The sequence below is a fragment of the Caulobacter sp. GW821-FHT05F04 genome (genome assembly GCF_059419665.1).
Window position 1 is genome coordinate 333,327 of sequence record NZ_JBWKSF010000005.1, and the last position, 46,992, is coordinate 380,318.

Annotated in this window: 48 protein-coding genes, 2 tRNA genes and 1 pseudogene (1 of these 51 cut by a window edge); 5 read left to right on the forward strand and 46 right to left on the reverse strand. The window is 66.4% G+C overall.

Annotated features, from left to right (window positions below; all coding sequences use genetic code 11):
• Window positions 1-698, forward strand: partial view of an ATP-binding protein gene (locus AC07R7_RS15850; protein WP_494635834.1) — the 3' end only. 1,045 nt of this gene lie to the left of the window's left edge; the window shows 698 of its 1,743 coding nt (coding positions 1,046-1,743); the start codon falls outside the window, past its left edge; it ends in the stop codon at window positions 696-698.
• Here the strand turns inward: AC07R7_RS15850 and lpxB are convergent.
• The 15 genes from lpxB to rpsB all read right to left on the reverse strand — a co-directional run bounded on the left by lpxB (window position 657) and on the right by rpsB (window position 15,554).
• Window positions 657-1,826: a lipid-A-disaccharide synthase gene (gene lpxB, locus AC07R7_RS15855; protein WP_494635835.1), complete on the reverse strand. Its 1,170-nt coding sequence runs from the start codon at window positions 1,824-1,826 to the stop codon at window positions 657-659. The genes AC07R7_RS15850 and lpxB overlap by 42 nt on opposite strands.
• Complete coding sequence (gene lpxI, locus AC07R7_RS15860) at window positions 1,826-2,668, reverse strand: UDP-2,3-diacylglucosamine diphosphatase (protein ID WP_492838546.1); 843 nt, start codon at window positions 2,666-2,668, stop codon at window positions 1,826-1,828. Before lpxI ends, lpxB begins: the two co-directional genes overlap by 1 nt.
• Window positions 2,669-2,677: 9 nt before the next feature.
• Window positions 2,678-3,469, reverse strand: a complete 792-nt coding sequence (gene lpxA, locus AC07R7_RS15865) for an acyl-ACP--UDP-N-acetylglucosamine O-acyltransferase (protein WP_492885057.1) — start codon at window positions 3,467-3,469, stop codon at window positions 2,678-2,680.
• Window positions 3,466-3,945 (reverse strand): 3-hydroxyacyl-ACP dehydratase FabZ, encoded by a 480-nt coding sequence (gene fabZ, locus AC07R7_RS15870; protein ID WP_492838548.1) that lies wholly within the window; start codon window positions 3,943-3,945, stop codon window positions 3,466-3,468. Before fabZ ends, lpxA begins: the two co-directional genes overlap by 4 nt.
• Window positions 3,942-4,967 (reverse strand): UDP-3-O-(3-hydroxymyristoyl)glucosamine N-acyltransferase, encoded by a 1,026-nt coding sequence (gene lpxD / locus AC07R7_RS15875; protein ID WP_492885055.1) that lies wholly within the window; start codon window positions 4,965-4,967, stop codon window positions 3,942-3,944. Before lpxD ends, fabZ begins: the two co-directional genes overlap by 4 nt.
• A gap of 50 nt (window positions 4,968-5,017) precedes the next feature.
• Entirely contained in the window at window positions 5,018-5,656 is a 639-nt protein-coding gene (locus AC07R7_RS15880; RefSeq protein WP_492885053.1) for an OmpH family outer membrane protein, read from the reverse strand.
• A 2-nt stretch (window positions 5,657-5,658) separates the two neighbouring features.
• Window positions 5,659-8,022 carry an outer membrane protein assembly factor BamA gene (bamA, locus tag AC07R7_RS15885; RefSeq protein ID WP_492885052.1) on the reverse strand — a complete coding sequence of 788 codons (2,364 nt, stop codon included), beginning with the start codon at window positions 8,020-8,022 and terminating at the stop codon, window positions 5,659-5,661.
• Window positions 8,023-8,039: 17 nt separating this feature from the next.
• Window positions 8,040-9,236, reverse strand: a complete 1,197-nt coding sequence (locus AC07R7_RS15890) for a M50 family metallopeptidase (RefSeq protein WP_492838551.1) — start codon at window positions 9,234-9,236, stop codon at window positions 8,040-8,042.
• Between the two features lie 20 nt (window positions 9,237-9,256).
• Entirely contained in the window at window positions 9,257-10,456 is a 1,200-nt protein-coding gene (dxr, locus tag AC07R7_RS15895) for a 1-deoxy-D-xylulose-5-phosphate reductoisomerase (RefSeq protein ID WP_492838552.1), read from the reverse strand.
• Complete coding sequence (locus tag AC07R7_RS15900) at window positions 10,444-11,271, reverse strand: phosphatidate cytidylyltransferase (RefSeq protein WP_492838553.1); 828 nt, start codon at window positions 11,269-11,271, stop codon at window positions 10,444-10,446. Before AC07R7_RS15900 ends, dxr begins: the two co-directional genes overlap by 13 nt.
• On the reverse strand, window positions 11,249-12,028 hold the full coding sequence (gene uppS / locus AC07R7_RS15905; protein ID WP_494635836.1) for a polyprenyl diphosphate synthase: 780 nt from the start codon (window positions 12,026-12,028) through the stop codon (window positions 11,249-11,251). The genes AC07R7_RS15900 and uppS overlap by 23 nt, the downstream gene beginning before the upstream one ends.
• 50 nt (window positions 12,029-12,078) lie before the next feature.
• Complete coding sequence (gene frr, locus AC07R7_RS15910) at window positions 12,079-12,645, reverse strand: ribosome recycling factor (protein ID WP_492838555.1); 567 nt, start codon at window positions 12,643-12,645, stop codon at window positions 12,079-12,081.
• Window positions 12,646-12,673: 28 nt separating this feature from the next.
• Window positions 12,674-13,414, reverse strand: coding sequence for a UMP kinase (gene pyrH / locus AC07R7_RS15915; RefSeq protein WP_492838556.1), 741 nt, complete (start codon window positions 13,412-13,414; stop codon window positions 12,674-12,676).
• Window positions 13,415-13,602: 188 nt separating this feature from the next.
• Window positions 13,603-14,541, reverse strand: a complete 939-nt coding sequence (tsf, locus tag AC07R7_RS15920; RefSeq protein ID WP_492885048.1) for a translation elongation factor Ts — start codon at window positions 14,539-14,541, stop codon at window positions 13,603-13,605.
• Window positions 14,542-14,690: 149 nt separating this feature from the next.
• A complete protein-coding gene (rpsB, locus tag AC07R7_RS15925) occupies window positions 14,691-15,554 on the reverse strand; it encodes a 30S ribosomal protein S2 (RefSeq protein ID WP_492885047.1) in 864 nt (287 codons plus the stop codon).
• Window positions 15,555-15,913: 359 nt separating this feature from the next.
• Here rpsB and AC07R7_RS15930 point away from each other — a divergent pair, with 359 nt between their 5' ends.
• Window positions 15,914-16,564 carry a haloacid dehalogenase-like hydrolase gene (locus AC07R7_RS15930; RefSeq protein WP_494635837.1) on the forward strand — a complete coding sequence of 217 codons (651 nt, stop codon included), beginning with the start codon at window positions 15,914-15,916 and terminating at the stop codon, window positions 16,562-16,564.
• A gap of 292 nt (window positions 16,565-16,856) precedes the next feature.
• Here AC07R7_RS15930 and AC07R7_RS15935 read toward each other — a convergent pair whose 3' ends face one another.
• From AC07R7_RS15935 to sidA, 3 genes are all read right to left on the reverse strand, one after another.
• Window positions 16,857-17,207, reverse strand: a complete 351-nt coding sequence (locus AC07R7_RS15935; RefSeq protein ID WP_492885043.1) for a GFA family protein — start codon at window positions 17,205-17,207, stop codon at window positions 16,857-16,859.
• 133 nt (window positions 17,208-17,340) lie between these two features.
• Window positions 17,341-20,772, reverse strand: coding sequence for a DNA polymerase III subunit alpha (gene dnaE, locus AC07R7_RS15940; RefSeq protein WP_494635838.1), 3,432 nt, complete (start codon window positions 20,770-20,772; stop codon window positions 17,341-17,343).
• Window positions 20,773-20,807: 35 nt separating this feature from the next.
• Window positions 20,808-20,897, reverse strand: a complete 90-nt coding sequence (sidA, locus tag AC07R7_RS15945) for a cell division inhibitor SidA (protein WP_492838565.1) — start codon at window positions 20,895-20,897, stop codon at window positions 20,808-20,810.
• 168 nt (window positions 20,898-21,065) lie between these two features.
• On the opposite strand from sidA, the gene AC07R7_RS15950 reads away from it, so the two are divergent.
• Window positions 21,066-22,025, forward strand: a complete 960-nt coding sequence (locus AC07R7_RS15950) for a nucleoside hydrolase (RefSeq protein WP_494635874.1) — start codon at window positions 21,066-21,068, stop codon at window positions 22,023-22,025.
• Between the two features lie 58 nt (window positions 22,026-22,083).
• Here AC07R7_RS15950 and AC07R7_RS15955 read toward each other — a convergent pair whose 3' ends face one another.
• From AC07R7_RS15955 to AC07R7_RS16090, 28 genes and pseudogenes are all read right to left on the reverse strand, one after another.
• On the reverse strand, window positions 22,084-22,770 hold the full coding sequence (locus AC07R7_RS15955) for an ABC transporter ATP-binding protein (protein ID WP_492838567.1): 687 nt from the start codon (window positions 22,768-22,770) through the stop codon (window positions 22,084-22,086).
• Window positions 22,763-24,043, reverse strand: coding sequence for a lipoprotein-releasing ABC transporter permease subunit (locus AC07R7_RS15960; RefSeq protein ID WP_494635839.1), 1,281 nt, complete (start codon window positions 24,041-24,043; stop codon window positions 22,763-22,765). Before AC07R7_RS15960 ends, AC07R7_RS15955 begins: the two co-directional genes overlap by 8 nt.
• A complete protein-coding gene (proS, locus tag AC07R7_RS15965; protein WP_494635840.1) occupies window positions 24,043-25,371 on the reverse strand; it encodes a proline--tRNA ligase in 1,329 nt (442 codons plus the stop codon). The genes AC07R7_RS15960 and proS overlap by 1 nt, the downstream gene beginning before the upstream one ends.
• Before the next feature lie 97 nt (window positions 25,372-25,468).
• Window positions 25,469-25,658, reverse strand: a pseudogene (locus tag AC07R7_RS15970) (hypothetical protein); the annotation flags it as partial.
• Window positions 25,659-25,700: 42 nt separating this feature from the next.
• Entirely contained in the window at window positions 25,701-25,955 is a 255-nt protein-coding gene (locus tag AC07R7_RS15975; RefSeq protein ID WP_494635841.1) for a DUF1467 family protein, read from the reverse strand.
• Complete coding sequence (gene mce / locus AC07R7_RS15980) at window positions 25,955-26,386, reverse strand: methylmalonyl-CoA epimerase (RefSeq protein ID WP_494635842.1); 432 nt, start codon at window positions 26,384-26,386, stop codon at window positions 25,955-25,957. The genes AC07R7_RS15975 and mce overlap by 1 nt, the downstream gene beginning before the upstream one ends.
• A 9-nt stretch (window positions 26,387-26,395) precedes the next feature.
• Complete coding sequence (locus tag AC07R7_RS15985; RefSeq protein WP_494635843.1) at window positions 26,396-27,604, reverse strand: radical SAM/SPASM domain-containing protein; 1,209 nt, start codon at window positions 27,602-27,604, stop codon at window positions 26,396-26,398.
• A 32-nt stretch (window positions 27,605-27,636) separates the two neighbouring features.
• On the reverse strand, window positions 27,637-29,316 hold the full coding sequence (locus AC07R7_RS15990) for a ribonuclease J (RefSeq protein ID WP_494635844.1): 1,680 nt from the start codon (window positions 29,314-29,316) through the stop codon (window positions 27,637-27,639).
• Window positions 29,316-30,101 (reverse strand): type III pantothenate kinase, encoded by a 786-nt coding sequence (locus tag AC07R7_RS15995; protein WP_492838575.1) that lies wholly within the window; start codon window positions 30,099-30,101, stop codon window positions 29,316-29,318. Before AC07R7_RS15995 ends, AC07R7_RS15990 begins: the two co-directional genes overlap by 1 nt.
• Window positions 30,098-30,853, reverse strand: coding sequence for a biotin--[acetyl-CoA-carboxylase] ligase (locus AC07R7_RS16000; protein ID WP_494635875.1), 756 nt, complete (start codon window positions 30,851-30,853; stop codon window positions 30,098-30,100). Before AC07R7_RS16000 ends, AC07R7_RS15995 begins: the two co-directional genes overlap by 4 nt.
• 1 nt (window position 30,854) lies before the next feature.
• The gene (gene nuoN / locus AC07R7_RS16005) at window positions 30,855-32,300 is read right to left on the reverse strand and encodes an NADH-quinone oxidoreductase subunit NuoN (RefSeq protein WP_494635846.1); all 1,446 of its coding nucleotides are present in this window, start codon (window positions 32,298-32,300) and stop codon (window positions 30,855-30,857) included.
• Window positions 32,301-32,307: 7 nt separating this feature from the next.
• A complete protein-coding gene (locus tag AC07R7_RS16010) occupies window positions 32,308-33,810 on the reverse strand; it encodes an NADH-quinone oxidoreductase subunit M (RefSeq protein WP_494635847.1) in 1,503 nt (500 codons plus the stop codon).
• Window positions 33,807-35,876: an NADH-quinone oxidoreductase subunit L gene (nuoL, locus tag AC07R7_RS16015; RefSeq protein ID WP_494635848.1), complete on the reverse strand. Its 2,070-nt coding sequence runs from the start codon at window positions 35,874-35,876 to the stop codon at window positions 33,807-33,809. Before nuoL ends, AC07R7_RS16010 begins: the two co-directional genes overlap by 4 nt.
• Window positions 35,877-35,884: 8 nt before the next feature.
• Window positions 35,885-36,190, reverse strand: a complete 306-nt coding sequence (gene nuoK / locus AC07R7_RS16020) for an NADH-quinone oxidoreductase subunit NuoK (RefSeq protein ID WP_099577602.1) — start codon at window positions 36,188-36,190, stop codon at window positions 35,885-35,887.
• On the reverse strand, window positions 36,187-36,804 hold the full coding sequence (locus tag AC07R7_RS16025) for an NADH-quinone oxidoreductase subunit J (protein ID WP_494635849.1): 618 nt from the start codon (window positions 36,802-36,804) through the stop codon (window positions 36,187-36,189). Before AC07R7_RS16025 ends, nuoK begins: the two co-directional genes overlap by 4 nt.
• Window positions 36,805-36,887: 83 nt before the next feature.
• Window positions 36,888-37,379 (reverse strand): NADH-quinone oxidoreductase subunit NuoI, encoded by a 492-nt coding sequence (nuoI, locus tag AC07R7_RS16030; protein ID WP_056051151.1) that lies wholly within the window; start codon window positions 37,377-37,379, stop codon window positions 36,888-36,890.
• A 72-nt stretch (window positions 37,380-37,451) separates the two neighbouring features.
• Window positions 37,452-37,688 carry a hypothetical protein gene (locus AC07R7_RS16035; protein WP_492838586.1) on the reverse strand — a complete coding sequence of 79 codons (237 nt, stop codon included), beginning with the start codon at window positions 37,686-37,688 and terminating at the stop codon, window positions 37,452-37,454.
• Window positions 37,688-38,746: an NADH-quinone oxidoreductase subunit NuoH gene (gene nuoH / locus AC07R7_RS16040; RefSeq protein WP_492838588.1), complete on the reverse strand. Its 1,059-nt coding sequence runs from the start codon at window positions 38,744-38,746 to the stop codon at window positions 37,688-37,690. Before nuoH ends, AC07R7_RS16035 begins: the two co-directional genes overlap by 1 nt.
• Before the next feature lie 3 nt (window positions 38,747-38,749).
• On the reverse strand, window positions 38,750-40,810 hold the full coding sequence (gene nuoG, locus AC07R7_RS16045) for an NADH-quinone oxidoreductase subunit NuoG (protein ID WP_494635851.1): 2,061 nt from the start codon (window positions 40,808-40,810) through the stop codon (window positions 38,750-38,752).
• A gap of 5 nt (window positions 40,811-40,815) precedes the next feature.
• Window positions 40,816-42,135, reverse strand: a complete 1,320-nt coding sequence (gene nuoF, locus AC07R7_RS16050; protein WP_494635852.1) for an NADH-quinone oxidoreductase subunit NuoF — start codon at window positions 42,133-42,135, stop codon at window positions 40,816-40,818.
• Window positions 42,136-42,138: 3 nt separating this feature from the next.
• Window positions 42,139-42,405, reverse strand: a complete 267-nt coding sequence (locus AC07R7_RS16055; RefSeq protein WP_395443429.1) for a hypothetical protein — start codon at window positions 42,403-42,405, stop codon at window positions 42,139-42,141.
• Window positions 42,402-42,626 carry a hypothetical protein gene (locus AC07R7_RS16060; RefSeq protein ID WP_395443428.1) on the reverse strand — a complete coding sequence of 75 codons (225 nt, stop codon included), beginning with the start codon at window positions 42,624-42,626 and terminating at the stop codon, window positions 42,402-42,404. The genes AC07R7_RS16055 and AC07R7_RS16060 overlap by 4 nt, the downstream gene beginning before the upstream one ends.
• 1 nt (window position 42,627) lies before the next feature.
• On the reverse strand, window positions 42,628-43,317 hold the full coding sequence (gene nuoE, locus AC07R7_RS16065; RefSeq protein ID WP_492838598.1) for an NADH-quinone oxidoreductase subunit NuoE: 690 nt from the start codon (window positions 43,315-43,317) through the stop codon (window positions 42,628-42,630).
• The gene (locus AC07R7_RS16070; RefSeq protein WP_494635853.1) at window positions 43,314-43,646 is read right to left on the reverse strand and encodes a nuclear transport factor 2 family protein; all 333 of its coding nucleotides are present in this window, start codon (window positions 43,644-43,646) and stop codon (window positions 43,314-43,316) included. The genes nuoE and AC07R7_RS16070 overlap by 4 nt, the downstream gene beginning before the upstream one ends.
• Window positions 43,643-44,893 carry an NADH-quinone oxidoreductase subunit D gene (locus tag AC07R7_RS16075; RefSeq protein WP_492838602.1) on the reverse strand — a complete coding sequence of 417 codons (1,251 nt, stop codon included), beginning with the start codon at window positions 44,891-44,893 and terminating at the stop codon, window positions 43,643-43,645. Before AC07R7_RS16075 ends, AC07R7_RS16070 begins: the two co-directional genes overlap by 4 nt.
• A gap of 3 nt (window positions 44,894-44,896) precedes the next feature.
• On the reverse strand, window positions 44,897-45,508 hold the full coding sequence (locus tag AC07R7_RS16080; protein WP_494635854.1) for an NADH-quinone oxidoreductase subunit C: 612 nt from the start codon (window positions 45,506-45,508) through the stop codon (window positions 44,897-44,899).
• On the reverse strand, window positions 45,505-46,107 hold the full coding sequence (locus AC07R7_RS16085) for a NuoB/complex I 20 kDa subunit family protein (protein ID WP_492838606.1): 603 nt from the start codon (window positions 46,105-46,107) through the stop codon (window positions 45,505-45,507). The genes AC07R7_RS16080 and AC07R7_RS16085 overlap by 4 nt, the downstream gene beginning before the upstream one ends.
• On the reverse strand, window positions 46,077-46,454 hold the full coding sequence (locus AC07R7_RS16090) for an NADH-quinone oxidoreductase subunit A (RefSeq protein ID WP_125158569.1): 378 nt from the start codon (window positions 46,452-46,454) through the stop codon (window positions 46,077-46,079). The genes AC07R7_RS16085 and AC07R7_RS16090 overlap by 31 nt, the downstream gene beginning before the upstream one ends.
• 312 nt (window positions 46,455-46,766) lie before the next feature.
• Here AC07R7_RS16090 and AC07R7_RS16095 point away from each other — a divergent pair.
• Both AC07R7_RS16095 and AC07R7_RS16100 read left to right on the forward strand, forming a co-directional pair.
• Window positions 46,767-46,843, forward strand: a tRNA-Asp gene (locus AC07R7_RS16095).
• A gap of 72 nt (window positions 46,844-46,915) precedes the next feature.
• Window positions 46,916-46,992: transfer RNA gene (locus AC07R7_RS16100), tRNA-Asp, on the forward strand.

Sequence of the window (46,992 nt, forward strand, 5' to 3'; positions counted from 1 at the left end):
TGGCCGGCCGGCTGGAACTGACTGTCGCCGACACCGGTCCCGGCGTCGCCGCCGACGCGCAGGAGCGCCTGTTCGACCGCTTCGTGCTGCTGGACGACATCGCCACCCGTCGCCACGGCGGCGCGGGCCTGGGGCTGGCTATCAGCCGCGAACTGGCCCGGCGCATGGACGGCGACGTCACCCTGTTCAGCCGCCTGGGCGAAGGCAGCGCCTTCACGGTCATCCTGCCGCTGACGAAGGTCGCCACGCTCGCGCACGCCGAGGACGAGGCCGCGCCCGACGCCGCGCCGGGACTGCGCATCCTGGCCGCCGAGGACAATCCGACCAACCAGCTGGTTCTGCGCTCAGTGCTGAGCCAGGCCGGTGTCGAGCCCCTCATCGTCGACGACGGCGCCAAGGCCCTGGCCGCGTGGCGCGACGAACCCTGGGACGCGGTGCTGATGGACATCCACATGCCGGTCATGGACGGCTTGACGGCGCTGAAGGAGATCCGACGCCTGGAAGCCGAGGAAGGCCGTCCGCGCACGCCGGTGATCGCCCTGACGGCCAACGCCATGCGCCACCAGATAGAACTGCTGATCGAGGCGGGTATGGACGACCACGTCAGCAAGCCGATCGACGTCGCCAAGCTGCTGGGCGCGCTCGACCGAGCGGTTTCAGGCCGCAACCAGGCCCCTCGCCTTCAGGAAGTCGATTAAGGCGTCGGCAGCGGCTTCCGACGGGTCGGGCATGCCGCGGCCCATCTTGTCCAGCGCGGCGCTCTGCTCGGCGGACTGCTCGGCGCGCAACGCCGGATCGTCCAGCAACCGCGAGACTTCGCGGGCCAGGCCCTCACCTTCGCAGGCGTCCTGCAGCAGTTCGGGCGCGATCTCCCGGTCGGCGGCGATGTTGAACAGCGTGACCCAGCGCGGCTTCATCAAGCGCTTGAGGATGGCGTAGGTCAGGGGCGCGATCTTGTAGCCGACCACCATCGGCCGGCCGGCCAGGGCCAGCTCGGTCGTCACCGTGCCGCTGCAGGCCAGGGCGACGTCGGCGGCGACGAAGGCGTCGTCCTTCTGCTGCTCGTCCTCGATCACGTGCGCCCGGAACGGCCAGCCGGCGATACGAGCCTTCACGGCCTCGGCCACCGTGTAGGCGGCGGGGACGACGATCTCGAGCTCAGGCCGCTCGGCCTTCAGAAGGCGCACGGCGTCCTCGAAGGCCGGCAGCACGCGCTCGATCTCGGACGGACGACTGCCGGGCAGCACGAGGAGGATCTGATCGGAGGCCGAGACGCCGATCGCCGCGCGCAATCTCGCGCCGTCGGCATGGTCGAAGCGCTTGGCCAGGGCCGAGTTGCCGACGAAGACGCTGGGCAGGTCCACGGCGTCGAAATACGGCTTGTCCATCGGCTGGATCGACAACAGCAGGTCGACGGCCTTGGCCAGGCTTCGGGCGCGGCCGGCGCGATAGGCCCAGACCTGCGGCGCGACGTACTTCACCAGCGGCAACCTGGGATCCAGCTTCCGCAGAGCATGGGCCAGGCGAATGTTGAAGCCCCAGCTGTCGATCAGGATGGCGACGTCGGGCTTTTCGCGGGCCGCCAGGGCCACGGTGTCCTTCAGGCGGGCCTTGACCGTCGGATAGGCCTTCAGCCCCTCCACGATGCCCAGGATCGACAGCTGGGCGATATCGAAGGGGCTGTCGACCCCCTGCTCGGCCATCTTGGCTCCGCCGACGCCGACGAACGCGACCTTGTCGCCCAGCCGCGCCCGCAACGCCTTGGCTAAACTGGCGCCCAAGGCGTCGCCCGAGGCCTCGGCGGCGACCAGCATGACCTTCAGCATCAAGTCCGCTCCTGCGGATCAACCCCCAGCACGAAGAGGCCCAGATCGTCGGCGCAGGCCGTCACGGCCTCGCGGTCGACCACCAGCAGACCGCCGGCCTCGCCGACCACGCCCGCCAGGCCCGCGCGGGCGGCGCGCTGGATAGTGGCGACGCCAATGGTCGGCAGATCGACCTTGGTCTCCTGGATCGGCTTGGGCGCCTTGGCCAGCACGCCGCGCGGACGCTCGGCCGAGCCACGGATCGCCTGAGGCAGCTCGGCTACCCGGCGCAGCATGGCGTCGGTGCCCTCTTGGGCCTCGACGGCCAGGACCAGGCCGTTGCAGACCACGGCGCCCTGGCCCACGTCCAGTCGGCCGATCTCGCGCGCCACCAGCAGGGCCTTGTCGATATCGGCCATGTGCTCGTCGCGCGGATAGAACTTGCCCAGGCGGCCGCGCGGCAAGGTCATCTCGCCGACCACCTCGTGCGCCCCCTCGATCTCGAAACCTTCCTTCTCGAACTCGTCCAGCACCCGGCGCAGCAAGGCGTCATCGCCTTGGCGCGCCGCCTTGATCAGGCTGGGCACGATCAGCAGGCCGCGCGCATCCGGCATCAGGGCGGCGAAGTCCGGGCGCTTCACGTCGCCGGCGAAGCAGACGACCTCGCAGCCCTCGGCCCGCAGCGCCTTGAACGCCTTGCCGAACTCGCCGATGCCGACCTCGGCGCCAGGATAGCGCGCCAAGGCCGGGTCGGCGAAGCCGCGCAGGCGCATCACCGCGAAGGCGCGGCCGGCGGCCTCGCAATGGGCCGCCAGTTCGACGGGCAACGCCCCGCCGCCGGCGATCAGACCGAGCTTGCGCATCACCCGACCCTAGACCTCGCGCTCGGGCAGGCAGAGCGGGCGGTTGGCGTCGGCGCGGATGAAGTCGACAATCTCCATCACCTCCGGGATCGCCGCATGGGTTTCGGCCACGTCCTCGAGACGCTCCTGGAAGGTGCCTTCGTCGGCGAACATCAGGCGATAGGCCGCGCGCAGAGCATTGATCGTCTCGCGCGAGAAGCCGCGGCGTTTGAGGCCGACCAGGTTCAGGCCCTCGAGATGGGCATGGTTGCCCCAGACCGAGCCGTACGGAATGACGTCCTTTGTCACGGCGGCCAGGCCGCCGATGAAGCTGTAGCGGCCAATGCGCGAAAACTGGTGCGCGGCGGCCAGGCCGCCCATGAACACGTAGTCGCCGATCGCCACGTGACCGCCCAGGGTCGCGCCCTTGGCCAGCACCACGAAATCGCCGACCGAACAGTCGTGAGCGACATGCGAGCCGACCATGTAGAGGCCGTCCGAACCGATCGTCGTCACGCCCTTACCCGACGCGGTGCCCGTATGCATGGTCACGTGCTCGCGGATGATATTGCGTGGCCCGATCAGCAGTTCAGTACGCTCGCCCTTATGGCCCAGATGCTGCGGCGGGCCGCCCAGATTGGCGAACGGATGCACGACGCAAGCCTCGCCGATCGTCGTCGCGCCCTCCACCACGACGTGCGACAACAGCCGCACACCTGCTTCCAGCGTCACGTCGGGGCCGACGATGCTATAGGGTCCGATCTCGACATCCGCGGCGATCTTGGCCTCGGGCGCGATGATGGCGGTGGGATGGATGGTCATGCCTTGGGTCCCGTCTCGACCACCATGGCGGCGAACTCGGCCTCGGCGGCCACCTTGTCGCCGACCTTGGCCACGCCCTTGAACTTGAAGATCGATGAGCGCGCGCGCACCACCTCGACCTCCATCCGGATCACGTCGCCGGGACGCACAGGATTGCGGAAGCGCACGCCGTCGATCGACATGAAGAAGATGGTCTTGCCCTCGGTGTCGACCTCGAGCGTCTTGCTCATCAACACCGCGCCCGTCTGGGCCAGGGCCTCGATGATCAGCACGCCGGGCATCACCGGGTTGCCCGGGAAGTGGCCCTGGAAGAACGGCTCGTTGATCGTCACGCACTTGATGCCGACGATCGACTGGCCGGGCCTGTAGTCCTCGGCGCGGTCGACCAGCAGGAACGGATAGCGGTGCGGGATGCGCGCCAGGATCTCCGCGATGTCGATGTCGGTCCGCACCGTTTGCTCGGTGTTCTCGCTCATGGTCTGCCCCTCGTCCCTCGACCGCCCGCCATGCGCGACAGCCATGCGGTCTCCCGAAGCCACCGCTTGAGCGGCCGCGCCGGAAATCCCGTCCAAGTTTCGCCTTCCGGCACGTCTTTGAACACCGAGGCGGCCGCCCCGATGCTCGCGCCCGAGCCGATGTTCAAATGGTCGGCGACGCCGGCCTTGCCACCGAAGGCGACACCGTCGCCGACGATCGTGCTGCCCGACAGCCCGGTATAGGCCGCCAGCACGCAATTGCGTCCTACACGGACGTTGTGCGCGACATGCACCAGGTTGTCGATCTTGGTGTTCTCGCCGATCGTGGTGTCGGCGAAGGCGCCCCGGTCGACGCAGCTGTTGGCGCCGATCGTGACGTCGTCCTGGATCACCACCCGGCCCAGCTGGGGCATGTCGACCATGCCGCGCGGCCCGACAGCGGCCCCGAAGCCCGCCTCGCCCAGCACCGCGCCGGCCGAGACCGACACCCGGTCGCCCAGCAGCGCGAAACCGATCACGGCATTGGGGCCGATCACGCAGTCACGCCCGATCAGCACGCCCGGACCGATGACGGCCCCAGGGCCGATCCTCGTGCCGCGCCCAATTCTCGCCCCCTGCCCGATCGTCACGTTGGGCGCCAGCAGGACGCCATCCTCCAGCTCCGCTTCCGGATGAAGGGCGGCGGCGGAGGGATCGTGACGGCGCGGCGCGTGAAGACGGCCCACGGCCGCGGCCCAGGCCGCCTGTGGGTGCCTGGTGATCAGCGCGGCGCAGGTCTCGGGAAGAAGATCGCCGTGCTCGGGACGCACGAAACACGCCCCGGCCAGGGTGGACCCGGCGGCGTCCCTGCGCTTGGCGTCGGAGAAGAAGGCGACGCTCTGCGCGTCAGCGCTATCCAGCGGCGCGGCGCGGGCGATGGCCCGGTCGCCCAGGGCGGCGTCCGCCAGTTCGGCGGCGCCGGCCCGGGCCAACTCGGAAAGCGATGCCGGACCCAGGTTGTCGAAGAAACGGGGGTCCGGCATGGCTCCTCACGAATAAGTTCCCCTAGGTAATCCTAAAGGAGACGATTCGCTTACTTATTGGTCGGTTGCAGGGCCGCGGCGCCCGGAGCGCCTTGGTCCAGACGTTCGCGATCGAAGGTCAGGGTCTTGATGCGCGCGTCGAGAGCGGCGACCACGGCGCCGGTGATGTCCATCGCCGGGTTGGCCAGCATCACCGATTCGCGATCGAACAGGATGCTGCACTTCTGGGCCTGATAGACCTGACGGATCGGCGTATCCATCTCCTGATAGACGCGCTGCAGCGCCTTCTGCTCGGTGGTTTCCACTTCCTTCTGGCGCAGTTGGCCCTTGCGCTGCCAGGCGTTGGCCTTGACCTGCAGAGCGGCGGCCTGCTGCTCCAGGGCGTCCTGGGCCAGGGTGGCCTTCTTGGCGTCGAGAGCCTTGGCTTCGTTGTCGAGACCCGTGCGCTCGGCGGTCAGCTCGGCGTTCACCTGCTGGATGATGGTCTTCAGGCGGGCGTCGACCGCCTTACCCACCAGCGAGTTGCCGACGGCGCCCTGGCTCGAGAAGATGCAGACGCCCGGCAGAGCCGGGCCGTGCGTGACAGCCGGAGCCGCGGGAGCGGCGGCCGGAGCCGTCTGGGCCGAGGCGCTGGTCGCGAGGGCGAGAGCGACGACGCTGGACGCGGCCGCGGACAGGAACTTGGACATGTTTATTGGAACCTTGTGGAGGTGGAGAACCGGAAGGTTTCGGTTCGATCGTAGTCTTCCTTGGCCAAAATGCGGCTGATATCGAATCGGATGGGACCCATGGGGGACTTCCAGTCGATCGAGATACCCGCCGTCGCACGCAGGCCGAGGTTATCCTTGATGAACGGATCGAAGATGCCAGGCGACTTCTGACGATCCACATCATCCAGCAGACCCGCCGTACCCACGTCGCTGAACAGGGCGGCCTTGATGCCGTACTGCTCGGGCAGGAAGGTCGGGATGGTCAGCTCGAAGGTGCTGATCGCGTAAAGCTTGGCGCCCATCGAGTTGTTGGTGCTCGAGATGTCGCGCGGACCGATACCGGCGATCTCGAAGCCGCGGAACGAGGTGCCGCCGCGATAGAAGCGATCGTTGATGCGGACATTGTCGCCGCCCCAGCCCTCGATATAGCCGAACGAGCCCGTGGCGCTGAACACCAGGTCCTTGGTGAAGCCCCAGTACCAGCCGGCGTCGGCTTCGGTCTTGAGGTACTTCACGTCGCCGCCGATGCCGGCCAGGTCCTGGTTCAGGTCGGCGAACCAGCCGCGGGTCGGGTTGATCGGGTCGTTGCGCTTGTCGATGCGCAGGCCATAGCCGATCAGCGAGGTGATGTAGGCGCCGCGCTGCAGGCAGAGGATCTGCGAGACCGAGCCGCTGGTGCAGAGGCTGTCGGCCACGCTGACGTCGTCCTGACGGATCGTGTAGCGCAGGCTCATCGACGAGTCGTTGGTCAGCGGGAAGCCGAAGCGGATGTCGCCGCCGACCGACTTGGTATCGTAGGCCGCGTAGTCCGACAGGTTGTAGCGGAAGGTGTACAGGTTGACGCCCGCCACCAGGTTGCGACCGGCGAACCGCGGCTCGCTGAAGCCGAAGTCGATCTGCTGGCGCAGCGAACCGACCGAGGCGCGGGCCCGCAGGTTCTGGCCGCGGCCACGGAAGTTGCGTTCCGTGATGCCGACGTCGAGCACCAGCTTGTCGACCGAGCTGTAGCCGGCGCTGAACGACAGTTCGCCCGTCGGCTGCTCCTCGACCTTCACCTTCAGGCTGGTGCGGTCCGGAGCCGAACCGGGGGTGTCCTCGATGTCGACTTCCTTGAAGAAGCCCAGGCGGCGGATGTTGTTCTTCGAGCGGTCGACCAGCACGCGGTTGTAGGCGTCGCCCTCGGCCACCTCCAGCTCGCGGCGCAGGACGTAGTCCAGCGTGCGGGTGTTGCCGACGATGTCGATGCGATCGACATAGACGCGCGGGCCTTCACGGACCGAGAACACCACGTCGACGGTCTTGGTCTCGCGATTGGGCACGTAGCGCGGACGCACGTCCACGAAGGCGAAGCCGGCCGCGCCCGCCGCGAAGGTCAGGGCGTCGGTGGCCTGCTCGATGCGTTCGTCCTCGTACAGCTGGCCGGCGCGGATCGGCAGGATCTGCGCCAGCAGGTTGCCGTCCAGCTTCTTCAGTTCGGTTTCGACGGTGACCTTGCCGAACTTGTACTTCGGGCCTTCGTCGAGGGTGTAGGTGACGGCGAAGCCGTTCTTGTCGGGCGCCAGCTCGGCCACCGACGAGACGACGCGGAAGTCGAAGAAGCCGCGGTTGCGGTAGTGCTTGCGCAGTTGCTCGCGGTCGTACTCGATCCGGTCGGGGTCGTAGTTGTCGTTGCTGGTCAGGATCTTGTACCAGCGGCTTTCCTTGGTCACGACCACGTCGCGCAGGTCGTTGTCCGAATACTCGCTGTTGCCCAGGAAGTTGATCCCCAGCACGCCGCTCTTGGGGCCTTCGCTGATTTCAAAGACCAGGTCGACGCGCTTCTGCGGCAGTTCCACCACCTTGGGCGTCACGGTCGCCGAGATGCGGCCCGAACGGCGATACAGTTCGATGATACGCTGGACGTCGGCCTGCACCTTGGCGCGGGTGAAGATGCCGCGCGGGCGGATCTGCACTTCGTCCTTCAGCTTGTCTTCCTTCAGGGACGAGTTCCCCTCGAAGACCACCTGGTTGATGATCGGGTTCTCGACGACCTTCACCACGAGGTCGCCGCCCTGCATCTCGATCTTCACGTCGGCGAACAGGTCGGTGCGGGCCAGGGTCTTCAGCGCCAGGTCGAGGCGCTGGGAATCGACCGTGTCGCCCGGCTGGATCGGCAGATAGGACAGAACCGTGCCCTGCTCGATGCGTTCGTTGCCCTGAACGACGATGCGCTGGACCACGCCGGTCTGAGCGGCCTGGGCGAAAGCCTGTTGCGGAGCCACCAGGGCCGTCGAGCCGAGGAGCAGCGCCATACCCGTGGCGAACGCGGCGCTTTGGGCGCGAAGTTTGTTCATGGGACCAATCATGGACGAAGAGCGGGCGTTCACGTGAACAGGCCGCCGATGAATTTGAACACGTCGTAGCGGTTGAGGTCGTTCCACGCCGCGAACAGCATGAAACCCAGGATCAAGGCAAGCCCCGCGCGGAAGCCGGCCGCCTGGAAATCCGCCCGTAGAGGCCGCTTGGCCACGGCTTCGTAGGCGTACATCAGCAGATGTCCGCCATCGAGGACCGGGATCGGCAGCAGATTCATGAAGCCGATGCTGACCGACAGGCTGGCGATCAGCAGCATGGACGACATGAAGACGCGCAGGGCCATGGTGCCCACGTCGGGCGCGCCGGCGGCGCTGGCCTTGGTCACCGCGCCGGCGGTGTGGCCGATGCCGATCAGGCCGCTGATCTGGTCGGCGGGCATCTGACCGGTGACGAGGCGGCCCAGATAGAAGCCGATCGTCCTGATCATGCCCCACACCTCGACCGTGGCGTCGGGAATGGCGGTCAGGACGCTGGAGCGCTTGAACTGGGTGATCCCGGCGTTCTCGATGCCCAGCTGGCCGGTCTTCATGCGCCCGCTGATCTTGTCGTTGATCTCGACCAGGCGCGGCGTGGCGGTCAGGTGAACCTGCTGCTCGCCCCGCTTGACCGTGAAGTCGATCGGCAGGTTGGCGCGCAGCGAGACATAGCCTTGCAGGTCCTGGAACGTGCCGATCTTGCGCCCGTCGGCGGCGACGATGATATCGCCCTTCTTGAAGCCGGCCGCCGCCGCCGCGCCGCCCGGCACGACACCGTTGACGCTGGCCACACGCTGCGGCGAGCCGACCAGCACCAGGAAAACCGCCATGATCAGGATGGCCAGGACGAAGTTCGACACCGGGCCGGCCACGGCGATGATCGCCCGCTGCCAGACCGGCTTGAAATGGAAGTACTTGGAGACCCCCGCCTCGCCCTCGCGCCGCACGATCGAGTCGCGCATGGCGGCCAGGTTGTCCTGGTCGGGCACGCTGGCGGCGTTCTCGTCGCCGGAGAAGCGGACATAGCCGCCCAGGGGGATCGAGGCGACGCGCCATTCGACGCCGTGCTTGTCGGTCCACGACAGCAGCGGCGGGCCAAAGCCGATCGAGAAGCAGTCGATGGCCACCCCGCAAGCCCGCGCGGCCCAATAGTGCCCGAGCTCATGGATGGTCACCACGACGGACAGCACGAAGGCCGTGGACAGGATGAAGATCAAGACGTCAGTCATAGGTTGGCCGGTCCCCCGGATCAGAGCCGGCGATGCTTTTGCGCGACAACCTCGGCCGCAATGCGGCGAGCGCTGGCGTCGATCATCATCGCATTATCGACAGCGTCACTTTCCGCCACGGCGAGGTTGCCCAGACTGTTCATACGCTCAAGGGTTCCCGCCACCGCGGCGGCAATATCGAGAAAGCCAATCCGCCGGTCAAGGAAAGCAGCAACGGCGACCTCATTGGCCGCGTTCATCGCCGTCGGCGCGCCGCCGCCCAGGCGCAGAGCCTCGCGGGCGATGCCGATCGACGGGAACCGGTCCAGGTCGGGCGATTCGAAGGTCAGCTGGCCGTAGGCGGCCAGATCCAGGCGCGGCGCCGGCCAGGGCAGCCGGTCCGGCCAGGCGAAGGCGCAGGCGATCGGAGCGCGCATGTCGGGCGGGCCCATCTGGGCCAGGGTCGAGCCATCGGCGTACTCGACCAGGCTGTGGATCACGGACTGGGGATGGATCACGACGTCGATACGGTCTTCGGGCGTTCCGAACAGGTAGGAAGCCTCGATCATTTCGAGGCCCTTGTTCATCATCGTCGCGGAATCGACCGAAATCTTGGCGCCCATGCTCCAATTCGGGTGGGCGATGGCCTGTTCCGGGGTCGCGGCGGCCATGGCGGCCCTGTCCCAGGTGCGGAAGGGCCCGCCCGAGGCGGTCAGGATCAGTCGCGCCACCCGGTGGGCGCAGTCGGGCTGCAGCACCTGGAAGATGGCCGAGTGCTCCGAATCGACCGGGATCACCGAACCGCCGGCCGCCTTGGCGATGGCCAGCAGGGCCGGCCCCGCGCAGACGAGGCTTTCCTTGTTGGCCAGGGCCACGATCGCGCCGGTGCGGGCGGCCGCGACGGTGGGGGGGAGGCCCGCCGCGCCGACGATCGCCGACATCACCCAGTCCGCGCCCATGGCGGCGGCTTCGGTCACGGCGGCCGCGCCGGCGGCGGCGCGCACGCCGGTTCCGGCCAGACCGTCCTTCAGCGCCTGCAGCTTGCTCTCGTCCTCGATGACCGCGACCGTCGGCGTCCAGCGCCGGGCCTGCTGGATCAGGCGCTCGACATTGCGCCCAGCCGTCAGGGCCAGAATCTCGATCTCGACGCCGGATTCCTCGAAAAGGCTCAAGGTCGAAAGGCCGATCGACCCGGTCGAGCCCAGCACCACCACCTTGCGGGGTAAGGTCAATGCGCCCATCCTACGTGGTCGACCAGCCGGACGGCGGCGATGACGATCGCCGCGAACATCAGGCCATCGACGCGATCCAGCAGGCCGCCGTGGCCCGGGATGATGTCGCCGCTGTCCTTCACGCCGAAGCGACGCTTGAGGATCGATTCCCAGAGATCGCCGGCCATGGTCGCCAGACCGCCGAGGAGGCCGATCAGGGCCGCCGCGGGCCAGACCAGCTTCAGATGGGCGAAGTGGGCCACCAGGACCGCGCCGATCGTCGCCGCCACCAGGCCGCCGATGAAACCCGACCAGGTCTTGTTGGGCGAGATCTGGGGCCACAGCTTGGGCCCCTTCAGCAGGCTGCCCACCACATAGGCGAAGATGTCGGCGAACCAGGTCACCACGAACAGCAGCAGCGTCCACCACAGACCGTCGGGCAGGGAGCGAACCCAGACCAGAGCGATGACCGCCGGGGCGATATAGACCACGCCATAGGCCGCGTCGGCCCGCCGCTCGACCGCGCCCCGCGCGATCAGCCCCGCCAGGAAGGCGCCGACCAGCACGACCGACCAGGCGATGTAGAAGTTGTGCAAGAAGCCGGCGAGCACGGCGATCGCGCAGAAGACGCCAACCACGGCGCCGACCGCGCGCGGGGCCTTGGGCGCGCTGATCTTGCCCCATTCCCGTGCCAACAGGGCCACGCAGACCAGGGCCAGGGCCAGAATCCAGAAGCCGCCGAACCAGACGGCGGCCACGACCATGGGCACGAGCACGGTGGCCGAAACCACGCGCGTCCGAAGATTGCCCCAGTTGAAACGCTTAGCCGGCGACGGCGACGTCATCGGCAGCGACCCCTCCGTAGCGTCGGTCCCGACGGCGATATTCGGCGATGGCGGCCGCCAGGGCCTCGGGCCCGTAGTCGGGCCACAGCACGTCCTGGAAGACCAGCTCGGCGTAGGCGCATTCCCAGAGCAGAAAATTGGAAATCCGGCGCTCGCCGCTGGTACGCACGATCAGGTCCGGGGCCGGGGCCGAAGCCGTCGACAGGAAGCGCTCGAAGGTCTCTTCGGTCAGGTCCGAGGCCTTGGCTTCGCCGCGCTCGACCTTCTCGGCGAAGGCGCGGGCCGCATCGGTAATGTCAGCCTGACCGCCGTAGTTGAAGGCCACCTGCAGCGTGAACTGGGTGTTACCCTCGGTGCGCTTCTCGGCCCGGTCGATCACCTCGGCGATATCGGCCGACAGCCCCGTGCGGCGGCCGATGATGCGGACGCGCACGCCCGCCTTGGCCAGGCGCTCCAGGTCCGATTCAACATAGGCCTTGAGCAGGCTCATCAGTTCGGAGACCTCGTGCGCCGGCCGGCGCCAGTTCTCGGTCGAGAAGCCGAAGACGGTCAGCACGCCGACGTTCTGAGTCTGAGCGCCCTCGACGGTGCGCTTGAGGGCGTTGACCCCGGCGCGATGGCCGAGGACGCGCGGCATCCCCCGCTGCTTCGCCCAGCGGCCGTTGCCATCCATGATAATGGCCACGTGCAGACGTTGGTCGGTCGCCTCGCCCCCGGCGCGCCCCGACACGTTCTGCGGACCGGTGGTCGCCGGCATTCGCTTCAACCTTCCCTCGTCGCTCCCCCATCAACTCGCAGGAAGGGCGATCAGACTTGCATGATCTCTTGTTCTTTGATTTTCAAGGCCTCGTCCACGCGCTTGATGGCCTCGTCGGTCATCTTCTGGACCTCGGTTTCCATCTTCTTGCGCTCGTCCTCGGCGATCGCGCCGTCCTTCTCGGCCTTCTTCAGGTCGTCGTTGGCGTCGCGGCGGACGTTGCGGACGGCGATCTTCTGCTGCTCGGCGTACTTGCCGGCGATCTTGGAGAGATCCTTGCGGCGCTCCTCGGTCAGCGGCGGAATTGGAATGCGCAGATTCTGACCTTCGACGACCGGGTTCAGGCCCAGGCCCGAGGCGCGGATCGCCTTCTCGACCGAGACCACGACACCCCGGTCCCAGACGCTGACATTGATCTGGCGCGGCTCGGGCACGCTGACCGAAGCCACCGCGTTCAGCGGCGTGGTCGAGCCATAGGCCTCGACCATCACCTGATCCAGCAGGCTGGCCGAAGCGCGACCGGTGCGCAGACTGGCGAATTCGTCCTTCAGGGCGGCGATGGTCTTGTCCATTCGCTCGCGGTAGCGCGACAGGACGGGTTTCTCGGCGGCGGCCATGGCGGGCTCTCCTCGCGGTTCTCTATCTTCAGGCGGCGCGGTCGGCGGCGACCACGGTGTGGGTCCCCTCGCCTCGCAGGACGGTCAGCAGATTGCCGCGCCCCTTGATCGAGAAGACCACGATCGGAATGTTGCTGTCGCGCATCAGGGCCACGGCCGAGGCGTCCATGACCCGCAGGTCCTTGGCCAGCACGTCCATGTAGCTCAGACGCTCGTAGCGCTCGGCCTTCGGATCCTTCTTGGGATCGGCCGTATAGACGCCATCGACGCTGGTGCCCTTGAACAGGGCGTCGCACTGCATCTCTGCGGCGCGCAGGGCCGCGGCGGTGTCGGTGGTGAAGAACGGATTTCCGGTCCCGGCGGCGAAGATCACGACGCGGCCCTTCTCCAGGTGCCGCTGGGCGCGGCGGCGGATGTAGGGCTCGCAGACCGTGGCCATCGGGATGGCCGACTGCACGCGGGTCTCGACGCCGATACGCTCGAGCGCGTCCTGCATGGCCAGAGCGTTCATGACGGTGGCCAGCATGCCCATGTAGTCGGCGCTGGAGCGCTCCATGCCCTTAGCCGCGCCGGCCATGCCGCGGAAGATATTGCCGCCGCCGATCACCAGGCACAATTCGACGCCGGACTTGACGATCTCGGCCACGTCTTCGGCCACGGATTGCACGGTGTTGGTGTCGATACCGTAGGGCGTGTCGCCCATCAGGACCTCGCCGGACACCTTCAGCAGGATGCGGCGGTATTTCTGGGGCGCGCTGGTATCGGACATTGGACCGCTATTCCTGAGTCGTCGGCACGCACATTAAGTGCGTTCTACAGAAGTGAGGTGGGTTTTGCCAACCGTCCTGACCCTCTGACGGGGTTGTCGAACGGCAGGCGCAAAAAGGGCGCGGCGCGCGTCTAGACGCGCCGCGCCCTGATTGTTTGCCGGGCCCCGAAGGACCCAGCGTTCAAGCCTTAGGCCTGGCCAGTCATCGAGGCGACTTCGGCGGCGAAGTCGTCCTGCTTCTTTTCAACGCCTTCGCCCAGGGCGAGACGGGTGAAGCCCTTCACGGCGATCGGCGCGCCCAGCGTCTTGGCGGTCTCGGCGACCAGTTGCTCGACGGTCTGGTCCGGGTTCATGACGAAAGCCTGCTTCAGCAGCACGACTTCTTCCAGGAACTTGCGGATACGGCCTTCGATCATCTTTTCGACGACCGCCGGCGGCTTGCCCGACTCCAGAGCCTGTTCGGTGAACACGGCCTTTTCACGCTCGATGGCGGCCGGGTCGAGATCGTCCGGCGACAGCGACAGCGGGGCGGTCGCGGCGACGTGCATGGCGATCTTGCGGCCCAGTTCGCGCAGGGCGGTCTTGTCGCCGGTCGACTCGACGGCCACCAGCACGCCGATGCGGCCGAGATCCGGCGCGGTGGCGTTGTGGATGTACGAGGCGACGACGCCGTTCTCGACGGTGTGCTTGGCCGCGCGACGAACCATCATGTTCTCGCCGATCGTGGCGATCAGGTTGGTCAGGTGATCCTGCACGCTCTCGCCGCCGGCCAGCTTGGCCGCGGTGATGGCGTCGACCGAACCGTCGGTGGTCAGAGCCGCGCCGGCGATCTGGCGAGCAGCGCCCTGGAACAGGTCGTTGCGCGACACGAAGTCGGTTTCGGCGTTCACTTCGACGGCGGTGGCGGTTTCACCCGCGCCCTGCTCGGCCGTGGCGACGGCCACCAGGCCCTCGGCGGCGGCGCGATCGGCCTTCTTGGCGGCCTTGGACAGGCCCTTGGCGCGCAGCCAGTCGATGGACGCTTCGATGTCGCCGTTGTTTTCCGACAGCGCCTTCTTGCAGTCCATCATGCCGACGCCGGACTTTTCGCGCAGTTCTTTGACGAGCGCAGCCGTGATCTCAGCCATGGAAAATCTCCAGATTCAAACGGTTAGCGACCGGGCTTGTGGCCCGCCTAATCCATAAAGAGTAGCGACCGGGCTTGTAGCCCGGTCGCATGTCAGGGTCGCGACGGCCTCTCCACCCCGGCCAGGCCAGGAGAGAGGCGCGCGGGAAATCAGCCCTCGGCCGATTCCGGAGCCGCTTCGGCGGCGACTTCAACCGGCGCTTCCGGAGCGGCTTCGACAGCGGCTTCCGGGACGGCTTCAGCGATCGCTTCCGGAGCCAGGGCGCGAGCCAGGGCCGGCTCGGTCGGGTTCACGGCGGCGCCCAGGTCGACGCCCGAGCCGGCTTGACCAGCGGCCAGACCGTCCAGAACGGCGTCTGCGATCAGGTCGCAGTACAGTTGCAGGGCGCGGGCGGCGTCGTCGTTACCCGGGATCGGGTAGGTGATGCCGTCCGGATCGCAGTTGGTGTCGAGGATGGCGACGACCGGGATGTTCAGCTTGCGGGCTTCCAGGATCGCGATCGCTTCCTTGTTGGTGTCGATCACGAACATGATGTCGGGGATGCCGCCCATGTCCTTGATGCCGCCCAGCGACAGTTCCAGCTTGTCGCGCTCGCGCGTCAGCTGCAGCAGTTCCTTCTTGGAACGGCCTTGGCCTTCGCCGGCCAGGACGCCTTCCAGCTCGCGCAGACGCGCGATCGAGCCCGAAACGGTGCGCCAGTTGGTCAGGGTGCCGCCGAGCCAGCGGTGGTTCACGTAGTATTGGGCGCAGCGCTTGGCGGCGGTGGCGACCGGGTCGCTGGCCTGGCGCTTGGTGCCGACGAATAGCACGCGGCCGCCGGCGGCGGCGACTTCACGGACCTTCACCAGGGCTTGGTGCAGCAACGGGATCGACTGCGACAGGTCGATGATGTGGATGTTCGAGCGCGAGCCGAAGATGTAGCGATCCATCTTCGGGTTCCAGCGGTGCGTCTGGTGGCCGAAGTGGGCGCCGGCTTCCAGGAGCTGACGCATGGAGAATTCGGGAAGAGCCATCGGGCCTATATCCTTTTTCCGGTTGAACCTCCGCGGACACCCCCGTTCCAGACCATTCTGGAGCGGGACCGGAACGGCGACGCCGGGATGTCTCCCCGGTGCAACCGAACGTCCACGTGTGGAATGGCCGCGCAGATAGTCTCTCGGCGAAGAAAAAGCAAGCCCTCGGCGCGATCGGGGGCGCCGGCCGCACGGTTGATCCGTCGCGACCACGCCGACCGCAAGATCCATCCCCTCCAGACCGGCGAACATCCACCGACGCTCCACAGGGCGACCGGAAAGTCGTCGCCGTTCCGACATACTGATGTGGACCGATCGACCCGGCGTCGTCGTTACACAAGGCATAGCTGGAGAACGTCATGCTCGCGGTCTTCGATCTGGACGGAACCTTGCTGGACGGCGACTCCACTGGCCTTTGGCTATGGGGACGGGTCAGGCGTTCGCCCTTGCGCGCCCTGGCGGTCCTGGCCGTGGCTCCGTTCGCCGCGCCCATGGTGATGATCCCGCGCACGCGCCGGCTCGGCGCCTCGATCCTGCTGTGGATCGCCACGGCGGGCCTGGGCGAGCGGGCCTTGCGCGACTCTTGCGCGGGGTTCGGCGAAGCGTTCCGGGCCGGCGGCAGCGCCCTGGCCTGGCGCCCCGGCGGTCTCGCCGCGCTGAAGGCGCATCTGGACGCCGGCGACCGCGTCGTGGTGGTCACCGCCGCCCCGGCCATCCTGGCGCAGGCGTTGATCGGGCCTCTGGGCCAGCCGATCGAGGTGCTTGGCACCTCTCTGAAGCGCCGCGGCGGCGGCTGGGTCGCCGATGTCCATTGCCGCCACCAGCGCAAGTGCCAGGCTCTGGCCGAGGCCGGCCATGGCGCGCGCTGGGCCTATGCCTATACCGACAGCCTCGACGACCTGCCCCTGCTGCGCGGCGCGGAGACGCCGGTGATCGTCAAGGGCGGCAAGAAGGCCGAGCGGCGGCTGTTCCGGGCCGGGCTGGCCAACGGTCGGGCGGCCGCCTGGTAGGCCGGCCCGTCGGCCTGGCGCCGCCCAACCCGCTCACGGCCCGGCGCGCTGGCGTCCGGGCCATAGCACGGTCGAAAGCCCCCGAGAGGATCCCCCCGGAACCTGACGATGATCATCCTCGCGAAAACGTGGACCTAAGCGGCGTCGGCAATCCGCTGCTCGATTGAGGCGGCGCGCCTGAAATCCAGCCTCGCCCCCTCCCATCAGTCACCGCGAATTTCACCTAGGCATCAGGTCGAACCCAGATCCGACCCGGGCTCGCGGATGAGCGGCTAGCGCCGCCGCCTCGCCCTCAGAACGATTTGCCGTCCACCGGCCGGGGCTTCAGGGCGAAGACGTCGACGCCGTCCAGGCAGCGGACATTGATCGCCGCCATCTTCCGGCCGTCAGGCGCGGTCCCCATCCCGAACGACTGGATGCCGCAGGTCTCGCAGAACAGGTGCGAGATCTTGTGGGTGTTGAACTGGTATTCGGTCAGGGCGTCCTGGCCGCTCTTCAGCTCAAAGGCGCTCTCCGGCGCGAAGGCCAGGATCGCGCCCAACTTGCCGCAACGGGAACAGTTGCAGCTGATCACGCCCTCCAGCTCGACATCGACCGCGTAGCGCACGCGTCCGCACTGGCAACCGCCTTCGTGACTGGCCATTGGCCCTCTCCCCTGTGTCCGCCCGTTCCGGTTCTTCTATCGCAACGATGCCGGCGACCGCCGCCGGCGGTGGAAATCCCGTCGAGACCTCCAACCCGAAACCGGAACATCAAGCTGAAGTAGGAATTTATTCCTACACATCCTCCAGCAGCGCCACGCCGGGCGCGGTCTTCAGCGCCCCGCGCAGAGCAGCATCCAGCGTATAGCGCCCCGGCAGACGCAGTTCGATCTCGCGCCCCCCGCCGATAGCGGCGACGAAGGTCACTTCTCCGCCTTTCTGCCCCTGCGCCGGCTCTAGGCGACGCTTCAGCGCTTCGATCTCGGTCGCCGATGGCGACAGGTGGACGCGCAGGCCGGCCACAACGTTTTCGATGGCCTTCTCGATCGGCTCGGCGTCGTCGCCGAAGAAGCGAACCTCGCCGTCGCGAGCCTTGGCGCGGACCTTGATGACCACGGCCTTGCCCGGCTCCAGCACGTCGCGACATTTGCGCAGGGATTCTGGCGGGAACAGCACCTCGTACTCGCCGGTCGGGTCCGAGAGCGAGACGAAGGCGAACTTCTCGCCGCTTTGCGAAGCCCGTTCCTGGCGGCGACGGACGACGCCGCACATGCGCAGGGCCTCCATCCCGGCTTCGGCTTGCGCCATGGCCTCGGTCAGCATCGACGTGCGGCGACGACGCAGCATGCCGACCACATCTTCCAGCGGGTGGCCGGTCAGGTAGAAGCCGACAGCCGACAGCTCCTCGTCCAGCAGGTCGACCTGGTTCCAGTTCTCGGTCTTGGAGAGGCGCGGACGCCCAGCGCCCGGGTCCGAGCCGAACAAGCCGCCCTGCCCGCCCTGGCGGTCAGCGTGACAGCTTTGGGCATGGGCGATCAGCACATCGGCCGATGCGACGATCTGGGCGCGGTTCTTGTGGATCTGGTCGAAGGCCCCGGCCCGGGCCAGGTTTTCGATGGCGCGCTTGTTGACCTGCTTGGGATCGATCCGCTCGACGAAATCGAAGATGTCGCGGAATGGTCCGCCCTCCTCGCGGATCGCCACCAGATGCTTCATGGCCTCCAGACCGACGTTGCGAATGGCGCCCAGGGCGTAGAGCACCTCGCCGTTCTCGACCTCGAAGTCGGCGCCCGAGACATTGACGTCCGGCGCTCGCACCGTGATGTCGAACTTGCGGGCGTCCTGGTGGAAGACGGCCAACTTGTCGGTGTTCGACAGATCGAGGCTCATCGAGGCGGCGAAGAACTCGACCGGCGTGTTCGCCTTCAGCCAGGCCGTCTGATACGAGATGAAGGCGTAGGCGGCGGCGTGCGACTTGTTGAAGCCGTAGCCGGCGAACTTGGCCACCAGTTCGAAGATCGAGCCCGACTGCTCCTCGGGGACGTTCTTTTCCTTGGCGCCGGAGACGAAACGGATCTTCTGGAGATCCATCTCCTCTTTCTTCTTCTTGCCCATGGCGCGACGCAGAAGATCGGCTTCGCCCAGGCTGTAGCCGGCCAGGATCTGGGCGATCTGCATCACCTGTTCCTGGTAGACGATGACGCCGTAGGTCTCCTTCAGCACCGCCTCCAGCGACGGGTGCAGGGTGTCGACGGGTTTGCGGCCGAACTTGCAGTCGACGAAGGTGTCGATGTTGTCCATCGGGCCTGGGCGATAGAGCGAGATCAGCGCGGTGATCTCCTCGATCGAGCCGCAGCGCATCTTGCGCAGCGTGTCGCGCATGCCCTGGCTTTCAAGCTGGAACACGCCGACCGTCTGGCCCGAAGCGAGCAGTTCGTAGGTCTTGCTGTCGTCGAAGGCCAACTTTCCGAGATCGATCTCGAAGCCGCGCTTCTTCAGGTGCTTCACCGCGCGATCCAGCACGGTCAGGGTCTTCAGGCCCAGGAAGTCGAATTTCACCAGGCCGGCGCTCTCGACCCACTTCATGTTGAACTGGGTGGCGGGCAGGTCCGAACGCGGATCCTTGTAAAGCGGGGTCAGCTGAGTCAGGGGGCGGTCGCCGATCACCACGCCGGCGGCGTGGGTCGAGGCGTTGCGGAACAGCCCCTCCAACTGCAGCGCCACGTCTAGACAGGCCGAGACGTTGGCGTCTTCCTTCTTGGCTTGCTTGAGGCGCGGCTCAAGGTCGATCGCCTGGGCCAGGGTCACCGGCGCGGCCGGGTTGTTGGGCACCATCTTGCAGAGACGGTCGACCAGCCCCAGCGGCAGCTGCATCACCCGGCCGACGTCGCGCAGCACGGCGCGGGCCTGCAGCGAACCGAAGGTAATGATCTGGGCCACACGGTCGCGACCGTACTTCTCCTGCACGTAGGAGATCACCTCTTCGCGCCGCTCCTGGCAGAAGTCGACGTCGAAGTCGGGCATGGAGACCCGTTCGGGATTGAGGAAGCGTTCAAATAGCAGGCCGAAGCGCAACGGATCGAGGTCGGTGATGGTCAGCACCCAGGCGACCAGCGACCCGGCGCCCGAGCCCCGCCCGGGGCCTACCGGGATGCCGTGCGCCTTACCCCACTTGATGAAGTCCGACACGATCAGGAAGTAGCCGGGGAAACCCATCTTCTTGATGATGTCGAGCTCGAAATCGAGCCGCTTCCAGTACTCCTCCTCGGGCGCCGACAAGGTCAGGCCCACGAAGCGCGCCTTCAGGCCTTCCCGCGCCTGGTGCTCCAACTCCTCGGCCTCGTTGCGACCGTCGCCGGTCGGGAAGCTGGGCAGGATCGGGTCGCGTTTGTGCACCATGAAGGCGCAGCGGCGGGCGATATCGAGCGTGTTGTCGCAGGCCTCCGGCAGGTCGGAGAACAGCTTGCGCATATCGGCCGCCGGCTTGAACCAGTGCTCGGGCGTCACACGCCTGCGCTCATCCTGGCCGACGAACGAGCCGTCCGAGATGCACAACAAGGCATCGTGGGCGGCGTAGAAGCTTTCCTTGGCGAAATAGACGTCGTTGGTGGCGACCAGCGGCGCGTCGTGCTCGTAGGCCCAGTTGACCAGCCCGGGCTCGGCCGCCGCCTGCTTGGGCAGACCGTGACGCTGAAGCTCGACATAGAAGCGGTCGCCGAAAACACGCTGCATCTCGGCGAGGGCCGCCGAGGCCTCGGCCGACTTGCCGGCCGCGAACAGCGCGTCCACCGGACCGTCCGTACCGCCCGACAGCAGGATCAGGCCTTCATTGTGTTCGATGACCTTGGCCCAGGGCACGATCGGCTCGGGCAACTCGGCGCTGTCGAGATAGGCGATCGACGACAGCTCCGAGAGGTTGAGATAACCCCGCTCGTTCTGGGCCAGCAGCACGATCGTCGGGGCCCGGGCCCAGCGTTCGGTCGGACCGCCGCCGATGCCGGTGATCGGGATGGCGCAGCCGATGATCGGCTGGACCCCCGCATCCTTGGCGTAGGACGAATATTCAAGCGCACCGAACAGATTGGCGCGATCCGCGATGGCCGCGGCCGGCATGCCGATCCCGGCGGCCAGCTTGCCGATCTGGTCGGCCTTGATCGCCCCTTCCAGCAGCGAATAGGCCGAGCGAACCCGCAGATGGACGAAGCCCTGTCCCTCCCCGTCCGCCATGACCAACCTCCGCTAGACGACCGTCGTCATACGACTCAGGCCACCAGATTGGCGACCGTACACATCATCCAGACGAAGCTGACGACCGACACAAGGGCCAAAGACTCACGGGCGATACGGATCATAGGAGCCTCCACAGATTTCTTGTTTTGTTCCATATTCCGCTTTTGTTCTGTTCACAAGATGTTCCGCGACGTTCCACCGCATTTTTCCGGCCCGCGTCTTGTGACACACGGCCGAACGCATCGATGTTCGATATGGTCAAGGCGAGCGGATCGGTCCAGATCGAGGCCATGCGCCTGATCATCGACACCGACACCGCCGGCGACGACGTCTTCTCGCTGATGCTGGCCCTCACCCGCCTCGGCGTGACCGTCGAGGCGATCACGATCGCCCATGGCAATGTCGGCTTCGAGCAGCATGCCGAGAACGCGCTGGTGACGCTGGAGCGGTGCGGCAAGGCCGGCGAGGTCCCCGTCTATCTTGGCGCCCAGACGCCGTTCACGCGAGCGCCGCTCGACGCCGCCTATGTGTTCGGCCACGACGGCATGAGCGACAGCGGCTTCGCCAGGGCCGCCCAGCGCCCCGCCGAAGGGCACGCGGTCGACGAACTGGTCCGGCGGATCATGGACGCGCCCGGCGAGATCACCCTGATCGCCCAGGCGCCGCTGACCAACATCGCGCTGGCCTATCTGCGCGAGCCGCGCATCGCCAAGGCCGTGAAACACCTCTGGGTCATGGGCGGCACGGACAATGGCGTCGGCAATGTCACGCCGGCGGCCGAGTACAATTTCTATGTCGATCCTGAGGCCGCCAAGATCGTCGTCAACGCCGGCTTCAACCTGTCGATCGCCACCTGGACCCTCACCCTGCGGGACGGCCTGTGGACCACGGCGCAGCTAGCGGAGCTAGAAGCCTTGGGTACTGGCAAGGCCGGGTTCTTCACCGACGTGAACCGCGCCTCCCTCGCCTTCGCCCGGGAAACGGAGGGGCTGGACGGCAGCCTGCACCCAGACGCCATGACCTGCGCCATCGCGCTTGATGAAAACCTGATCCTGGAGGCCGAGGACTGCGTGGTCGATGTCGAGATCCAGGGCGAACTGACACGCGGCTACCTGAGCGTCTCACACTCGATCCTGCCCGATATCGAGATCGCCGATCCAGCTCTGAAACGGCGACAACCCAATGCCAGGGTCATCAAGAAGATCGACCGGGACGGCTTCTTCGCGGCCATGAAGAGCGCACTGCTTTAACCGCGTCGCGGGTGGTTCGGCCCTGTTTTCGGCGACCGGATGGCGACGCGCGTGCTGGCTAGAACCGCTGCGCTTCCAGGTGGCCGTCCTTGAGGGCGAGAACGCGGTCCATGTAGCGGGCCAGCTCCATGTTATGCGTGGCGATCAGAGCCGCCACGCCTTGCTGGCGGCAGGTCTGGTACAGGGCCTGGAACACCGTCGCCGACGTCGCCGGATCGAGGTTGCCGGTCGGCTCGTCGGCCAGCAGCAGCTTGGGACGGTTGGCCAGGGCGCGGGCGATGGCCACGCGCTGCTGTTCGCCGCCGGACATCTGGGCCGGCTGGTGGTTCATGCGTGGACCCAGGCCCAGGCCCTCCAACAGATCCTTGGCGCGCGCCTCGGCTTCGCGACGACTCTTGCCGGCGATGTTGAGCGGCATGGCCACGTTCTCGAGGGCCGAGAACTCGGGCAGCAGATGGTGGAACTGATAGACGAAGCCGACCGTGCCCAGGCGAATACGGGTGCGGGCGCGCTCGGACAGCTTGGAGCAGTCACGGCCTTCCAGGGCCACGAGCCCCGCGTCGGGGTGCTCCAGCAGGCCCGCCGAGTGCAACAGCGACGACTTGCCCGAACCCGAGGGACCGATCAGCCCGACCACCTCGCCCGGATAGACGTCGATGTCGACGCCGCGCAGCACTGGCAGATCACCGGCCTCGGTCTTGTAGACGCGCTCGACCCCGCGCAGGGCCAGGATTGGATCACTCATAGCGAAGCGCCTCCACCGGATCGAGGCGCGAGGCGCGCATGGCTGGCGGCAGCGTCGCCAGGATGCTCATCAGGGCCGACAGCGCGACGATGCCGCCCACCTCGGTCCAGTCGATCTTGGCCGGAATGTGCGAGAGCATGTAGACGTCGGCGCTGAACACGGCCGTGCCGGTGACCCACTCCACGAAGTTCTGGATCGGGGTGATGTAGGCGCAGAACACCACGCCCAGGGCCAGGCCGCACAGGGTGCCGGCCACGCCGATCGAGGCGCCGGCCATGACGAAGATGCGCAGCACCGCGCCCTGGCTGGCGCCCATGGTGCGCAGGATGGCGATGTCCTTGCCCTTGTTCTTCACCAGCATGACGAGGCTGGAGATGATGTTCAGGGTGGCGATGGCGACAATGCAGAACAGGATCAATCGCATCACCTTCCGCTCGACCTGGAGGGCGGTGAAGTAGCTGTGGTTCTTGTCCTGCCAGTCGGTCACCAGAGCGCCGGGGCCGGAGGCGACCTCGACATCATGCTTGTATTCCTTGGCCTTGTCGGGGTCGTCGACCTTGATCTCGACATAGTCGACCGAGGTGTCGCGACCGAAGAACAGTTGGGCCTGCTCCAGCGGCATATAGATGAAGGCCTCGTCGAACTGGCTCATGCCGACGCTGAACAGGCCGCCGACAATGTAGTTTTTTTCGCGGGTCGAGGTGCCGAACGCCGTGGCCGGTCCCGTCGGCGAGATCAGGGTGATCGGATCGCCCGGCTGCACGCCCAGGGTCTGGGCCATGCGATCGCCGATCAGGACGATGTCGCCGCCGTACTCGCCCTGGCCGAAGCCCTGCAGCGAGCCTTTCTTGATGTTGCTGGAGATCAGCGACATATGCCGCAGGTCATTGGGCGTCACCCCACGCACGATGGCGCCGGTCACCTGGGTCGGGCCGATGACCATGGCCTGGGCCTCGACCATCGGCGCGGCCTGGATCACGCCCGGCGCGGCCTTGATGCGACGGATGATGGTGTCGCGGTCCGGGCCGTTGATCAGCGGCGACTGGGCGTAGAGGTGGCCGTTGAAGCCGACGATCCGGCCCAGGAGCTCGGCCCGGAAGCCGTTCATGACGCTCATCACGGTGATGAGGGCGAAGACCGCCAGCATCACCGCGCAGAACGATATGACCGCGATGAGCGCCACGCCGCCGTTCTTGCGTTTAGCGAACAGATACCGGCGAGCGACGGAGCGCTCCCAGCGACTGAAGGGGCCGGCGGCGCGGACGTCTGGCATCAGGCGGTCTTGCTCTTGGTCAGGCCCTCGATGACCGAGTCCAGCGAGGCGGTGTGGCGCTCGCCGGTCTTGCGGTTCTTGATCTCGACCACGCCCTCGGCGATGCCCTTGGGGCCGATGATCAGCTGCCAGGGCAGGCCGATCAGGTCCATGGTGGCGAACTTGGCGCCGCCGCGGGCGTCGGTGTCGTCGTACAGCACGTCCTTGCCGGCGGCCTTGAGCGCGGCATAGGCCGTCTCGCAGGCCGCGTCGCAGGCCGCGTCGCCCTGGCGCATGTTGACGATACCGACATGGAACGGCGCGACGCTTTCCGGCCAGATGATGCCGGCCTCGTCGTGGCTGGCCTCGATGATCGCGCCCAGCAGGCGCGAGACCCCCACGCCGTAGCTGCCCATCTGCACCGGCACGTCCTTGCCGTCGGGACCGGTGACCACGGCCTTCATCGGCTCGGAATACTTGGTCCCGAACGAGAAGATGTGGCCGACCTCGATGCCGCGCGCCGACAGGCGGTCGCCTTCCGGCAGCGCGCCGAAGGCGGCTTCGTCATGCATTTCCTCGGTCGCGGCGTAAAGCGCCGTGCGCTGGTTCACCAGAGGCTGCAGGTCGCCGTACCAGTCGACATCCGGACCAGGCGCCGGCATCTCGACCAGGTCCTTGTGACAGAAGACGGCGCTTTCGCCCGTCTCGGCCAGGACGATGAACTCGTGGCTGAGGTCGCCGCCGATCGGACCGGTGTCGGCGCGCATCGGAACCGCCTTCAGGCCCATGCGCTCGAACAGGTTCAGATAGGCCACGAACATGCGGTTGTAGGCCTTGCGCGCGCCCTCGGCGTCGAGGTCGAAGCTGTAGGCGTCCTTCATCAGGAACTCGCGACCGCGCATCACGCCGAAGCGCGGGCGGGTCTCGTCGCGGAACTTCCACTGCACGTGGTAGAGATTCTTGGGCAGGTCACGGTAGCTGCGCACCGAACCGCGGAAGATCTCGGTGATCATTTCCTCGTTGGTGGGCCCGTACAGCAGTTCGCGCTCGTGGCGGTCGGTGATGCGCAGCATCTCCGGGCCATAGGCGTCATAGCGGCCCGACTCGCGCCACAGGTCGGCCAGCTGCAGCGTCGGCATCAGCAGCTCGATGGCGCCGGCGCGATCCATTTCCTCGCGGACGATCTGTTCGATCTTCTTCAGCACGCGGAAACCCAGCGGCAGCCAGGCATAGATGCCCGCCGCTTCCTGGCGGATCATGCCGGCGCGAAGCATCAGCTGGTGCGAAACGATCTGGGCGTCGGACGGTGCTTCCTTCAGCACCGGCAGGAAATAGCGCGACAAGCGCATGCGCGTGGAAACTCCGGGAATTCAAGGAGGCCTGAGATAGCCTCTCGTCCGACAGCTTGGCAACGCGCGTGACTAAAGTATGGCTCCCGACGCGAATAAAAGAGAGGCCGCGCGGATCGCCGCGCGGCCTATCAAGTCATCGTCGGGGAAGACGCCACAGAGCGAGACCGGCAAGGCCGATCTCCTGAAGTCACCTTACCAACCAAACATCTGTTGGGGCACGGCCATGCGAGGGAAGCGCTCACAATGAGACCGTTCGCCCAAGACTTGGGCGTTCGAGGGCAGATTGCTCACCTCGCGCCCAAGGCTTGTGCATTCGCACGCCGGCCTTATCGCGGAAGATCCGGCAGCGTGACCAGGTTGAAGCGCACGATCAGGAAGAACAGCACGAAGACGACGGCCGAGACCCAGGTCGTGGTGATGAACTTGCGCTTCAGGTTCGGATTGATCGGCGCGCCCGGATCGCCCCCGCCCGGCGTCTTGAGGCCGGCCTCGTGGTAGCTGCGCGAGCCCAGCGGCAGGACGGCGAACAGCACCGTCCACCAGATGGTCAAGTAGATGGCGAACCAGGTGATCGGGCTCATCAGTGAGCATCCTTACCAGCAGTGTTTTGGGGCGTTTCCATAAGCTCGACCAGCAGGCCGCCCATGTCCCGGGGGTGGACGAAGATGACCGGCGTGCCGTGGGCGCCGATGCGGGGCTCGCCCAGCACGGTCGCGCCCTTGGCCACCAGATCGTCGCGTGCTTCGTAGATGTTCTCGACCTCGAAGCAGATGTGATGTTGGCCGCCTTTGGGGTTCTTGGCCAGGAAGCCATGGATCGGCGAGTTCTCGCCATAGGGCTCGATCAGCTCGATCTGACTGTTGGGCAGGTTGACGAAGCAGACCCAGACCCCCTGCTCCGGCATCGCCCACTTCTCGGTCACCGAGGTGGCGCCCAGGAGGTCGCGGTACATCTTCACCGAGTCGTCGATCGAGGGCGTCGCGACGCCCACGTGGTTGAGCTTGCCGATCATGTTATTCTCCTAGCCGCCGAAGGTACCAATCGGATCGCTGAAAGCCGAGTGCAGATCGTTCAATTGGCTGATGGGCATGTAGAAGCTGCAGCCCTTGCAGGGCTCGGGAACGCCGCAACCCTGCCAATCCCAGAGCGCCTTGACCCGTTCCGAGCCCAGCAGTTCGGCCAGGCTGGCCTCGCGAATATCGCCCAGCATCAGGGCCGTCTTGCCGTCGAAGTCGGCGCAACCGCAGAATGACACCTTGCCGCTCGACAGCACCTGCAGGCTGATCAGCGGCAGCGCGCACTGCTCGGTGTTGCGCCGCGGCGGCATCCACTCGGCGTCCAGCGGCAACGGCTTGGACGTATCGAACACCGTCCAGTTGGCGTAGGTCCGCGTGCCGGGCAGCGACAGCTGGCCCGGTTCGATGCCTGCGCGCTGGGCGACATCGGCCAGCCAGGCGTCGATCTCGTCGGTCGTGCGCTCCCGCAGGTGCCGCGCGCCCAACCCCACCTTGCCGACGCCGAAAATGCGGATCAGCCGGCCCAGCGAGTCCATGAACTGATCGTACTGGTCCTTGCGGGTCATCAGCGCGAATTCTTCGGCGTCCAGGCCGTAGACCGACACCGTGATGCGGTCGAAATAGCCGGCCAGCTCGGCCAGCTCTTCGTCCGTATAGAGATAGGCCATGGTGGCGTTGGTGATCGCCGAGACGCGGGAGATCGCCGGCGTCGCGCGCAGCAGCTTCAGGCGTTCGAGAAGCTGCTTGTCCAGCAGCACCTCGCCGACCATCGGCGTCAGGGTGACCGGACCGCCGCCCAGCGCCGCGTAGTCGGCCACCACCTTGGCGAACACCGCCATGTCCATGCCCTGCTTCTTGCGGGTCTGGATCGAGTACGGGCAGATCACGCAGTCGTTGTTGCAGATATTGACCGTCTCGATGCTGATCGCCAGCGGACGGAAGCGGCCCCTGTGGGTGAAGTACGAGATCCGCTCCGGACGGTAGATGGCCGGGAACTTGGCGATCGGATGCCCCGAGACACGCTCGCGATATTCCGGCGAACCGATGATCTCGGTCTTGATGTCCTCGATCGTCGCACCACGCTCCATCCAGGCCACGCAGGCGGCCAGGGCGTCGGGATCCGGCTCGCGCCTGAGCAGATCCTGGTAGAGGTGGCGGACGATCTGGACCGCGTAGCCATTCTCGCCGGCGCCCGAGGTCGGCGAAGCCGACATCCTGGGCTCGGCGGAACGGCTACGACGGAAAATCACAGGCGCAGGACCGTCGTTTCCACGACCGGCTTGCGTTCCCAGATCCGGAACGCGGCCTTCTTCACGGCGCGGGAGATGGCGCTTTCGATCGCTTCGTCCTGCTCGCGGGTATCGCCCGCCAGCTTCTTGTAGGCGGTCTCGGCCTCCTCGGCGAGATCGTCGAGCGCGTCGTCCAGCGAATACTCTTCGTCGCCGGCCAAGCCGATGCCGCGCACTTGCGGACCCGAGACGATCTTGTTGCGACCGTCCAGGACGATCGACACCACCAGCATCCCGTTGAACGCAGCATGACGGCGCTCGCGCAGGGCGTCGCCGTTCTCGGGCGTGACCACGCCGCCGTCGACATACAGGCGCCCGGCCGGCACCTCGTCGATGATCTCCGGATGCCCCGGCGCCAGGCGCACCATGTCGCCGTTGCGCGGCGAGATGGCGTGCGGGACCTGCAGGTCCTTGGCGAAGGCGGCGTGCTCGATCAGGTGACGGCGCTCGCCATGGGTCGGCACCGCGATCGTTGGACGGACCCAGGCGTACATCTGGCGCAGCTCTTCACGGCACGGGTGACCCGACACGTGGATGCCCGGCGTGTCGCGCTCGGTGTGCAGGCGCACGCCTCGGTCGGCCAGCTTGTTCTGGAGGTTGCGGATCGGGATCTCATTGCCAGGGATGACCCTTGAGGAGAAGATCACATGGTCGCCCTGCCCCAGCTTCACGTGCGGGTGGCTGCCGTCGGCGATGCGCGACAGCGCGGCGCGAGCCTCGCCCTGGCTGCCGGTGCAGAGGAACAGGACCTCGTTCTCGGGCAGGTGCTTGGCCTGATCGTCGTTGATGAAAGGCTCGAGCCCCTGAAGCAGCCCCACCGACCGCGCGGCGGCGGCCATGCGGTGCATCGAGCGGCCAGCGAGGCTGACCTTGCGGCCGCAGGCCTGGGCGGCGCGGATCACGGTGTCCATGCGCGCCACGTTCGAGGCGAAGCAGGCCACGGCGATCTTGCCCGACAAGCTCTGGATCAGGTTGCCCAGCGCCTCGCGGACATCGGCTTCCGATCCCGCCGAGCCTTCGACAAAGACGTTGGTGCTGTCGCAGACCATGGCCAGCACGCCCTCGTCGCCAAGGCGGCGTAGGGCGGCGTCATCGGTCGGCGCGCCAAGCTGCGGCTCGGGATCGATCTTCCAGTCGCCGGTGTGCAGTATCGTGCCCAGCGGCGTCTTGATCGCAAGGCCGTTCGGCTCGGGGATCGAGTGCGTCAGGGTGATCAGTTCCAGGTCGAACGGGCCGAGCGAGAACTTGCCGCCCAGCGGCACCTCGGTGATCGGCACGTCGTCCAGGATGCCCGCGTCCCGCAGCTTTTCGCGCAGCAGAAAGGCGGTGAACGGCGTGGCGTAGACCGGCGCCTTCAGGCGCGGCCACAGCCAGTGCACCGCGCCCAGGTGGTCTTCGTGGGCGTGGGTCAGGACGATGCCGATGATGTCCTTGGCGTAGGGCTCGATATAGGACGGATCGGGCAGAATGATCTCGACGCCCGGCGTCGTCTGGTCGCCAAAGGTCACGCCCAGGTCGACGACGATCCACTTGCGATCGTGCGCCGGCCCGAAGCCGTACAGGTTGAAGTTCATGCCGATCTCGTTCGACCCGCCCAGCGGCAGGAAGACGAGCTCGTCGCTCTTGGATTTTTTCATCAGGTCTCGGAAATGGTGTTTCGACGATAGATTTCGAGAAGACCCCGTATCGTCAGGTCGGAGTCGAAGTGGTCGATGCTGTCGGTGGCGCCCTCGAACAACGAGGCGACGCCGCCGGTGGCGATAACGGTCATGGGCTCGCCGCGCTCAGCCTTGATACGCGAGACGAGCCCTTCGATCAGAGAGATATACCCCCAGAAGACGCCCGATTGCATGGCCGACACCGTATCGGTGCCCACGATCCTGTTACCAGCCGGCCGCTGAATGGCGATCCGAGGCAGCTTGGCCGCCGCCTCGTGCAGGGCTTGCATCGAAAGATTGATGCCCGGCGAGATGATCCCGCCCTCGAACGCGCCGTCGGCGGCCACGATGTCGAAGGTGGTGGCGGTGCCGCTGTCGATCACGATCAGCGGGCCCGGATAGACCATGTGCGCGCCGATGGCGTTGACCAGGCGGTCGGCGCCGGCCTCGGAGGGCTTCTCGATGCGGACATCGATGCCCAGCCGGGCGTTCTCGCCGATCACCAGCGGCTCGACGTTGAGGTAGCGCCGGCTGAGGTTGCGCAGGTTGAAGATCGACTGCGGCACGACGCTGGAGATGATCACCGCGTCGATGGCGCGGAAGCCGATGCCCTGCATCGACAGCAGCTGCGAGAGCCACACCACGTACTCGTCGGCGGTGCGGGTGCTCTCGGTGGCCGCGCGCCACTGAGCCAACCACGACGCGCCGTCGTGAATGGCGAACATGGTGTTGGTGTTGCCCTGTTCAATGGCGAGAAGCATCACGCGCCTCCGAAGAATACATCGCCGGCGGTGATCCTGCGGACACGGCCGTCATCCAGACGAAGCCGCAGAGCTCCGTCGCCGTCCAGGCCCTCGGCGATCCCTTCGACCGTCTCGGTTCCCAGGCGCGCGACGCAAGGCTCGCCCAGGCCATGGGCGCGCGCCGTCCAGGCGTCGGCGATCGCGGGAAAGCCCAGCGAGGTCCAGACACGGAACCAGCGCTCGAACGCCTCGGCCAGGGCCTGGGCGGCCTCGGGGGCGCCCGGCGGCGGAATGTCGCGATGGCTGGCGATCGAGGTGGCGGGTCGTTCGCTGTTGGTCGGCTTGCGCGCCAGGTTGACCCCGACGCCGACGGCCAGCCAAAGGCCGCCCAAGGGCGAGGCGCCCGACTCGATCAGTATGCCGCTGACCTTCAGTCCGCCCAGCAGCGGGTCGTTGGGCCACTTCAGGCTGACCAGGGAGGCCGGCACGTACTGGCCCAGCATGTCGGCCACGGCCAGGGCGACGACGAACGAGACCTGGGCGGCCTCGGCCGGCGGCTTGTCGGTACGCAGAAGCAGGGTGGCGGCGAGGTTGCCCTCGCCCGTTTCCCAGGCCCGACCGCGACGCCCGTGGCCGGCGGTCTGGCGGAGGCCGACCAGCCACACGGGACCGGCCTCGCCAGCCTCGGCCCGGCGACGGGCTTCGGCGTTGGTGGAGTCGATCTCATCGAGAACGACGATGGGTGGGACGACGACGGGCGGACCGCCCGTCACGTCACGCGTGACCAAAGGCGGCCGCGGCGGCCTTGGCGGCGGGATCCAGCCAGACCAGGGCCACGAGCACGATCGGGAACGAGAAGAACGCGGCCGCGATGCCGACGGCGCGCGCCGAGGGCGACGGTGCGTCGGTCGCCCCCGCCGAGGCGTCGAACCAGATCGATTTGATCAGTCGCAGGTAATAGAACGCCGCGACAACCGAGCCGACCAGACCCAGGACGGCGGCCCATTGCAGGGCCACGTCGCCCGCGCCCAGGGCGGCCTTGAAGACGTAATACTTCGACCAGAAACCCGAGAACGGCGGCAGGCCCAGGGCGGACAACGAGAACGCCGTCATGGCCAGGGCGACGCCCGGACGTTCCTTGATCAGGCCGGCCATGTCCTCGATCGTCTCCATCGGCTTGCCGTCGCGGTTCAGCGCCTGCAGGCAGGCGAAGAACCCCGTGACGTCGACCATGTAGAGCACCATGAAGACCAGCATCGCATGCAGGCCGACCTCGCCGCCCGCCGCGACGCCCAGCAGGGCGTAGCCGACATTGGCGATCGAGGAATAGGCCCACAGGCGCTTGAGGTTGGTCTGGGCCAGGCCCGCGAAGGCGCCGATGAAGATCGACAGCAGGGCCGCGATCACCAGGATCTGGCGCCACTGGTCGCCGGCGGCCGGGAAGGCGTCGCCCAGCACGCGGGCGAACATCATCATGGCGGCCAGCTTCGGCGCGGCGGCGAAGAAGCCGACGACCGGGGTCGGGGCGCCTTCATAGACGTCCGGGGTCCACATGTGGAACGGCGCCGCCGAGACCTTGAACGCCAGGCCGCAGATCAGGAACACCAGGCCGAACAGCAGGCCCGTGCCGTGCGCGCCGCCGTGGGCGGCGGCCAGGGCGATCTGGCTGAAGTGGGTCGAGCCGGTGAAACCGTAGATCAGCGAGCTGCCGTACAGCAGCAGGCCCGACGACAGAGCGCCCAGCACGAAATACTTCAGGCCCGCTTCCGACGACTTGGCGTCGTCGCGGCGCATGGCGGCCAGCACGTACAGGGCCAGGGACTGCAGCTCGACGCCGACATAGAGGCTGATCAGGTCGCCAGCCGAGGCGGTCACGCCCATGCCCAGCGCGGCCAGGATCACCAGGACGGCGTATTCGAACTTCTGGTCGTTACGCTGGGCCAGCCAGCGGTCGCCCAGCACCACGGCGATGGCGCTGGAGAGATAGATGGCCACCTTGGCGTAGGTCGCCGCGGCGTCGGCCGCGTAGACGCCGCCGAAGGCTCGGCCATGCGGACCCAGCACCGCCGTGGCGGCGGCCGCGATCAGCGCCGCGACGGCGGCAAGGGTGAAGATGGCCCCGACCTTGCCCCGGAAGGCGCCGGCGACCAGCAGGACGAGCGCCGCGATCGCGAGAACGATCTCAGGCAGGACGAGCGTGAAGTGGGCGGAAAAGGTCATAGGCTCCTCACCCGCCCACGGCGGCGCGCCAGGCGCCGACGAGCGCGTCGACGGACGTCGCGGTCAGGTTGAACACGAGATTGGGATAGACGCCCAGCAGCAGGGTCATCGCGATCAGCGGCACGAACAGCACGATCTCGCGCGCGTCCAGATCGGTGATGGTCTTCAGCTCTGGATTGGTGATCTCGCCGTACATGACCCGGCGATACAGGGTCAGGGCGTACATGGCCGACAGGATCACGCCGGTGGCCGCCACGATCGCCGTCCAGGTCGACGCCTTGTAGACGCCGGTCATGGTCAGGATTTCACCGACGAAGCCCGAGGTGCCCGGCAGGCCGACATTGCCCATGGTGAACAGCAGGAACACGAAGGCGTAGTGCGGCATCCGGTTGGTCAGGCCGCCGTAGAAGGCGATCTCGCGGGTGTGCATGCGGTCGTAGACCACGCCGACGCAGAGGAAGAGCGCGCCGGAGATCACCCCGTGGCTCAGCATCTGGAACAGGGCGCCCTGCTCGCCCGCCGCGTTGCCCGAGAAGATGCCCATGGTCACGAAGCCCATGTGGGCGATCGACGAATAGGCGATCAGCTTCTTGATGTCGGTCTGACGGAAGGCGACCAGCGAGGTGTAGACGATGGCGATGGCCGACATCGCGAACACCAGCGGCTGGAACATCTCCGAGGCGTTGGGGAACATCGGCAGGCTGAAGCGCATGAAGCCGTAGCCGCCGAGCTTCAGCAGGATGCCAGCCAGGATGACCGAACCGGCCGTCGGGGCTTCCACGTGGGCGTCGGGCAGCCAGGTGTGCACCGGCCACATCGGCATCTTCACCGCGAACGAGGCGAAGAAGGCCAGCCACAGCCAGGTCTGCAGCCACGGCGCGAACTTGAACGTCATCAGCGCCGGGATCGACGAGGTGCCGGCGATATTGATCATGGCCAGGATGGCGGCCAGCATCAGGATCGAACCCAGCAGCGTGTAGAGGAAGAACTTGTAGGCCGCGTAGATCCGACGCTTGCCGCCCCAGATGCCGATGATCAGGAACATCGGGACCAGGCTGAATTCGAAGTAGAGATAGAACAGGATCAGGTCGAGCGCGCAGAACACGCCGATCACCAGGGTCTCCAGGACCAGGAAGGCGATCAGATATTCGACGACGCGCTTCTCGACCGACTTCCAGCTGGCGATGATGCAGATCGGCAGCAGGAACGCGGTCAGCAGGACGAACAGCACCGAGATGCCGTCCACGCCCATCCGGTAATGCAGGCCCGCGAACCAGGCCAAGTCTTCCACGAACTGGAAGCCCGGGTTCTTCGGATCGAACTGCAGGGTCAGGACGATCGACAGGCCGAACGTGACCAGGGTGGTCGCGAGCGCGATCCACTTGGCCAGGGTGTCGGTCTTTTCGCTCGCGCCGCTGAAGGCGCGCGCGGCGAGGATCACCGCGACGCCGACGATCGGCGCGAAGGTCGTAAGGCTGAGAAGGCCGCTCATAAGCTCCGTCCCCCTCAACGGAAGGCGTACAGGGCGAAGGTCAGCAAGCCGGCGACGCCGAGCAGCATGACAAACGCGTAGTGATAGAGATAGCCGGTCTGCAGCTTGCCGGTGCGCCTGCCCACCTCATAGGAGAGTTTGCTGACGCCGTCCGGGCCGAGGCCGTCGATGATCTTCTGGTCGCCGCCCTTCCAGAACAGGTCGCCGAGGAACTTGGCGAAGCGCACGAAGGTGGCGTCGTAAAGCTCGTCGAAGAACCACTTGTTGTAGAAGAAGACGTACAGCGGGCCCTTGCGCTCGGCCAGCTTCAGGCCCAGCCGCTCGTTGCCCTTGATGAGGTAGACGTAGACCGCGACCAGCAGGCCCAGGATCGAGGCGATCAGCGGGCTCCACTTCACCCACTCGGCCACTTCGTGCGCCTGATGAAGGACGTGGTTGGTCGGGGCGTTGTAGATCGCGCCGCGCCAGAACTCTTCCTGGTGGTGGCCGACGAAGTAGTCGGTGAACACGAAGCCGGCGAAGATCGCGCCCAGCGACAGCGCCACCAGCGGGATCAGCATCACCAACGGGCTTTCGTGCGGCTTGTGGTCGTGACCATGGCCATGATCGTCATGCGCGTGGTCATCGTGCGCCCCGTGCGCATGGGCGTCGTGACCCTGGGCGGCGTGGGCGTCACCGTGGGCGTGGTGGTCGTCATGACCCCAGCGCGCCTTGCCGTTGAAGGTGAAGAAGGCCAGGCGCCACGAGTAGAACGAGGTCAGGCCCGCGACGAGCACGCCGATCACCCAGGCGAACATGGCGATGCCGTTCTGGCCGCCCGCAGCGAACGCCGCCTCGATGATGGTGTCCTTCGAATAGAAGCCGGCGAAGCCCAGGTGCAGCGGCGGGAAGCCCAGGCCCGTGATGGCGATCGTGCCGATCGTCATGGCGATGAAGGTCACCGGCAGCAGCTTGGCCAGGGCGCCGTACTTCCGCATGTCCTGCTCGTGGTGCATGCCGTGGATCACCGAACCGGCGCCCAGGAACAGCAGCGCCTTGAAGAAGGCGTGGGTGAACAGGTGGAACATGGCCGCCTGGTAGGCGCCGACGCCGGCGGCGAAGAACATGTAGCCGAGCTGCGAACAGGTCGAATAGGCGATCACGCGCTTGATGTCGTTCTGGGTCAGGCCGACAGTGGCGGCGAACAGGGCCGTCACCGCGCCAATCACCGTGACGATGTTCTTGGCCACCGGCGCGTATTCGAACATCGGCGACAGCAGGCACAGCATGTAGACGCCGGCGGTCACCATGGTGGCCGCGTGGATCAGGGCCGACACCGGGGTCGGGCCTTCCATGGCGTCCGGCAGCCAGGTGTGCAGGAAGAACTGCGCCGACTTGCCCATCGCGCCGATGAACAGCAGGAAGCAGGCGATATCCATCAGCGGCCAGGTGTGGCCGGCGAATTCCCAGGTCTTGCCGGCATGGCTGGCGATCATCGGGAACAGCTCGGCGAACTGGATCGTGCCGAACGCCCAGAAGGTGGTCATGATGCCGAGGGCGAAACCGAAGTCGCCGACCCGGTTGACCACGAAGGCCTTGATGGCCGCGGCGCTGGCCGACGGCTTCTTGTACCAGAAGCCGATCAGCAGGTACGAGGCCAGGCCCACGCCTTCCCAGCCGAAGAACAGCTGCATGAAGTCGGCGGCGGTGACCAGCGACAGCATGGCGAAGGTGAACAGCGACAGGTACGCGAAGAAGCGCGGCTTGCTGTCGTCCTCGGCCATGTAGCCCCAGGAATAGATGTGCACGAGCATCGAAACGGTCGTGACCACGATCAGCATGGTCGCCGACAGGGCGTCGATGCGGATCGACCAGTCGGCCTGGAAGTCGCCAATGTGGATGAACGGCAGCAGATGGACGGTGAAGGCCTCCATGTGCCCCCAGGTCCATTGGCTGAACGTGTACCAGGACAGCGCGCAGGACAGGATCAGCGCGCCGGTGGTGACCGACTGCGAGGCCACGTCGCCGATGCGGCGACCGAACAGGCCGGCGATGGCCGCGGCGATGATCGGCGCGAAAACGAGAATGGTGACAAGCGTCTGCATGACGTCGCTTAGCCCTTCATCATGCTGGCGTCGTCAACCGCGATGTCGCCGCGGTTTCGGAAGAAGGTGACGAGGATGGCCAGACCCACGGCCGCCTCGGCGGCGGCGACGGTCAGCACGAACATGGCGAAGATCTGCCCCGCCACATCGTGCAGGAAGGATGAGAACGCCACGAGATTGATGTTCACCGCGAGCAGGATCAGTTCGATCGACATCAGGATGACGATGACGTTCTTGCGGTTCACGAAGATGCCGAAGACGCCGATCGTGAACAGGATCGCGGCGACGACGAGATAGTGCGACAGGCCGATCATTCGGAGATCCCCTCACCCGGCTTGATCTGGACCAGTTCCATGCCGGTCTTCGGCGTGCGGGCGACTTGCTTGCCGATGTCCTGGCGCTTGACGCCCGGCTTGTGGCGCAGGGTCAGGACGATGGCGCCGATCATGGCGACCAACAGCACCAGGCCGGCCAGCTGGAAGAAGAAGACATAGTCGGTGTAGAGCACCCGACCGATCGCCTCGGTGTTGGGCACGCCGCCCGGCGAAGCGTTTGGCAGCGCGTTCCGCGAGGCCGCGCCGTTGGTGGCGACCGCGGCCACGACCATCACCATCTCGGTGGCGATGACCAGGGCGATCGCCCCGCCGAACGGCAGGTACTGCACGAAGCCTTGCCGGAGTTCGGCGAAGTCCACGTCCAGCATCATGACGACGAACAGGAACAGCACCGCGACCGCGCCCACATAGACGACGACCAGCAGCATCGCCAGGAACTCCGCGCCCAGCAGGACGAAGAGGCCGGCGGCCGAGAAGAAGGCGGTGATCAGGAAGAGCACCGAGTGCACGGGATTCCGCGCCGACACGACGAGCAAGCCCGCCGCGATGGTCGTGAAAGCCAGCAGATAGAAAGCGATCGCCTGCAAGGCCATTGGCCCAGGTGCTCCCCTGAAAACTTAAGTCCAATGACGACGCGGCCGAACGGCGCGCCGCCTCCTAGGATTCGCCCGTCCCTTTAACGGTAGGGCGCGTCCAACTCCAGATTCTTCGCGATCAGGCGCTCCCAGCGGTCGCCGTTATCGAGAAGACGTTCCTTGTCGTAGTAGAGCTCCTCGCGGGTCTCGGTCGCGAACTCGATGTTCGGGCCTTCCACGATGGCGTCCACCGGGCAGGCCTCCTGGCACAGGCCGCAGTAGATGCACTTGACCATGTCGATGTCGTAGCGGGTCGTGCGGCGGCTGCCGTCCTCGCGCGGTTCGGCCTCGATGGTGATGGCCTGGGCCGGGCAGATGGCTTCACAGAGCTTGCAGGCGATGCAGCGCTCTTCGCCCGACGGATACCGGCGCAGGGCGTGCTCGCCCCGAAAGCGCGGCGACTGCGGGCCGCGCTCGTTCGGATAGATCACCGTCTTCTTCGGCGCGATCATGTACTTCATGGCGAGGCCAAAGGCGCCCGCGAAGTCCAGAAGGGCCGCGCCCTTGACCGCTTGAGTGATGCGCTGGAACACCAGAGCTCTCCTAAACCTATACTTCGTGAAGGGGCGTTGGCCCCTCCCCGTCTCGATCCGGGCTGAAAGCCCCTATTTCGGCCCGCGCGGGATCACGCAGGTGTAGTTCGACAGCTGAGCGGGGTCGCCCCCGTCCTGCTTGGCCTGGATGATCCCACCCGAAGCCTTGCACTTCTCGCCTTCGCGCCTGAGGTCGTCGTAGCTGACGACCCCGTCGCCCAGGGAATACGATCGGTCCTGAGCCGAGACGGCGCAGGCCGTCAGGGTCAGGGCGGTCAAGCCCAGGGTCGCGAGGACGAGCCGGCGCATCAGGCCGCCGGACCGAACACGCGCCAAGCGGCGACCGCGGCCACCAGCACCAGCGAGGTCGGCAGGAACACCTTCCAGCCCAGTCGCATCAACTGGTCGTAGCGGTAGCGCGGCACGATGGCCTTCGCCATGGCGATCATGAAGAACCAGAAGCAGATCTTGGCGTAGAACACCAAGGCCAGGAATAGATTGCCCCACCAGCCCCAGCTCTTCAGGAAGTCGGTCGGGAAACCGGGATTCCAGCCGCCGAAGAACAGTACGCTGATCATGGCGCACATCAGGACGATATTCGAATACTCGGCGACCATGAACAGCAGGTACGGCGTCGAGCTGTACTCGACCTGGTAACCGGCCACGAGTTCGGATTCGGCTTCCGGCAGATCGAAGGGCGGGCGATTGGTCTCGGCCAGAGCCGAGATGTAGAACATGCCCATCGAGACGACCATGATCGGCACGAGGACGATGTTCTTCAGGCCGCCGCCGAAGACGTTCCAGTTCCAGAACCAGCCCGACTGCTTCTCGACGATGGTCGACAGGTTCATCGAACCAGCCAGCAGGATCACCGTGATGATGATCAGACCGATCGAGACTTCATACGACACCATCTGCGCCGCCGAACGCAGCGCGCCCAGGAACGGGTACTTCGAGTTCGAAGCCCAGCCGCCCATGATGATGCCGTAGACGCCCAGCGAGCTCATCGCCAGCAGATAGAGAATGCCGACATTGAGGTTCGAGACGACCCAGCCCGGCGCGAACGGCACCACGGCCCAGCCGACGAAGCCCAGGACCAGGCTGATCAGCGGCGCCAGGATGAAGATGATCTTGTCGGCGCCAGCCGGGATCACGATCTCCTTCAGCACGAACTTGAAGAAGTCGGCGAAGGACTGCAGCAGGCCGAACGGACCCACGACATTGGGGCCCTTGCGCATCTGGACGCCGGCCCAGATCTTGCGGTCGGCCAGCAGCAGGAAGGCCAGGCTCAGCAGAACCCAGATCACGACGAGCAGGATGCCGCCGGTCGTCAGCCCAAACCAGAGAAGCGGAGAAGTCGAGCCCACGATTTACTCCGCGGCGATCTTGGCGGCGCCGGACGCCACAGCCGCGCATTCGGCCATGGTCACGCTGGCGCGCGCGACGGGGTTGGTCAGGTGGAAAGCCTTGATCGGGCTTTCGAACGGCGCGTCCGAGACCTCGCCGTCAGCGCCGAGCGCGCCGACATCGAACGAGGTCGCGACGGAGCCCGGCGCGTAGTCGATCTGGCCGAAGGTCGGGTGGTCGGCGAACAGCTTGGCGCGCAACTGGTCCAGGCTGTCGTACGGCAGCTTCTGACCCAGCACTTCCGACAGGGCGCGCAGGATCGACCAGTCTTCCTTGGCCTCGCCCTTCGGGAACACCGCGCGGCGGCCCATCTGGACCCGGCCTTCGAGGTTCACGTAGAGGCCGTTCTTCTCGGTGTAGGCGGCGCCCGGCAGGATCACGTCGGCCTTGTGGGCTCCGTTGTCGCCGTGCGTGCCGAGATAGATCTTGAAGGCGCCCGAGGCGGCCGTCTCGCACTCGTCGGCGCCCAGCAGGAGCAGGACATCCAGGGCGCCCGGCTTCAGCATGTCGGCCGTGGCCAGACCGCCCTCGGCCGGGACGAAGCCCATGTCGAGACCGGCGACGCGCGCGGCGGCGGTGTGAAGGACGTTCCAGCCGTTCCAGCCTTCGCGGACGACCTTGACGGTCTTGGCGAGGCCGGCGGCGGCCTTGAGGATGGCCGCGCCGTCGGCGCGGGCCAGAGCGCCCTGGCCGATGATGATGGCGGGACGCTCGGCGGCCTTCAGGGCGTCGATGAAGTCGCCCTTGCTCTTGGCCAGACCCGACAGGGTCTTGGCGCCGGCGCCGAGGTAGTCGTAGTCGAACGTCAGATCGGCCTGTTCGCCGATGACGCCGAAGCGGGTCTTGCCGGCGACCCACTGCTTGCGGAAGCGGGCGTTCAGGACCGGGGCCTCGATCCGCGGATTGGCGCCGACGAACAGAACGACGTCGGCGTTCTCGATGCCGGCGATCGTCGAGTTGAACAGCCAGCTCTCGCGCGGGCCAGCGCCCAGCGCGGCGCCGTCCTGGCGGCTGTCCAGGTTCTTCACGCCCAGGGCGGTGAAGAGGTCCTTGGTCGCCTTCAGGCTCTCGGCGTCCTGCAGGTCGCCGGCGATGACGCCGATACGCTCGGGCGCGGTCGTCTTGATCTTGGCGGCGATGGCGGCGAAGGCTTCGGCCCAGGTCGCCGGCTTCAGGCTGCCGCCGACGCGGACGTACGGACGGTCGAGACGCTGACGGCCCAGGCCGTCGACAGCGTAGCGGGTCTTGTCCGAAATCCACTCCTCGTTGACGTCGTCGTTGTTGCGCGGCAGCACGCGGAGCACGGCCGAGCCGCGGGCGTCGACGCGGATCCACGAGCCGAGCGCATCCATGACGTCGATGCTCTCGGTCTTCTTCAGTTCCCACGGACGGGCTTCGAAGGCGTACGGCTTGGAGGTCAGGGCGCCGACCGGGCACAGGTCGATGACGTTGGCGCTGAGCTCCGACGTCACCGCCGCGCCCAGATAGGTCGTGATTTCAACGTCTTCGCCGCGCGAGATCAGGCCGATCTCCGGCGAACCGGCGACTTCGGTGATGAAGCGGACGCAGCGCGTGCACTGAATGCAGCGCGTCATCACGGTCTTGATGAGCGGGCCCATGGCCTTCTCTTCGACCGCGCGCTTGTTCTCGTCATAGCGGCTGTCGTCGCGGCCGTAGCCGACGGCCTGGTCCTGCAGGTCGCACTCGCCGCCCTGGTCGCAGATCGGGCAGTCCAGCGGGTGGTTGATGAGCAGGAACTCCATCACCCCTTCGCGGGCCTTCTTGACCATCGGGGTCTTGGTGAAGATCTCCTGGCCCTCGGCGGCCGGCAGGGCGCAAGACGCCTGCGGCTTCGGTGGGCCGGGCTTCACCTCGACCAGGCACATGCGGCAGTTGCCGGCGATGGACAGGCGCTCGTGATAGCAGAAGCGCGGGATTTCTTCCCCGGCCAGCTCCGCGACCTGCAGAACCGTCATGCCGGGTTCGAACTCGACTTCGACGCCGTTGACCTTGGCGATAGCCATAATCGTTACTCCGCCGCGATCAGCTTGGCGCCCTGCACGTGCAGGCGACCGCTACGATAGGAAGCGATCCGCTCCTCCACCTCGTGGCGGAAGTGACGGAACAGACCCTGGATCGGCCAGGCGGCCGCGTCGCCCAGGGCGCAGATGGTGTGACCCTCGACCTGGGTCGTGACGTCCAGCAGGGTGTCGATCTCTTTCGGATCGGCCTCGCCGGTCGCCATGCGCTCCATGACGCGCCACATCCAACCGGTGCCTTCGCGGCACGGCGTGCACTGGCCGCAGCTCTCGTGCTTGTAGAAGTAGCTCAGGCGGGCGATGGCGCGGACCAGGTCGGTCGACTTGTCCATGACGATGACGGCCGCGGTGCCGAGACCCGAGCGCAGGTTCCGCAGGGCGTCGAAGTCCATCGGCAGGTCTTCGCACTGCTCGGCCGGGATCATCGGCACGGACGAACCGCCCGGGATGACGGCCTTGAGGTTGCCCCAGCCGCCCCGGATGCCGCCGCAGTGATCTTCCATCAGCTGACGGAAGGGGATGCTCATGGCTTCTTCGACGTTGCAGGGCAGGTTCACGTGGCCCGAGACGCAGAAGAGCTTGGTGCCGGCGTTGTTCGGGCGGCCAAAGCCCGCGAACCAGGCGGCGCCGCGACGCAGGATGGTGCCGGCGACGGCGATGCTCTCGACGTTGTTGACCGTGGTCGGCATGCCGTAGAGGCCCGCGCCGGCCGGGAACGGCGGCTTCAGGCGCGGCTGGCCCTTCTTGCCTTCCAGGCTTTCCAGCAGGGCCGTCTCTTCGCCGCAGATATAGGCGCCGGCGCCGTGGTGGACGTAGAGGTCGAAGTCCCAGCCGTGGACGTTGTTCTTGCCGATCAGCTTGGCCTCGTAGGCCTGCTTGATGGCTTCTTCCAGCACCTCGCGCTCACGGACGTATTCGCCGCGAATGTAGATGTAGCAGGCGTGGGCCAGCATGGCGCGCGAGGCGATCAGGCAACCCTCGATCAGGAGGTGCGGATCATGCCGCATGATCTCCCGGTCCTTGCAGGTGCCCGGCTCGGATTCGTCGGCGTTGACGACCAGGTAGTGCGGACGACCGTCCTTCACTTCCTTGGGCATGAACGACCACTTCAGGCCGGTGCCGAAGCCCGCCCCGCCCCGGCCGCGCAGGCCGGAGTTCTTCATGTTGTCGATGATCCAGTCGCGCCCGGCGTCCAGGATGTCCTTGGTGCCATTCCAGCAGCCGCGCTTCTTCGCGCCCTCGAGGCCCCAATCATGGAGACCGTAGAGGTTCGTGAAGATGCGGTCCTTGTCTTCGAGGATACCGACCATGACTCAGCTTTGCGGATCGAATGGATGGGCGCGCACATAGCGCGTCCGACGAATGATGACATAGGCGAAAAGCAGCCAGCCGGCGCCAATCGTGACGAGACCGGCGACGACCGCCCAGAACGGGGCGCCCTGCACGGTGCGACCCCAGATCAGCAGGATCGCGCCTAGCAGGCACGCCACGAAGCCCACGCCGCGTTCACGGCGATGGAGGCCCCGGATGGTGTCGGCATAGGCCGCGCGGCGGAGGTTGAGTTCGCTGTCGTCGATCATGACGAAGCCCCCTCTCCCTTGGATCCGCGCATCCAGCCCAGGATGAACCAGACGTGCGAGCCCAGGCCCGCGATGATGGCGCCCAGAAAGACCAGCCGCAGCCAGTCGATCCGCAGCGACACCGCGCCATAGATCGCGACGCCAGCCAGCACGAAGCACACCGCGTTGATGACGAGCATCGCGGTCAGGCGCTTCTTTTGCAGGGCGGCGTCGGCGGTCATGTTAGGCGGTCGCCTCAGGCTTGGCCTTCGTGGCCTTGGGCTTCTCCGGTAGGTTCGGGATCTTGATCTTCTTGGCGTAGCTGCCGTCGTACAGCTTCGGGTCCGTCAGGGTGTGGATCGCGCCCTTCGGCTCCGAGGCGCCCCGACCGTCGTAGCTGCCCGGCTTCGGATTCTTGCCGGCCGCGAAGTCGTCGAGGATCTGAGCCAGGCTCTCCGGCGTCAGGTCCTCGTAATAGTAGTCGTTGATCGCGGCCATCGGCGCGTTGCAGCACGCGCCCAGGCACTCGACCTCTTCCCAGCTGAACTTGCCGTCGGCCGAGACGTGGTTGGCGTCGCCGATCTTGGCCTTCAGCACGGCCTTCAGGTCCAGCGCGCCGCGCAGCTGGCACGGCGTGGTGCCGCACAGCTGCACGAATGCGACCTTGCCGACCGGCTGCAGCTGGAACATCACGTAGAAGGTGGCCACTTCCAGCACGCGGATGACCGGCATCTCGAGTTGCTTGGCGATCTCCTGGATCGCCGGTTCCGAGATCCAGCCCTCCTGCTTCTGGGCCAGCCACAGCATCGGGATCACCGCCGACTGCTTGCGGGCGGCGGGATACTTGGCTTTCCACCAGTCGGCCTTGGCCTGGCTGTCCTTGGAGAAGGCGAAGCTGGCCGGCTGTTCCTTGGCGAGACGACGAACACTCATCGGGCGAAATCCACGCGGACGATCTTGTCGCCCTTGAAGGTGTAGATGGCGGCGACCTGGAACGGCGCATCGCCGTTGCCGCGGTCGACATGCTCGTGGTCAATCACGTTCGCACCGACCACGATGCGGTTCAGCAGCTTGGCCTGGTTCTTGGGGAACTCGGCGAAGGTCTTGGCGTAGAAGGCGCGATAGGCGTCGAGCCCCGTGCGCGCCACGTCGCCGTTCAGGCCCGCCACGACGACGTCGTCGGCGAAGTGGGCGCAGTGCGCGTCCAGGTCCTGGGCGTTGTAGGCGTCCAGCTGAGCTTGGGCTATCGCTTCCAGGCTCACCGGTCGACCTCGCCGAACACGATGTCGAGCGAGCCCAGGATGGCCGAAACGTCGGCCAGCTGGTGGCCGCGGTTCATCCAGTCCATCGCCGCCAGGTGCGAGAAGCCCGGCGCCTTGATCTTCACGCGATACGGCTTGTTGGCGCCGTTGCTGACCACGTAGACGCCGAACTCGCCCTTGGGGGCTTCGACGGCCGCGTAGACCTCGCCTTCCGGCGTCTTGAAGCCCTCGGTGTAGAGCTTGAAGTGGTGGATCAGGGCTTCCATCGAGCGCTTCATCTCGGCGCGACGCGGCGGGCTGACCTTGTTGTCCTCGGTCAGCACCGGACCCGGCGTGCCGCGCAGCATGGCGACCGCCTGCAGGATGATCTTCGTCGACTCGCGCATCTCCTGCATGCGGCAGAGATACCGATCGTAGCAGTCGCCATTCTTGCCCAGCGGGATGTCGAACTCGAACTCGTTGTAGTTCTCGTACGGCTGGTTGCGGCGCAGGTCCCAGGCGATGCCCGAACCGCGCACCATCACGCCCGAGAAACCCCAGGCCCACGCGTCTTCCTTGGTCACGACGCCGATGTCGACGTTGCGCTGCTTGAAGATGCGGTTGTCGGTGATCAGGCCTTCGATGTCGTCGCAGATCTTGGGGAAAGCCTTCGCCCAGGTCTCGATATCGTCGATCAGGCTGGGGGTCAGGTCCTGGTGGACGCCGCCCGGACGGAAATAGTTGGCGTGCAGGCGAGCGCCGCAGGCGCGCTCGTAGAACACCATCAGCTTCTCGCGCTCCTCGAAGCCCCAGAGCGGCGGCGTCAGGGCGCCGACGTCCATGGCCTGGGTCGTCACGTTCAGCAGGTGATTGAGGATGCGACCGATCTCGCAGAACAGCACGCGCACGATCTGACCGCGCCGGGGCACTTCCACGCCCAGCAGCTTCTCGATGGCCAGGCAGAACGCGTGCTCCTGGTTCATCGGCGCCACGTAGTCGAGGCGGTCGAAGTACGGGATGTTCTGCAGGTAGGTGCGCGCTTCCATCAGCTTCTCGGTGCCGCGATGCAGCAGGCCGATGTGCGGATCGACGCGTTCGACGATTTCGCCGTCCAGCTCCAGCACCAGGCGCAACACGCCGTGCGCGGCCGGGTGCTGCGGGCCGAAGTTGATGTTGAACTTGCGAACGGGCGTCTCCGGGATGGCCGGAGTCGTCGGTTGATCGCGGAAGAAGTCGGTCGCCGCGGCGGGCGAATTGGCGCCAGTCATGATTTAAGCGTCCCCTGCCCGCTTCTCGGCCTTCTCGTCGCCCGGCAGGGCGTACTTGGCGCCCTCCCACGGAGACAGGAAATCGAACGCGCGGAACTCGGTGATCTTGACGGGTTCATAGACGACGCGCTTGAGCTCGTCGTCGTAGCGCACTTCCACATAACCCGTCATCGGGAAGTCCTTCCGCAACGGGTGGCCGTGGAAGCCGTAGTCGGTCAGGATCCGGCGCAGGTCCGGATGGCCTTCGAAGAAGATACCGAACATGTCGAACGCCTCGCGCTCGAACCAGTCGGCGACCGGGAACACCGGCGTGGCGCTGGGCACCGGGGTGTCCTCGTCCGTCATCACCTTCAGGCGGATGCGGGTGTTCTTCACCATCGACAGCAGGTGATAGACGACATCGAAGCGCGCGGCTCGCTCCGGATAGTCCACGCCCGTCAGGTCGACCAGTTGGTGGAAGCGGCAGGCCGCGTCATCGCGCAGGAAGGTCAGGGTCTCGACCACGGTCGCGGCCTTGGCCACGATCGTCAGTTCACCGAACGCCACCGAGTGGCCCAGCACGCCGGGCGCGCGGGCGACGATGTCCTGGCCCAGGGTATCGAGGTCTTGGCTCATCGCTCGATCGTCCCCGTGCGACGGATCTTCTTCTGGAGCTGCAGCACGCCGTAGACCAGGGCTTCGGCCGTCGGCGGGCAGCCCGGCACGTAGATGTCGACCGGCACGACGCGGTCGCAGCCGCGCACGACGCTGTAGCTGTAGTAATAGTAGCCGCCGCCATTGGCGCAGCTGCCCATCGAGATGACGTAGCGCGGCTCCGGCATCTGGTCATAGACCTTGCGCAGGGCCGGAGCCATCTTGTTGGTCAGGGTGCCCGCGACGATCATCACGTCCGACTGGCGCGGGCTGGCGCGCGGCGCGAAGCCGAAGCGCTCCAGGTCATAACGCGGCATGGCCGAGTGCATCATCTCGACGGCGCAGCACGCCAGGCCGAACGTCATCCACATCAGCGAACCGGTGCGGGCCCAGGTGATCAGGTCATCGGCGGCGGCCGTGATAAAGCCCTTGTCCGCCAGCTGCTGCGAGACGCCATCAAAGAACGGGTCGTGCAGTTTGGGGTCATAGCCCTCGACCGTCGAACGGCCGCCCGAAAGCGCCGGAACCGACGATGAATTGGCGGGAACGATCACTCCCATTCGAGGGCGCCCTTCTTCCATTCATAGATAAAGCCGACGGTCAGCACGCCCAGGAAGGTCATCATCGACCAGAAGGCGAACTGGGCCACGTCGTGCGGCAGCTTCATCAGCGTGACCGCCCAGGGGAACAGGAACGCCACTTCCAGGTCGAAGATGATGAAGAGGATCGACACCAGATAGAACCGGACGTCGAATTTCATGCGCGCATCGTCGAAGGCGTTGAAGCCGCATTCGTAGGCGGACAGTTTTTCCGGGTCCGGCGCCTTCGGCGCAAGCACGGCTGCCGCGAGGATGAAGACGATGCCGATGGCCGCCGCGATCCCTAGGAAGATCACGATCGGCAGATACTGGAGAAGGAAGGCGGTCATGACAGCCCTTGGCTTGAATCGAGCGGGTTGTAGCCCACTGTCGCCAACGCTTCAAACGCCGGAACCACATTGAGAAACGATCGCAACTAGAGTTGTTTCCGCTAACGGCGATCGATTGCACGCGAACGCTTTCGTCTGTGTCTCAAAGGACCGGCGCGACCGCCCCGCTCTGCTCCATCCACATGAAATCGCCCAGCCCCGCCGGGCTATTTGCCGCTTCTTCGATATGGCCGTTGACACGAGTCTTCGCCCGACATATCAGACGCCCCTCGCCGCAGGGCGGGTCGCACTTTCGCTTCGGCGAAGGGATATGCGGATGTAGCTCAGTTGGTTAGAGCGCCGGCCTGTCACGCCGGAGGTCGCGGGTTCGAGTCCCGTCATTCGCGCCACCCCTTTAAAATGGGGTCGGAAAGCACCCTCCTCTCGGTTTTACGGACGACCGTCGCGCCCAGGCGCACGACGCGGATGTAGCTCAGTTGGTTAGAGCGCCGGCCTGTCACGCCGGAGGTCGCGGGTTCGAGTCCCGTCATTCGCGCCA

Coding starts and splice junctions, on each gene's coding strand:
- lpxB (WP_494635835.1), bottom strand. CDS start 1,826: ATGCTGAAGGTCATGCTGGTCGCCGCCGAGGCCTCGGGCGACGCCTTG.
- lpxI (WP_492838546.1), bottom strand. CDS start 2,668: ATGCGCAAGCTCGGTCTGATCGCCGGCGGCGGGGCGTTGCCCGTCGAA.
- lpxA (WP_492885057.1), bottom strand. CDS start 3,469: ATGACCATCCATCCCACCGCCATCATCGCGCCCGAGGCCAAGATCGCC.
- fabZ (WP_492838548.1), bottom strand. CDS start 3,945: ATGAGCGAGAACACCGAGCAAACGGTGCGGACCGACATCGACATCGCG.
- lpxD (WP_492885055.1), bottom strand. CDS start 4,967: ATGCCGGACCCCCGTTTCTTCGACAACCTGGGTCCGGCATCGCTTTCC.
- AC07R7_RS15880 (WP_492885053.1), bottom strand. CDS start 5,656: ATGTCCAAGTTCCTGTCCGCGGCCGCGTCCAGCGTCGTCGCTCTCGCC.
- bamA (WP_492885052.1), bottom strand. CDS start 8,022: ATGATTGGTCCCATGAACAAACTTCGCGCCCAAAGCGCCGCGTTCGCC.
- AC07R7_RS15890 (WP_492838551.1), bottom strand. CDS start 9,236: ATGACTGACGTCTTGATCTTCATCCTGTCCACGGCCTTCGTGCTGTCC.
- dxr (WP_492838552.1), bottom strand. CDS start 10,456: ATGGGCGCATTGACCTTACCCCGCAAGGTGGTGGTGCTGGGCTCGACC.
- AC07R7_RS15900 (WP_492838553.1), bottom strand. CDS start 11,271: ATGACGTCGCCGTCGCCGGCTAAGCGTTTCAACTGGGGCAATCTTCGG.
- uppS (WP_494635836.1), bottom strand. CDS start 12,028: ATGCCGGCGACCACCGGTCCGCAGAACGTGTCGGGGCGCGCCGGGGGC.
- frr (WP_492838555.1), bottom strand. CDS start 12,645: ATGGCCGCCGCCGAGAAACCCGTCCTGTCGCGCTACCGCGAGCGAATG.
- pyrH (WP_492838556.1), bottom strand. CDS start 13,414: ATGTCCGATACCAGCGCGCCCCAGAAATACCGCCGCATCCTGCTGAAG.
- tsf (WP_492885048.1), bottom strand. CDS start 14,541: ATGGCTGAGATCACGGCTGCGCTCGTCAAAGAACTGCGCGAAAAGTCC.
- rpsB (WP_492885047.1), bottom strand. CDS start 15,554: ATGGCTCTTCCCGAATTCTCCATGCGTCAGCTCCTGGAAGCCGGCGCC.
- AC07R7_RS15930 (WP_494635837.1), top strand. CDS start 15,914: ATGCTCGCGGTCTTCGATCTGGACGGAACCTTGCTGGACGGCGACTCC.
- AC07R7_RS15935 (WP_492885043.1), bottom strand. CDS start 17,207: ATGGCCAGTCACGAAGGCGGTTGCCAGTGCGGACGCGTGCGCTACGCG.
- dnaE (WP_494635838.1), bottom strand. CDS start 20,772: ATGGCGGACGGGGAGGGACAGGGCTTCGTCCATCTGCGGGTTCGCTCG.
- sidA (WP_492838565.1), bottom strand. CDS start 20,897: ATGATCCGTATCGCCCGTGAGTCTTTGGCCCTTGTGTCGGTCGTCAGC.
- AC07R7_RS15950 (WP_494635874.1), top strand. CDS start 21,066: ATGCGCCTGATCATCGACACCGACACCGCCGGCGACGACGTCTTCTCG.
- AC07R7_RS15955 (WP_492838567.1), bottom strand. CDS start 22,770: ATGAGTGATCCAATCCTGGCCCTGCGCGGGGTCGAGCGCGTCTACAAG.
- AC07R7_RS15960 (WP_494635839.1), bottom strand. CDS start 24,043: ATGCCAGACGTCCGCGCCGCCGGCCCCTTCAGTCGCTGGGAGCGCTCC.
- proS (WP_494635840.1), bottom strand. CDS start 25,371: ATGCGCTTGTCGCGCTATTTCCTGCCGGTGCTGAAGGAAGCACCGTCC.
- AC07R7_RS15975 (WP_494635841.1), bottom strand. CDS start 25,955: ATGAGCCCGATCACCTGGTTCGCCATCTACTTGACCATCTGGTGGACG.
- mce (WP_494635842.1), bottom strand. CDS start 26,386: ATGATCGGCAAGCTCAACCACGTGGGCGTCGCGACGCCCTCGATCGAC.
- AC07R7_RS15985 (WP_494635843.1), bottom strand. CDS start 27,604: ATGTCGGCTTCGCCGACCTCGGGCGCCGGCGAGAATGGCTACGCGGTC.
- AC07R7_RS15990 (WP_494635844.1), bottom strand. CDS start 29,316: ATGAAAAAATCCAAGAGCGACGAGCTCGTCTTCCTGCCGCTGGGCGGG.
- nuoN (WP_494635846.1), bottom strand. CDS start 32,300: ATGACCTTTTCCGCCCACTTCACGCTCGTCCTGCCTGAGATCGTTCTC.
- nuoL (WP_494635848.1), bottom strand. CDS start 35,876: ATGCAGACGCTTGTCACCATTCTCGTTTTCGCGCCGATCATCGCCGCG.
- nuoK (WP_099577602.1), bottom strand. CDS start 36,190: ATGATCGGCCTGTCGCACTATCTCGTCGTCGCCGCGATCCTGTTCACG.
- AC07R7_RS16025 (WP_494635849.1), bottom strand. CDS start 36,804: ATGGCCTTGCAGGCGATCGCTTTCTATCTGCTGGCTTTCACGACCATC.
- AC07R7_RS16035 (WP_492838586.1), bottom strand. CDS start 37,688: ATGCGCCGGCTCGTCCTCGCGACCCTGGGCTTGACCGCCCTGACCCTG.
- nuoG (WP_494635851.1), bottom strand. CDS start 40,810: ATGGCTATCGCCAAGGTCAACGGCGTCGAAGTCGAGTTCGAACCCGGC.
- nuoF (WP_494635852.1), bottom strand. CDS start 42,135: ATGGTCGGTATCCTCGAAGACAAGGACCGCATCTTCACGAACCTCTAC.
- AC07R7_RS16055 (WP_395443429.1), bottom strand. CDS start 42,405: ATGATCGACGACAGCGAACTCAACCTCCGCCGCGCGGCCTATGCCGAC.
- AC07R7_RS16060 (WP_395443428.1), bottom strand. CDS start 42,626: ATGACCGCCGACGCCGCCCTGCAAAAGAAGCGCCTGACCGCGATGCTC.
- nuoE (WP_492838598.1), bottom strand. CDS start 43,317: ATGAGTGTTCGTCGTCTCGCCAAGGAACAGCCGGCCAGCTTCGCCTTC.
- AC07R7_RS16075 (WP_492838602.1), bottom strand. CDS start 44,893: ATGACTGGCGCCAATTCGCCCGCCGCGGCGACCGACTTCTTCCGCGAT.
- AC07R7_RS16080 (WP_494635854.1), bottom strand. CDS start 45,508: ATGAGCCAAGACCTCGATACCCTGGGCCAGGACATCGTCGCCCGCGCG.
- AC07R7_RS16085 (WP_492838606.1), bottom strand. CDS start 46,107: ATGGAAGAAGGGCGCCCTCGAATGGGAGTGATCGTTCCCGCCAATTCA.
- AC07R7_RS16090 (WP_125158569.1), bottom strand. CDS start 46,454: ATGACCGCCTTCCTTCTCCAGTATCTGCCGATCGTGATCTTCCTAGGG.